Raw genomic sequence first — 57,173 nt, 5'->3', positions numbered from 1 at the left:
ACGCCGTCGGCGGAGGTCGCCCGCCCGAGCAACTCGCGCACCGCCCGCGCCGTGCCGGCATCCAGCTCGTCGGCCCATCGCACGTCGACCATGTCCTGCCCCTCTCCCGTACGGCGTCGCCAAGTACGCCACTGCGCGACACCAACTCGACGCCGCTCTCGTCGAAGTCTGTCAGCGCAATAGGCAACCGTGACATTCCGGGGCCAGCGGTACGCGAGCCGCTACGACCTACTGCGCCGAGCCGTTGAGCGGCGTGAGGGTCGAGTCGTCGCCCTCGGTGTCGTCCTCGGGGAACGTGACGGTCTCGCCCTTCGTCGAGTTGCGGGCGGGGCGGACCGCCTTGTAGCCGACATTGCGCACCGTGCCGATGAGCGATTCGTATTCGCTGCCGAGCTTGGCGCGCAAGCGGCGGACGTGCACGTCGACGGTGCGGGTGCCGCCGAAGAAGTCGTAGCCCCACACCTCCTGCAGCAACTGGGCGCGGGTGAAGACCCGGCCCGCGTGCTGGGCAAGGTATTTCAGGAGCTCGAACTCCTTGTAGGTGAGGTCGAGCGGGCGGCCGCGCAGCCGGGCGGTGTAGGTGCCCTCGTCGATGACGAGTTCGCCGAGGGTGATCTTGCCGGTGTTCTCGGGGCTTGCCACGCCGCCGTTGCGACCGACCAGCAAGCGCAGCCGGGCGTCGAGCTCGGCGGGGCCGGTGCCGGGCAGCAGGATGTCGTCCAGTCCCCAGTCCGCGTTGACCGCGACCAGCCCGCCCTCGGTGAGCACGGCGACGACCGGCACCGACGAACCGGTGCTGCCGAGCAGTCGGCACAGGCCGCGGGCGGCGGCGAGATCGGTGCGGGCGTCGACAAGTGCGACATCGGCGGTACCCGCCTCGAGCAGTGACGCCACCTCTGTCGGTGCGGGCCGCACGTTGTGCGCGAGCAGCGCGAGCGAGGGCAACACCGACTCCGGGTTGGGGTCAGAGGTCAGCAGGAGCAGCTCCACAAGCCCTCCTCCCATCTCGTAGCGCCGGGCAACAGCAGCATCGCCGGAAGCCACATCGCTAATCACAGGTAATCGAGTGCAAGATTAGCGCGTCAACCCCGATGACCTCGCCATCCGGGTGACCGATATGCCCGGGACGAGACCCTCGCGACCCGAAATGCGCCCTCGCATTACTGTTCATGGCATGCGCAAGCTGATCATCGGGCTGCTGGTTCTCGCGGGTTTGGCGGTCGTCATCGATTTCGGTGCCGCCGCCTACTCGGAGTACCGCGTCTCGCGCACCCTGCGCGAGGGGGCCGATCTCAGCGCCGACCCCGAGGTGACCATCCACGGCTTCCCGTTTCTCGGCCAGGCCCTCGACGGCCGGTACCAGAGCATGGTGATCCGCGCGGCCGTGGTTCGCCCCGACATTCCCGGCGAGATCTCGGTCGACGCGACGCTCACCGGCGTCCGGGTGAGCATGAGCGACCTGGCCGACGGCAACGTGCGCAAGGTGCCGGTGGAGAAGGTCCAGGCGGCCATGCGCATCGAGCCGGTCGAACTGGGCCGCCTGTTCAATATCCCCGACCTGCAAGTGCATTCGCGCCCGGCGGACAAATCCGACGGGACGGGCGGCTCCGGCGGCACCGGCATGACCACCGAGGGCGCGCTGGTGCTCACCGGCACGCTGCCGGGCAGCACCGCCCAGCCCGGAAAGTCGGGTGCGCAGAACGGCGACAAGGTCGCGGTGCAGGCCGAGGTGATGCTGGACGGCGACCAGGTCAAGGTCGTCGCGACCGGCTTCTATCGCAGCAGCGACACCGATCTGACCACCACCGCCGTCGTCTCCGAGGCGGACCGGCCCGCGGTGCTCGCGCGCTTCACGCGCACTATCGATACGAAGGACCTGCCCTTCGGTGTCCGCCCGACCAAGGTGTTCGCGCTGGGCGGGCAGATCTTGGTCGAGGGCAAAGGAGAGAACGTGACGATCGACTTGGACCAGCTGCAGAGACCATGACCGAACTCACACTTCTCGCTCTCGTCCTGATCACCGCACTCGCCGTCGGGCTGGCGCTGCGCGGCCGCCACGGCAAGCTGCGCGCGGCCGCTCCCACCGCAGTGACCGGCTCCGCGCGCGCCGCGCTACTCGCCGGGGTGGGTGTGACCGGCTCCGGTCCTGCCGTGCTGCACTTCTCCGCCGACTGGTGCGGGCCGTGTGCCGCGGTTCGCCGAGTGGTTGCCGGAGTCGCGACGGACTTGGCCGAGACGCCGCGCCCGCCGCAGGACATCGAGGTCGACATCGATGCCGAACCCGCGCTCGCCAAGGAACTGAACGTGCTCTCGCTGCCGACCACGTTCGTCTTCGACATCGAAGGCCGGGAGCGCTTCCGCATCTCGGGCGTGCCCAAGCCGGGCGATCTGCGCACCGCGTTGGCCCCCTTGACGGGGCAAAACCAGTCGTAAAGCCGCTGGACGGCGACTGTGACGTACCCCGGGTCCAATTCTCCGTTCCAATTGGGTAAACTGCCTTTCGTGCAATCCGACCACGAGCTGATGCTCACCCGACGCCGCACAGTGGATCTGTGTCGGCTCGGTGGTTGTTGCTGCCTGTGCCGCTGATCGGTCGGCTGTCCCCGGAATTTCCTGACGCCGACCGTTGCCCGCCGCGCGAGTGATCACACGATCCCCCGGCGAGTTGGCAAATTTCCAGCCAATCAACGCATTCAGCGCAGGAGTACGCACAATGTCCACCGAAACCCGGAACACTTCCGTAGACACCGCAATTCCCCCCGCGATCGACCGCGTCGACGTGCGCGGTCCCCGCTTCGCGGCCTGGGTCACCACCGCCGTGCTCGTCCTGGTCCTGCTCGCCGCGGCCATCTCCCCGGCAGCCGCCGCGGTCTTGATCGCGCTCCAGGCGGTCGTCTTCGCGATCGGCGCGGCCTCCGGTCCGCGCAAGCACCCGTACGGCCGGATCTTCGCCACCTTCCTCGCGCCGCGTCTCGCCCCCACCAGCGAGACCGAGCCGACGCCGCCGCTGCGCTTCGCGCAGTTGCTCGGCTTCGCGTTCGCGGCCGTCAGCCTGCTGGGCTTCGTGCTCGGCTCCACAGTCGTCGGCGCGGTGTTCGCCGGCTTTGCCCTGTTCGCGGCGTTCTTGAACGCGGCGTTCGGGATCTGCCTGGGTTGCCAGATCTATCCGCTGGTAGCCCGCCTCCGCCGGAACAGCGTCCATGGCGGCGTCCGCGGGCCCTCCGTGGTTACGCGGGCTTCCGCCTCCGGGCCTGACGCTCCCGCCGGGGCCCCGGCATCGAACTGACCCCTGCAAGTCATCTCTGAAAGGAACACAATGGCTCGCTCCGATGTCCTGGTCTCCGTGGACTGGGCCGAAGAGAACCTCAACGCCCCCGGCGTCGTCTTCGTCGAGGTCGATGAGGACACCTCTGCCTACGATGGCGGCCACATCGAGGGCGCCGTGCGGCTCGATTGGAAGAAGGACCTGCAGGATCAGGTTCGTCGTGACTTCGTGAACCAGGAGCAGTTCTCCGACCTGCTCTCGGCGCGCGGCATCTCGAACGACGACGAGGTTGTCCTCTACGGCGGCAACAACAACTGGTTCGCCGCGTACGCCTACTGGTACTTCAAGCTGTACGGCCACAACAACGTCAAGCTGCTCGACGGCGGCCGCAAGAAGTGGGAGCTGGACGGCCGTCCGCTGTCCACCGAGGCCGTGAACCGTCCCGGCACCCAGTACAAGGCCTCCGCGCCCGATCTGTCGATCCGCGCGTTCCGCGACGAGGTCATCGCGGCCATCGGCGCCAAGAACCTGGTCGACGTGCGTTCGCCTGACGAGTTCTCCGGCAAGATCCTCGCTCCCGCGCACCTGCCGCAGGAGCAGAGCCAGCGTCCCGGACACATCCCCGGCGCCATCAACGTGCCGTGGAGCAAGGCGGCCAACGAGGACGGCACCTTCAAGTCCGACGCCGAGCTCACCGAGATCTACAAGGAAGCCGGCCTCGACGGCGAGAAGGACACCATCGCCTACTGCCGCATCGGCGAGCGTTCCTCGCACACCTGGTTCGTGCTCCAGGAACTGCTCGGCCACCAGAACGTCAAGAACTACGACGGGAGCTGGACCGAGTACGGCTCCCTCGTCGGTGCACCGATCGAGTTGGGAGCGTAATCAACATGTGTGCAGCACCTACCCAGGGTCAGGCCATCCCCGCAGGCGTCGACGTGGAGAAGGAGACGGTCATCACCGGCCGCGTCCTGAGCACCGACGGTCAGCCGGTCGGCGGCGCGTTCGTGCGTCTGCTGGACGGCAACGGTGACTTCACCGCCGAGGTCGTCGCCTCCGGCACCGGCGACTTCCGCTTCTTCGCGGCTCCGGGCTCGTGGACCGTCCGTGCGCTGTCCTCCTCGGGCAACGGTTCGGCCGAGGTCCGCCCCGAGGGCGCGGGCATCCACGCCGTGGACGTCGCGGTCGCCAAGTAAGGCGCGTCGAACACCAAACGGCCCCGGCGCTTCCCCCGCGGAAGCTCCGGGGCCGTTGTGTTGCCCGGACCGGCGCTCGTTAGACTCCAGACGTGGTCCTCATCTTCGAAATTCTGCTGGTCCTGGTCTCCGTGCTGATCGGCTGGTTCGGTCTGTACGTCTTCTACCGGCTGTTCACCGAGTCATGAGTGACCTCGCGAGCGAAGGTTCCAACCCGGCCGAGCGAGCGAGTGAACAGATGAACGGCAGCGCTCCCGGCGAAGGGCAGCGCGGTGCGGACACGGCTGCCCGCCGCAGCGGCGATCAGGCCGTGGCCGAGGCCGCCGAGCGCGCGAAATCGACCGGCGCCCGCAACATTCCGGTGCTGCCCGACCTGCCGCTTCCCGAGGACACCGCGAATCTGCGGCTCGGGCCGGATCTGAGCGCGTCCCTGCTCGCGCTGCTGCCCATGGTCGGTGTCTGGCGCGGCGAAGGCGAGGGCAACGACCCCGAACGCGGGGATTACCGCTTCGGCCAGCAGATCATCGTCTCGCACGACGGCGGCGACTACCTCGCCTGGGACTCGCGGTCCTGGATCATCGAGGCCGACGGCAGCTACGGCGGGCCCGATCTGCGCGAGACCGGTTTCTGGCGGGTCGGCATCGACGGCAACGACGAGGTCATCGAACTGCTGCTGACGCACAGCTCCGGCATCGTCGAACTCTTCTACGGCACCGCACTCACCCAGTCCTCCTGGGAGTTGGCCACCGACGTGGTGATCCGCAGCCAGTCCGGTGTCGTCGTCGGCGGCGCCAAGCGCCTCTACGGCATCATCGAGGGCGGCGACCTCGCCTACGTCGAAGAGCGCGTAGTAGCCGACGGCCCCCTCGAACCCCGCCTCTCCGCCCGCCTCCAGCGCTACATCGGCTGATTCCCGCAGCTTCCGGTTTCCCGGCCGAAGTCGGCGGCCAGCGTGGTCGCAACGGCCAGACCGCGACAGCCACCCTTGGCCGCTAGGGTCGGGGGTGTCGACGCGTCACGGAGGCGGCGAGTTCAGCCTCTCTGTCCGACCGCAGTCAAGTCGATGTCGATCAGGAACGGCACGCTGATCTTCAGGCGGTCATGGAAGATGCCGATCGGGACATAGCGCTCGCTAACGGGATCAATCTCATAGGCGTACACGACCACACGGTCGTCCTCACCGCGCTCGACTCGCCAGTAGTGCGGAATGCCCGCTTTGGCGTACTTCAGTGGTTTGGTGTCGCGGTCTCGCTCCTGAGAATCAGGTGATACCGCTTCGACGGCCAAAACGAGATCTTCGGCGAAGTAGTACGCCGAGGGTTGCTTGCGCTCGAGAGCCTCGGTGGTCACCACGAGGACATCGGGTTCGGGCATCTGCCGCTTACCGAGCCGCACCGCCATTTCGCGATCTGCGCGCAGATGCGGGGGTGCCTGTAGGTCCAGTTCCCGCCGAAGGAGCGAGAGGACCTGCCGGTGCCACTTCTCCTGTGGGCTCACAAAGACCAGACCCCCGTCGATCAACTCGGTGTGTTTCGGAAGACCACGCAACTCCAAGAACGCATCGACGGTATAGCCGCCCGGGGGCGGAACCACCCAGTCCGGCAGCGGCTCAACAGTCATTGGCCCAGCGTAGCGCCCCTGGGCGACAACAGTCACCGTAAAAATGGAACGGCCCCCGAGCCGTACCGGTGCGGGTTCGGGAACCTGCACGGGTCCCGGTCGGACAAGACCGGGGGCTCGGGGGCCGGGTGACTGCTGGTATTCGCTCAGCGCACGCGCGGGCGGATACCACCTGCAGCGGTGGCGCTAGCGGACAGCCACCTCACGTGTCCTGGAATTAATCATTCTTCGAACCACCTCCTTCCTGTGTACTGACGAAATTAGTCAAGGATCAGCAGGTCGGCAACGGAATTTCTCGCGGGGCGGAATCGGCGCGGCGCCGGGCCGGATATTCGACCTCTACCTGGGCCGATGCATCGACGTGGACGACCGCGTCGGCCCGGTGCCCGGCAGGCAGTTGATGGGTGACGACCACGACGGTCCGGTCCGGATCGACCAGTCCGCCCGCGGGGTCGAGCAGGGCACGCAGCAGGTCGGCGCCCGCCTCGGCCTCGAGGTGTTCGGTGGGTTCGTCGAGCAGCAGCACCCTGGCCGGTGCGAGCAGCGCGCGGGCGAGCAGGATGCGGCGGCGCTGCCCGCCGGAGACCGCGGCCGCGCCGCCGACCAGTTCGGTGTGCAGCCCGTCGGCGAGCGAATCCAGCCAGTCGCCGAGACCGACCGCGCGCAGCGCCTTCTCCGCCTCGGCTTCACTGATATCGCCGCGCGCCACGCGCAGGTTCTCCAGGACGCTGGTGCCGAAGAGGTGGGCATCCTCGGCGAAGAAGGTGGTGTCGGGCCGCGGGGTGTCGAAAAGACCCGCCCAGGACATGAGCAGCGTGGTCTTGCCCGCCCCGCTCGGGCCCACGACGGCGATCCGCCGTCCGGCGGGCAGATCGGGCAGCTCGCGCGGCAAGCCGGCTTCCCGGCGCGGGTCGGCGGACTCGGCGGCCGAGAGCCTGCGCAGCGCGGCCCGCGCGGTGGTGATGGCCTGTGCGGCGGCGGGCAGCGGCGCGACCGCTTCGAACGCCGAGAGCGGCAGCAGCACCAGGATGGTGAGCGCCATCGGCGTCATGGCGCCGGGCGCGCCGCCGTTCGGGCCGTAGGTGACGATGCCGATGAGCAGGGCACCGAGCACGCTCGCGCCGATGGCGAGCGGGGTCGCCGCGGCCGCCGACGCGGTGTGGGATGCGGCCTTGTCCTCGGCGGCGACCGCGCGCTCGCCCGCGTCCTTCGCGGCCGCCAGCGCCACATCCAGCCTGCCAGCGACGCGCAATTCGGCCGCGTGGTCCAGGACGGTGAGCGCCTGCGCGGTGAATTCGGCACGGTCGGCACGCACCGCGGTCTCCGCCTCGCGCGCGGCCCGCGCCGAGAGCCAGGGCGCGAGAATGCCGGACACTCCGAGCGCCACGGCCAGAATCACCGCGGCCGCAACGGAGATCGTGGCAAGCAGCCCGACCGCGGCGAACGCCAGCACGATCGCGACCGCGATCGGCACCAGCGCGCGCACGACCACCGCGCCGAGATCATCGATGTCGCTGCCGATGCGGACCAGCAGATCGCCGCGGCGCAATCGCGCGGCACTCTCCGGTTCCGAGTCTCCCGACTCGGTCCGCGCCCGGCGCAACCACACATCCGAGCGCGCCAAGGTGCGATAGACGCTGGTGCGCGCGGTCGTCATCGACCGCAGCGCGACATCATGGGTGGCAAGCCGTTCCAGGTACCGGCACAGGCCGCGCGAAATACCGAGCGCCCGCACCGCGACCACCGCAACGCTCAAATCGAGCACGGGCGGCATCTGCCAGGCCCGCGCGATCAGCCACGCCGCCAACGCCGCCAGCCCGAGCCCGCTACCCAGCGCCAGCACGCCCCATCCGACGGCCACCGCCACCCGCCAGGGCGACAGCGCCAGCAGGCCCCAGATTCGCCGGAAATCGCCGAAGCCATCCACGGCACGCGCGTCCTTCGTGCTCATGACTCGCTCACCGCCATACCGAAGCCGTGCACGCGAGAGGCCGATGCCCGACGGCTTGCCATCGCCCGCAGTGACTCGCCCGTCGGACCGCCGGCCGCTGACGTCGCGCACTGGGGCAAACCCGGCATCCGACGCAGACGAGCGGCGATCGCGCGCTTCACGCTGCTCATGATCCGCTCACCACCCCGTCGAAGGCCGAGGCACGCACGGGCACAACGTAATCGGCGGCGGCCAGGACTGCCGGGCGGTGACCGATGACGACGACGGCGGCTCCCTCGCGGGCTTTGGCCTGGAGGGCAGCGAGGACGGTGGACTCGCTCACTGCGTCGAGATGGGCGGTCGGCTCGTCCAGCAGCAGCACGGGGCGGTCGGCGGCGAGCACCCTGGTGAGTGCGAGCCGCTGGCGTTGGCCGAGAGACAGTCCGGTGCCGCCCGCCCCGACGACGGTGTCCCAGCGCTGCGGCAGCTCGTCCAGCACGGCGTCGAATCCGGTGGCGGCGCAGGCGGCGTCGAGAACGCGCTCCGCCCCGCGACCGGCATGGCCGGCCCGCGCACCGAGCAGTTCCAGGTTCTCCCGCAATGTGCCCGGCACCAGCACCGGCCGCTGCGGCAGCCACGCCACCCGCGCCCACCACGCTTCGGCATCCAGCTCGCGCACGTCGGTTCCGTCGACGAGCACGCGTCCGTGCTCCGGCTCCACGAGACCGAGCATTGCGAGCAGCGCCGTCGACTTCCCGCTGCCATTGGGCCCGGTCAGCACGGTCACCGCGCCCGGACGCAGCACCGCGGAGAGTCCCTCCGGAGCCAAGCCGTCCCGGGCGCGGACGCTCAGATCACGAATCTCGATGCGACCGCTCGGCTTTCGATCCTCCGCGCCGGTGCGCGACTCTAGCTCGAGCTCCCCGCCCGCACGTCGTACATCCGGGCCGGTCTCGCTGCCGATCGCCCGACCCTCGGCAGTATCGTCCGAAGCTCGTTCGACGGTCGACCCGCGAACCGGTTCCACACCTCGGGCGGTCTCGCTGCCATCGACACCCTCGCCGCCTCCTTCGAGGTGATCGCCGTCGACCTGCCCATCGACCGACGCCGACGGGCGGCCCGCGGTTGCATCCGGCTCGAGAATCGCGAAGGCCTTGTCCGCCGCCGCCATGCCGTCCTGCGCCGCGTGGAACCGCTCCCCCACCATCCGCAGCGGCAGGTAGACCTCCGGCGCGAGAATGAGCGCGACCAGCCCCGAATACAAACTCATCTCACCGAAAACCAAGCGAAGGCCGATCGACACCGCGATGAGCGCCACGCTCAGCGTCGCGAGCAACTCCAGCACCATCGAGGACAGGAACGCGATCCGCAAGGCCCGCATCGTGCGCGAACGCAACGCGTCGCCGAGATCGCGGACCCGGTGTTCCATGCTGCGGGCCCGCCCAGCTGCGGAATCCGGCCGTGCGGCAGCGCCCGCCTCACGCCCCAATGCGCGCAACGTCGGCATCCCGGCGAACAGATCGAGCAACTGATCCGACAACCGCGTCGTCGCCTCCAGCGTCGCCGCCGCACGCCCCTGCGTGAGGAACCCGATCAGCACCATGAAGATCGGAATGAGCGGCAGCGTGACCACCGCGATCCCGCCGGAAACCGGATCGTGCATCGCGATGACAACCAACACGATCGGCGGCACCAGCACCGCGAGCAGCAGCGCGGGCAGATAGCCGCTCAGATAACCGCGCAATCCGGACAGGCCGGTGCCTGCCACCACCGCGAGCTCGGTTCTCCGGCTCTCCAATTCGCGCGGCGTCAGCCGCGCACCGGCCGCCAGTACCGCCGCCTCGAGTTCCGCGACGACGCCCGCCCCGGCCCGGTGCGCCACCCTGCCCTGCACCCAGGTTGCCAGCACCCGCGCGCCGATCGAGCACGCCAGCACCGCGAGTTCGGTTGTCCACGACCCCAATCCACGCGCGCCTGGGTCGGTGACGACCCCGGCCAGCACCCTGGCCAAAGTCACCGCGGTGACCACGATCGACACCGTGATCACCACGGACAACCCGACACTCAGCACCAGATACCGGCGGGCCGAGCGGGCGTACCGCCACAGGCGCGGGTCGACGGGCGGGCGTGCCATGACCGATCAGCCCTTGCCCGGCCCCAGCGGCAGACCGGTGTGCGCCGGAATCTGCTCCACCGTCAGGCGTTTGCGGAACACCCAGTAGGTCCACCCCTGGTAGCCGAGCACCACCGGGGTGACGATCACCGCCGCCCAGCTCATCACCTTCAGCGTGTACGGCGTGGAGGAGGCGTTGTCGATGGTGAGGTGGAAAGCGTCGCCGAGGGTGGAGGGCAGCACGTTCGGGAACAGCGAGCCGAACAGCAGCACCGTCGCCGCGGCGATGACGAAGGTGGTCCCGGCGAACGCCCACCCATCGCGTTCGGCGAAGACGGCGACCGCCGCGACGACCAGTCCGAGCACCGCGACCCCCAGCGGAATCCAGGTCCACCCGGCACCGAAGGCCAGCTGCGTCCAGAGGCCGAACCCGATGACGACGAGCGCGGTCGGCACGAGCAGCAGCCGCGCGAGGCGCACCGCGTCGGCTCGCACCTCGCCGCCGGTCTTGAGACCGACGAAGATCGCGCCGTGCAGCAGGAACAGCAGACCGGTGGTCAGCGCGCCGAGCAGGGCGTACGGGCTGAACAGGTCGGCCAACGAGCCGGTGATCTGCTTGTCCGCGTCCAGCGGCACCCCGCGCACGATATTGGCGAACAGCCAGCCCCACGCGAACGCGGGCAGCCAGGAGCCGATGCCGATGCCGATGTCGCAGCGGGCCCGCCAGGTCGGATCGTCGATCTTGGCGCGGTATTCGATGGCGCAGATGCGCAGGATCAGCGCGACGAGAATCAGCAGCATCGCGAAGTAGAACCCGGAGAACAGGCTGGCGTACCACTCCGGGAACGCCGCGAACATCGCGCCCGCCGCGGTGATCAGCCACACCTCGTTGCCGTCCCACACCGGGCCGATGGTGTTGAGCACCACGCGCCGCCGGGTGTCGCTGCCCTTGCCGAGGACCGGCATCAGCATGCCGACGCCGAAGTCGAAACCCTCCAGCACGAAGTAGCCGGTGAACAGGACGCCGATCAGGACGAACCAGAACTCTTGCAGACTCATCGTCGGGCTCCTCAGTACGCGAACGAAAGCTGTTCGACGGCAGGTTCTTCGGCGCGTCCCCGCTCACCCGGGCCACCCGTGTCGTCGGGGCCGGATGACTTGCGCACGGGCGGTCGCTCCGGCCCGGCGATCACATACCGTCGCATCAGGTAGAACCACACCAGCGCGAGCACGCCGTAGAGCAGGGTGAACACCACCAGCGAGGTGATCACGGTGCCCGCCGAGTGGTCCGAGACGCCCTGCTGCACCGTCATCCGCAAGGCGGGATCACCGGTCGGGTTCGGCACCACGACCCAGGGCTGGCGGCCCATTTCGGTGAACACCCAGCCCGCGCTGTTGGCGAGGAACGGCGTCGGAATGGCCAGCAGGCTCAGCCACGAGTACCAGCGCTGATCGGGCACCCGGCCGCGCCTGGTGAGCCACAGCCCGGCAAGCACCAGCAGCATCGAGCCTGCGGCCAGACCGATCATGGCGCGGAACGACCAGTAGGTGACGAAGAGGTTGGGCCGGTAATCGCCGGGACCGAACTTCTCGATGTAGGCCTGTTGCAGATCCTGCACGCCTTCGAGGGTGACGTCGCCGAACTGGCCCTCGGCCAGGTAGGGCAGCACGTACGGCACCTCGACCACGTGGGTGACGCTGTCGCAGTTGTTGTGCGTGCCGACGGTGAGCACCGAGAAGTGCGGATCGGTCGCGGTGTGGCACAGCGATTCGGCCGAGGCCATCTTCATCGGCTGCTGCTCGAACATCAGCTTGCCCTGGATGTCGCCGGAGAGCACCAGCGCGATGCCGGAGACCACGATCACCCACATGCCCGCGCGCCCGCCGGAGCGCCACATGGTGCGCGCCTCGGCGACCTTTGCCGGATCGCCGCTGCGCGCGTTGCGCACCATCCACCAGCCCGCGATGCCCGCGACGAAGGTGCCCGCGGTGAGGAACGCGCCGGCCACCACGTGTGGGAAGGCCGCGAGCGTGGTGTTGTTCGTCAGCACTTCCCAGATGCTGGTCAGCTCGGCCCGCCCGCGTTCCGGGTTGTACCTGGCGCCGACCGGGTGCTGCATGAACGAGTTGGCGGCGACGATGAAGTAGGCGGAGGCGTTCACGCCGATTGCGACCATCCAGATCGCGCCGAGGTGCAGCAGTTTCGGCAACCGCGTCCAGCCGAAGATCCACAGACCGATGAAGGTCGACTCGAGGAAGAAGGCGACCAGCGCCTCCAGCGCCAGCGGCGCGCCGAACACATCGCCGACGAAGCGGGAGTACTCGCTCCAGTTCATGCCGAACTGGAATTCCTGCACGATGCCGGTGGCGACGCCGAGCGCGAAGTTGATCAAGAACAGTTTGCCGAAGAACTTCGTCAGCCGGTACCAATGGTCCTTGCCCGTGATCACCCACGCGGTCTGCATGCCCGCGACGAGCGGGGCGAGACCGATGGTGAGCGGGACGAGCACGAAGTGGTAGACGGTCGTGATGCCGAACTGCCAACGTGAGATGTCCAGAACACTCATCCGACCCTCCAGCCTTACTACGACGTGTCGTAGTAAATGCTACGCGGCGGGGGCTGGCAATCAACGTGCGTTAGGCCACGACACACACGGGGAACGGGAGGCTGTCCGCCCCGACGAGGCGGACGTCACTCACCAATCGCCGATGGCGCCCGCCCGGTCGATGCCGCGATCGACCAGTTCGATGATCTCCTGCGCGTTGTCCGGCGCGGACATCCGCAAACCGTCCAGCGAATTCACCCGCGCGGCAAGGCTGATGCTCGACATCAGCCAGATGCTGTCGCAGGTGAGCAGGTCCGCGGTGAAGAGCAGTTCGTAGCTGGTGGTCCAACCGGCCTTCTCCGCTTCGGCGAACAGCGCGCGCTGCGTGACGCCGGGCAGCACACCGTTTTTCGCGGGCGGCGTGATCAGCTTCTTGTCGCGCGCGATCACCACCGAGGAGCGCGGTCCCTCCAGCACCCGGTTCTCGGTGCTGGTGAAGATCACGTCGTCGGCGCCCATCCGGTGCGCGAAACGCAGTGCGGCCATGTTCGTCGCGTAGGAGAGCGTCTTGGCGCCGAGCAGTTGCCAGGGTGCGGCCTGGGCCAGATCGATCGAGATCCCGCGCGGCAGCGTCACCACCGAGACGCCCTCGGTGCGCGCCTTCGCCACCCGATCGGGCACCGGCACCACCAGCACGTAGGAGGTCGGCACCGGGACGGCCGCGGCCAGGTCACCCGAGGTGACGCTGGATCGCGCGCCGGAGAGCTCGGAGTCGCGGCCGCGGGTCAGCACCAGCCGCATCAGCCCCTCGTCCTCGGTGCCCCACTCCTTCGCGGCGGTCTCGACGGCCTCGCGCCAGCGGCTCAGTTCGGGTTCCGGTAGTTCCAGCGCCTGCGCCGAGCGCCGTAGCCTGCCGAGGTGGAATTCGAGCGCACAGGCGCTCCCACCGCGGACCAGCACCGTTTCGAAGACGCCGTCGCCGCGCAGCACCCCGATGTCGTCGGCGAACAGCAACGGAGCATCCGCATCCTGGACAACGCCGTCGAGTGTGACAAGAACCCGATCTACCATGCGTCGAGCGTAGGCGGTATGCGCTGCACTTGCCTATGTTTGCCGCGCCGCCACGCGCACGCGCGTGTCATCGGCGGACCTGCTGCCGAGCCGTGTCGCGCTACCCGCGGTGCGCGGGCTGTCGGCGGACTATGTCTCCGGGTGCCACTACAGTGGAAGACGTGTCCGTGGTCGTTGCACCCAGCCCCCTCCTCTCCGTTCCGGGCGCCGTCGCGGGTCCGCCCGGCTCCTTGGACTCCGCCGTTGCGTGGCATTACGGGAATCCCTTCGGCGAACAGCGAGCCGCCGTGGAACGCGTCGCGGTCATCGATCGCTCGCACCGTTTCGTCCTGAGCATCACCGGCGCCGAGCGGCTGAGCTGGCTGCACACCATCACCAGCCAGCACGTGGCGAACCTCGCCGACGGGCGCTCCGCGGAGAATCTGGACCTCGATCTCAACGGCCGCGTGCAGCACCACTTCGTGCTCACCGACCTCGACGCCACGGTCTGGGCCGACACCGAGGCCGACCACGGCCCCGCCCTGCTCGATTTCCTGCGCAAGATGGTGTTCTGGGCCGATGCCCAGCCGCGCGAGGCCACCGACCACGCGGTGCTGAGCCTGCTCGGCCCGCGCGTGCGCGAACTGACCGCCGCACTCGGCGTGGCCGACCTGCCCGACACCTACGAAGCCGTGCCGCTGCCCGGCGGCGGCTTCCTTCGCCGCATGCCGTGGCCCACCGCCGACTCCTTCGATCTGGTGATCCCCCGCGACCGGCTGGCCGGGTGGTGGGCCGAGCTCACCGAAGCGGGCGCCGAGCCCGCGGGCATGTGGGCCTTCGAGGCGCTGCGGGTGGCCGCGCTGCGTCCCCGGATCGGCCTCGACACCGACGAGCGCACCATCCCGCACGAGGCCCGCTGGATCGGCGGCGTCGACGAACACGGCGCCGTGCACCTGGACAAGGGCTGCTACCGCGGCCAGGAGACCGTGGCCCGGGTGCACAACCTCGGCAAACCTCCGCGCCACCTGGTCCTGCTGCACCTGGACGGCTCCGCCGACGAGCGTCCCGCGCCCGGCGAGGACGTCACCGCGGGCGGGCGCACCGTCGGCAGGCTCGGCACCGTCATCGACCACTACGAGCTCGGCCCGATCGCACTGGCCCTGGTCAAGCGCACGATCCCGGCCGACACCGCGCTCGTCGCCGGTCCATCCGCCGCCGCCATCGATCCCGACTCGGTCCCCGCCGAGGACACGCTGCAACCGGGCCGTCTCGCCGTCGACCGGCTGCGCGGACGGTGATCGACCCGACCTCGCTCGACGCCGAGCCTCGCGATCCCCACCAACTCGACGAAGGGAGCGGCGCCGATGCCCATCGATGACACCGCCCGCGTGCTGGCGGCCTGCGTGGTGCACGCCGATGTGGAAGTGCCGACCAGGGTCGGCCGCACCGCCATCGACAAGCGACCCGTCGCCGGTCGAGTCGGCGTGGGCGCCCTCGGACTCGACGGCGACCACGTCTGCGACACGAAGCACCACGGCGGCGTGCACCAGGCGGTCTACGCCTACGCCGAGCACGACGCGCAGCGCTGGGCCGGCGAACTCGGCAGGGAACTGCCCGCGGGCTGGTTCGGCGAGAACCTGCGCATCGGCGGCCTCGAGGTGAGCGACGCCGTGGTCGGCGCGCGCTGGGCGATCGGCGACACCCTGCTCGAGGTGAGCGCGCCGCGGGTGCCGTGCGCGACCTTCCAGCACTGGTCCGGCGAGGCGCAGTGGGTCAAGCGCTTCACGTTGCGCGCCAACACCGGCGCCTACCTGCGCGTCCTCACCGAGGGCACGATCGGCGCGGGCGATCCGGTCGAGGTGGTGCACGTCCCCGAGCACGGCGTCACTGTGCGCGACGTGTTCACCGGCGCCGACATGGAGCGCCTCGCCACCCTGCTCGAGCACGAGCCCACCGTCTCCGACGACATCCGGATGCAGATCGACCGGCACGCCCGGCGGCACGCCAACGCCGCACGCGCCGCCGAAGGGCGCGCGGGTCTCGCGGCGGGAGTCGCACGGTGAGCGTCGAATTGGTCGAGGTCGTCCGCTCCGGATTCCGCGAATGCGTGCACCGCGGTTCCCTGGTGGTCCTCGGCGCCGACGGCGAGCCGACACACCAGCTCGGCGAGGTGCACGTACCGATCTTCCCGCGCTCGACCAACAAACCCATGCAGGCGATCACGCTGCTGCGCAACGGTTTCGAGCCCGTCGACGACGCCGAGCTGGCCATCGCCACCGCCTCGCACTTCGGTGAACCCGACCACGTCGCCCTGGTCCAGCGGCTGCTCGATCGGTTCGGTTTCCCCGAGAAGGCGCTGGAGTGCCCGCCCGATCTGCCGTTCGAGGAGCGGGCCCGCGCCGCCGCGCTGACCGCGGGCGAACCGCGCCGGATCTACATGAATTGCTCCGGCAAGCACGCCGCGATGCTGGCGACCTGCGCGATCAACGGCTGGCCGACCGAGGGGTACCTCGACGAGACGCACCCGTTGCAGCGGGCGGTGATCGCGAACGTCACCGAGCTCACCGGCGAACCCGAGACCGATCTGGGCATCGACGGCTGCGGCCTGCCCATCATTCCGGTCTCGCTGATGAACCTGGCCCGCGCCTTCGCGACCATCGCCACCGCCGAGCCCGGCACCCCGCCGCGCCGGGTCGCCGACGCCATTCGCGCTCACCCACGAGTGATTTCGGGCACGAACGCACCCGATTTGCTGGCCATGGCCGCGACCCCCGGCCTGGTGTGCAAGATCGGCGCCGATGGGGTGCACGCAGGTGCGCTGCCCGACGGAAGGGCCTTCGCGTACAAGATCGACGACGGGCACGACCGCGCGCGGATGCCTCTGACGCTGGCGATTCTGCAACGAATGGGCGTCGAGTGGACCGAGGCGCACACCGAACTGGCGGCCCAGCCGGTGCTCGGCGGCGGCGCTCGGGTCGGAGTGATCCGGACAATTCCCGGCGTACTGTAAGAGCCAGGACACAGGGCGACAACCGGGCAAACGGGGTCCGTTCGGGAGTTCTTCCCCCACTCCTGGAAGCGCGACCGCCGGACACACGCTAAAGTGTCTGTCAGGAAGAGTATTAATTCGAACGGGGCCGCCAACAAACCCCAGGCCGCCCCGCAGTGACGCGAGGGGGTCAGCCATGGGCCGTGGCCGGGCTAAGGCAAAGCAGACCAAGGTCGCACGCGAGCTGAAGTACAGCTCAGCGCCGACCGACTTCGCGAGCCTTCAGCGCGAGCTCTCGGGAAGCCCCACCACCCAACGCAGTGGCGGTGTGCTGTCCGATGAGCATGACGCGGACACGTCCTCATCCCGCTGGGACGAGGACGATGACTACGACGACTGGCGCCGCTGACTCGGATTCGACGTGACGAAGGGGGAGGCCGTCCGGGCCTCCCCCTTCGAACGTTGGCACTGAGACAGGGACATCGCCTTAGAGGCTTGCCATACAACGAGATCAGCGTCCCGCATCGATCGATGCGGGACGCTGATGTCGTGTGAGCGGGCATTGTCGACCGCCGAACCCGGGCCGCCCACCGGCGCCCCGAGCCGACTGCCGAAGCCGCGGAAGCGATCCGGGTCCTCGGCAGCCGGTGGTTACGGTCAGAAGCGCGGGTGCTCGCCGAGCAGCACGGCGCGGGCGGCCTCGGCCTCCTTGGCCTTCTTCACGGTGCCGAGGGTCCAGCACTCGATGTGCCGGGCGGTGAGCACCGCGAGGGCGCGATCGACGTCTTCCGGAGCGACGACCGCGACCATGCCGACGCCCATGTTGAACGTCTTCTCCATCTCGGCCCGCTCCACCCGGCCGCGCTGGGCGATCATCTTGAACACCGGCGCCGGATTCCAGGTGCCGCGGTCCAGTTCGGCCACCATGCCCGCCGGGATGACGCGCGCCAGGTTGGCCGCCAGTCCACCGCCGGTGACGTGCGCGAAGGTGCGCACATCGGTCTCGGCGATCAGCGCGAGGCAGTCCTTCGCGTAGATGCGGGTCGGCTCGAGCAGCTCCTCACCGAGGGTGCGGCCGAACTCCTCCACGTGCCCGGTCAGCGACATCCGGTCGATGTCGAGCAGCACCTTGCGCGCCAGGCTGTAGCCGTTGGAGTGCAGGCCCGAGGAACCCATCGCGATCACGACGTCGCCAGGACGCACCCGGTCGGGGCCGAGCACCGCGTCGGCCTCCACCACGCCGACGCCGGTCGCGGACAGGTCGTAGTCGTCGGGATCCATCAGACCGGGGTGCTCCGCGGTCTCGCCGCCGAGCAGCGCGCAACCTGCCCGCACGCAGCCCTCGGCGATGCCGGAGACCAGCTCGGCGACCTTCTCCGGGACGACCTTGCCGATGGCGATGTAGTCCTGCAGGAACAGCGGCTCGGCGCCGCAGACGACGAGATCGTCGACGACCATCGCGACCAGGTCGAGGCCGACGGTGTCGTGCTTGTCCATCGCCTGCGCGACCGCGATCTTGGTGCCGACGCCGTCGGTGGAGGCGGCGAGCAGCGGCTCGCGGTAGCCACCCTTGAGCGCGAACAATCCGGCGAAGCCGCCCAGCCCACCCTGAACCTCGGGACGGGTGGCCTTCTTCGCCAATGGCCCGAACAACTCGACTGCGCGGTCACCGGCCTCGATGTCCACGCCTGCCGCGGCGTACGAGGCACCACCAGTGGGGGTCTGTTCAGTCATTTTCGGGGAAAGCTCCAAACCGAATCGGCGGATAGATGCCTGCTCACGCTAGCCTATCCGCCTCTCCGAGCCTCTTGCCGGTCGTCGGTGCCGTGATCCTTGTGACGCCGGGCCGGCGGTTGGGTTGGGGGTCGAGTTCTGGGCGTACCCGACGAGTTACCCGGATACTCGCGAAATCAGTTGTCACGTTGCTCATCCGCCTCTCCGCGTTTCCCGCCGGTCGCCGGTGCCGCGAGACTGTGACGCCGGACCGGCGGTTGGGTGGCGGGTCGAGCTCTGGGCGTACCCGACGAGTTACCCGGATATCGCGCAATCAGTCGTTACGTTGCGATCCTGCTCACGCTGATCATTCTGCCCGGTTCGCGGGGAAGACGGCAGGTGTTGCCTACGCCTGAGCAAACAGCGCGGCGGCCTCGGCTCGGCGGCGGCGTTGCTCGACCGGGTCCGGCACCGGGACGGCGGCGACCAGGCGGCGGGTGTACTCCTGGCGCGGGGATCGCAGGATCGCGTCCCGGTCGCCCTGTTCGACCACCGCGCCGTCGCGTAGCACCACGATGCGGTCGGCGAGCTGGTCGACGACGGCCAGATCGTGACTGATGAACAGGCAGGCCCATCCGCACTCGCGCTGGAGTTGGGCGAACAGCTCCAGGACCGCGGCCTGCACCGAGACGTCCAGTGCGCTCGTCGGTTCGTCGGCGACGAGCAGGTCGGGGTCTAGCGCCAACGCTCGCGCCAGGCTGGCCCGCTGGCGCTGGCCGCCGGACAGTTCGTGCGGATAGCGCCGCTCAACGCCCGCGGGCAAGCGCACGTCGTCGAGCAGCATGCGCACCCTGGCGCGGATCGCCGCCTGCGTGCCGATCTTGTGCACGATCATCGGTTCGGCGACGCAATCGCCCACGGTCATCCGGGGATTCAGCGAACTGGCCGGATCCTGGAACACGAACCCGAACCGCCGCCGAATCGGCCGCAACCGCCGCTGCGAGAGGCCCGCGATGTCCTGCCCCCGCACCCGCACCACCCCCGACGTCGGCCGCTGCAACGCCGCGACGCATCGCCCGATGGTGGACTTCCCCGATCCCGACTCGCCCACCAGCCCCACCGTCTCGCCCGCCGCGATGGTCAGGCTCACCTCGTCCACCGCCCGGAATCGCGGGCGGCCGAAAGGCCCGGGAAACTCCACGACCAGATCGCAGACCTCGAGCACCGGCGCGTGCGATCCAACCCCGGTTACCCCGGCCCCGATGTCGGCCCCGGCACCTCCTCGAGTCCCGCCGCCTGCAACAGCCCCATCCGCTGCCGCAGTCCCGCCGTCCGCGAAAGTCCCAGCGTCTCCGCCAGACCCAGCATCTCCAGCAGTCCCCGCGCCCACGGCAGACCCTGCGCCTGCAGCAGCGCCAGTGCCTGAGGCGGGCGCGGGGTCCGAGGCAATCCCCTCCGCTGCCGCGGTCCCGCCGCCAGCGAAAGTCTCAGCGTCTCCGCCAGTCCCAGCGCCCACGGCAGACCCAGCGCCCGCGGCAGACCCAGCGCCCGCGGCAGCGCCAGCGCCTGAGGCAGGCCCGGGGTCCGAGGCAATCCCCTCCGCTGCCGCGGTCCCACCGCCAGCGGAAGTCCCAGCGTCTCCGGCAGTCCGCGCGCCCACAACAGGCCGTCCGCCCACGCCAGCATCACCGCCTGTGACAGACCCAGCGCCCGGGGCAGTCCCAGCGCCCGCGATAGCCCCGCCGCCCGCAGAAGTCTCAACGTCTCCGGCAGTCCCACCCACAGCAGCCCCGCCGCCCGCGGCGGCCTCGCCGGCCGCAGAAGTCCCAGCGTCTCCGGCAGTCCCGGCACCCGCGGCCGTCCCAGCACCTGGCCCGGGGTCCGAGGCAATCCCCTCCGCTGCCGCCGTCCCGCCGCCTGCAGACGTCTCCGCACCCGGGGCAGGTCCGGTGTCCGTGGCCGCTTCCGACGAGTGCGACTTCGTACCGGCCTGCGGCTCACTGCCTTTCACACGCCGCGCGCCCAAATGCGGGACCGCCGCGAGCAGGGCGCGGGTGTAGTCGGCCTTCGGACTGGCGAACAGTTCGTGCACGGGCGCCTGTTCGACGACTCGTCCCTCGCGCATCACCACCACCCGGTCCGCGAGATCCGCCACCACGCCCATGTTGTGGGTGATGAGGACGATCGCGCTGCCGATGCGGTCGCGCAGGTCGCGCAGCAGGTTCAGGATCTCGGCCTGCACCGTGACGTCCAGGGCGGTGGTCGGCTCGTCGGCGATGATCACCTTGGGTTCGCAGGCGATGGCGATGGCGATCACCACGCGCTGTTTCTGCCCGCCGGAGAGTTGGTGCGGGTAGTAGTCGACCCGATGCTCGGGATCGGGCAGGCCCACCAGCCGCAGCAGCTCCACGGCGCGCGCTTTGGCCGCTTTCCGCGACAGCTCGTTGTGCGCGCGCAGCGCCTCGGCGATCTGGAAGCCCACCGTGAACAGCGGGTCCAGCGCCAGCCCCGGCTCCTGGAACACCATGGAAATCGCCCCGCCGCGCAGCGCCGTGAGCTGACGTTCGGACATCGCGGTGACCTGCTTCGTACCGAGGGTCACCAGACCGTGAACGCGTGCGGTCGACGGCAGCAGCCCCATGGCGGTGCGCGAACTCACCGACTTGCCCGATCCGGACTCCCCCACGATGGCGAGCACCTCGCCGGGGAACACCTCGTAGGACACGTCGGTCACCGCGTGCACCGGGCCCGCATCGGTGGCGAAGGTGACCGACAACGCGTCGATGGACAGTGCGGGTCGCCGCTCTTCGGTCGCCTCAGACATGGCCGCCCTCCTTGCCACTCGATTCCTCTACCACGGCAACAGATTTCGCTCCGCCGCCCGATATCGCCGGATCCGGACCGTCATCCGCGACCGCAGATTCGGCTCCACCGTCCGAACTCGCCACATCCGGACCGTCATCCGCGACCGCAGATTCGGCCCCGCTGTCCGAACTCGCCGCATCCGGACCGTCGCCCGCGACCGCAGATTCGGCCCCGCCGTCCGAACTCGCCACATCCAGCCCGTCGCCCGCGACCGCAGATTCGGCTCCACCGTCCGAACTCGCCACATCCGAGCCGTCATCCGCGAGCGCAGCCCCATCATCCGGCTTCGCCCGACCGCCTTCGCCGACCGCCGATCCGGCGCCACCCGGCTCCTCGGCCTCTGCGCTGTCCTCCTCGACCGGCATCTCCGGTTCCCCGGTCACCCCGATCACCACATCGCTGCCCACCGCCACCGGCGCCGCGGTGCGCCGGGTGCGCAGCAGCGGGTTGAGCACCTCGTTGAGACTCTCGCCGACCAGCGTCATCCCCAGCACCACGAGCACGATGGCGGTGCCGGGAAAGATCGCCGTCCACCAGATCCCGTTGGACACCGCGGCCAGCGACTTGTTCAGGTCGAATCCCCATTCCGCGGCCTGGGTGGACTCGATGCCGAAGCCGAGGAAACCGAGCCCGGCCAGCGTGAGGATCGCCTCGGCGCCGTTGAGCGTGATGATCACCGGCAGCGACTGGGTGACGTTGGCGAGGATGTGCCGGAACAGAATCCGCACCGTCGACGCACCGGTGACCCGCGCGGCATCCACATACGGCTCCTGCTTCACCGCCACGGTGGCATTGCGCACCACCCGGAAGTACTGCGGCACGAAAACGGTCGTGAGCGCCACGGCCGCGGAGAGCACGCCGCCGAACCCGCTGGACTCGCCGCCCGACACCACGATGGATACCACGATCGCCAGCAGCAGGGTCGGGAACGCGTACAGCGCGTCCATGACGGTCACCAGCACCCGGTCCACCCAGCGCCCCACATACCCGGACACCAGGCCGAGCGGCACACCGACGAACAGCGAGAGCACGAGCGACACCACGATCACCCACAGCGCCGTTCGCGCACCGTAGAGCACCCGGGAGTACACGTCCTCCTGCGCGACGGTGGTGCCGAACCAGTGCTGCGCCGAGGGTGGCTGGTACTGGCCGAAAGCCACGCCGTCCTCGGCGGTCTGCGCCAACCCGTAGGGCGCGAGCAGGGGCGCGAACACCGCGACGATGAGGAATCCCGCGATCAGCACCAAGCCGACGATCAGCGTGACGCGCTGCATGCCCGCGGTCATCGAGAACAACCGAAGGCCCGGCAGACCCCGGCGCGACGGCGCGAGCACGGCGGTGGGTTCGGTCACCAATTCCGGAGCGGTCATCAGAACCTCACCCTCGGATCGATCAGCGCGACAAGCGCATCCACCACGAAGCTCATGACCGCGACGACCAGCGCGATGAACGCGACGATGCCCTGCACCGCCATGAAGTCGCGGGCCTTGAGGTACTCGGCGAGCTCGAAGCCGAGTCCCTTCCATTCGAAGGTCATTTCGGTGAGCACCGCGCCGCCGAGCATCATCGCGATGTACATGCCCATCACGGTGACGATCGGAATCATGGCGTTGCGCACCGCATGTCGGCCGGTGACCACCCGTGCGGACAGGCCGCGGGCCCGCGCCGCGTCCACGTAGTCGCTGCGCAAGGTCTGGATCAGGTTGATCCGCACCAGCCGCAGGAACACCCCCGCGGTCAGCAAGCCGAGCGCGATCGCAGGCAGCACAGCGTGTTTCAGCACGTCGAGCAGATAGGCGTTGTCGCCGTAAAGGATCGCGTCGATCACCATGATGTTGGTCTTCGGCGTGACGTGCTGAAGCCGCAATTCCACGTCGGCGCTCGCCCGCCCGGAGACCGGCAACCAGCCGAGCCGCACCGCGAACAACAGCTTGAGCAGCAGTCCGACGAAGAACACCGGCGCCGCGTAGGCCAGGATGGCGAACAGCCGCAGGCCCGCGTCGCTCGCCGAATCACGATGCGTGGCAGCGTATCTGCCCAGTGGCACGCCGATCGCGAAGGCGACGAGCAGCGCCCAGCACACCAACTCCAGGGTGGCCGCGCCGCGGGTGACGATGATGTCGGCGACCATCCGATGGTCCTGGGTCTGCCCGAAATCACCGCGCGCGAGTCCGGAGAGGTATTCCCAGTACTGCACCAGGATCGGCCGGTTCAGGCCCGCCGCCTCCCGCCGCTGCTCGATCTGGTCCGGTGGTAGCCGCCCGCCCAGCGAGGCCTCGATCGGATCGCCGATCACCCGCATCAGGAAGAACACCGCGGTCACCAGGATCCAGGCCGTCACCGGGATCAGCAGCAGCCGCACCCCCAGGTATCTGGCCAGGGCGAGTCCGCGCGAATCCCCGCCCGCCGCCCTGCGTGGCAGCACGAACCGCCGGGCCCGCAGCGCGATCGCCGCGGGCCCGGCCCCCTCCGAGGTCACTTGCTGAGCACCGTGTAGCGGAACTTGAACGACAGATCCAGCGTCTGTTCCATCCCCTGCACGCCGTTGGCCGCGACGCCGATCTGCTTGCCGGACAACAGCGGAACGATCGGCAGGAAGTTCTGCGCCAGATCGCGCTGCACCTGCTGGAGCTGCTGGATCCTGCGATCCTTGTCCGGCTGGGTCGCCTCACCGATCAGCTGCGCGTTGATACCGGGATCCTCGAAGTGCGACTGCAGGAAGTTGTTGGGGCCGAAGAACGGCGAGAGGTAGTTGTCCGGATCCGGGAAGTCCGGGAACCAGCCGAACTGGTACAGCGGGTACGCGTCACGCGCCCGTTCCCGTTGGTAGCTCACCCATTCCGTGGACTGGAGGTTCACCCGGAACAGACCCGTGCCCTCGAGCTGCGCCTTGATCGCCTTGTATTCCTCGGTGCTGCTGGAGCCGTAATGGTCGGGGTTGTACTGGAGGTTGAGCTCCACCGGCACCGCGACGCCTGCGTCGGCGAGGAACTTCGCGGCCGCTTCCTTGTTCTGGCCCGCGCCGTAGATCTCCTTGAAGGGCTCAGATGCGCCCAGAATGCCCTGTGGCACGGACGAATATGCCGGGACGAAGGTGTCCTTGTAGACGTCGCGGGCCAGCGTGGCGCGATCCAGCGACGACGCGACCGCCTTGCGCACCGCCAGCTTCTGCTCCGGCGTACCGCCGGGCATGGTGTTCATGTTGAAGACGATGTAGCGCAACTCGCCGCCGGGACCGTCCAGCACCTTGACCTTGTCGCTGGTGCGCAAGCCCTCGATGTCGGTCGGCGTCAGCGAGCGGTAGCCCGCGTCGATCGCGCCGCTCTGCAGATCGAGCTTCAAGTTGTCGGTGGTGGCGTAGTACTTCGCCGAGATCCGCGGGGTCTTCGGGGTGCCGAGGATGCCGCGGTAGTCCGGATACGCCTGGTACTCCACCAGTTTGTTCTTGTCGTAGCTGGTGATCGTGTACGGGCCGGAGTAGCCCTTGGCGCGCACCACGTCCTCGTCGGCCATCACCTTGTCGGCCGGGAAGACCTTTTCGTCCACGATCGGCCCCGCCTGTGTGGGCAGGATGGCAGGGAAGGTCTGGTCATTGGCGACCTTCAGCGTGAAAGCGACGGTGCGCTCGTCGACCACCTCGGTCTTCTCCAGATTGCCCAGCAGCGAAGCGGGGCCGTTCGGGTCGTTGATGCCGAGCATGCGGTCGAAGGAGAACTTGACGCTCTTGGCGGTCAACGGATTTCCGCTGGCGAACTTCAGCCCGGCCTGCAACGTGCACGTGTAGACCGTCGGCGTGGTGAACTCGCACTTCTCGGCCGCATCGGGTCTCGGGGTCGGGTCGCCGGGCGCGAAATTCAGCAGGTACTGGTAGATCTGCGTCTCGGCGACCAGCGATCCGTTGTCGTAGGCGGCGGCCGGATCGAGCGAGAAGATCTTGTCCGTGGTGCCGACGATCAGCCCCGCGTCCTCTCCTCCCTCACCCGTCCGTCCGGATCCGCAACCCGCGAGCAGCGACGCCACCAGCGCCGCGAGCCCGACCGCCGCAATGCCTTTCGCTCGTCTCCGCCTGCCCGGCGTCCTCGAAACCCTCATCTCAGGCCCCACTTCTTCGAGCGCGCCGCACCGCGATTCCTGGATCACAGGCCCGGTACGGACGCGGTGAACTTCCGATATAGCTGGGGACCGTACCCACGAACCATTTCCGGCACATTGCGTTTTCAGAGAAAAATCACCGGGCTGTCATCACGCGTTGCGAATCTTGCACGGCAACACCGGCAAAGCCCGGTCAAACGTCCAGGAATGCGCGGACATCGGGTGACGGCGTCTCGAGGACGCCACGACACCACCGCGGACACCATTGTGCCGCTACCCATTTCGACTGTTCGTCAAACCAGTCTGCGCGCCGGGCGTGCGCCGTTATGCTCCCCGCATGGGGATGGCGGACGACGCACGGGAACTACGTCGCGCCGAGGCCGAGCGTGCTGCGGGCAGGCGGCGCGGGCTCGCGGAGAACCTCGCCGCCGTCACCGCTCTGATCGACGCCCGCATCCCCGACTTCATCTCCGCCGTGGCCGAGCTCGGCATCGGCGCCGAGGGCACGCTCTTCGATCGCTACTGGCTGGTCGAACTTCCGCTCGCGACCTCGATGCCCGTCGTGCTGAAGGTGCGCAAGAACGGCGCGTGGCAGTTCGTTCGCTACGTGTACGACCACCTGGCGCGAATCGACATCCCGACGGTGGACCGCGAACCGGTCTTCACCGCGACCCCCACCGAAACGGAGTTCGACGCCGCCTTCGCGCGGTGGCTCGCCGACCACCTGCCGCGCTGAACCGGCCTCAGGGCCTGCTCAGCGCGCTCGCGTTCGCGTTCTCGCCGAGCAGCACCGACTCCGGCTGACCGGTCAGCATGCCCTCGAGCAGGTTCTTGCCGATCGAGGCCTCCTGCGGCAGCGGGATCGGGTAGTGGCCGTCGAAGCAGGCGGAGCACAGGCGGGTGCGCGGCTGCTCGGTCGCGGCGATCATGCCTTCGGTGGAGATGTAGCCGAGGCTGTCGGCGCCGATCGAGCGGCGCACGTTCTCGACCATGTCGTCGTAGCTGTCGTCGGAGCCTGCGCCGTTGGCGATCAGCTCCGCGCGCGAGGCGAAGTCGATGCCGTAGAAGCAGGGCCACTTCACCGGCGGCGAGGCGATCCGCACGTGGATCTCCACCGCGCCCGCCTCGCGCAGCATCCGCACCAGGGCGCGCTGGGTGTTGCCGCGCACGATCGAGTCGTCCACCACGATCAGCCGCTTGCCGCGGATCACCTCGCGCAGCGGGTTCAGCTTGAGCCGGATGCCCAGCTGACGGATGGTCTGGCTGGGCTGGATGAAGGTGCGGCCCACGTAGGCGTTCTTCATCAGGCCCTGCCCGTAGGGCACGCCCGAACCCTGCGCGTAACCGACGGCGGCGGGCGTACCCGATTCCGGCACCGGGATCACCAGGTCGGCGTCGACCGGATGCTCCTTGGCCAGCCTGCGGCCGATCTCGACGCGGGTGGCGTGCACCGAGCGTCCCGCGATGGTGGAGTCGGGCCTGGCCAGGTAGACGTACTCGAAGACGCAGCCCTTGGGCTCGGGGTTGGCGAAGCGCATCGAACGCACGCCGTCGGCGTCGATGGCCAGCAGTTCGCCCGGTTCGATCTCACGGACGAAGGCCGCGCCGACGATGTCCAGCGCCGCCGTCTCGCTGGCTACGACCCAGCCACGCTCGAGCCTGCCGAGGCAGAGCGGCCGGACGCCGTGCGGGTCGCGCGCCGCGTAGAGGGTGTGCTCGTCCATGAAGGTCAGGCAGAAGGCGCCCTTCAGCGTGGGCAGCAGCTTCATGGCCGCCTGCTCGATGCTGGAATCCGCGGCGGCGTGCGCCAGCAGCGCGGTCATCACGTCGGAGTCCGAGGTCGCGCCGACCGGCTGCGGGCGGCCGCCGGAGACGGGATTGCCAATCAATCCGAGTTCCCGTGCGCGGCTTGCCAGTTCGGCGGTGTTGACCAAATTGCCGTTGTGCCCCAAGGCGAGACCGGAACCGACCGCGGTGGTACGGAAGATCGGTTGCGCATTCTCCCACGTCACACCACCGGTGGTGGAGTAGCGACAGTGGCCGACGGCGATGTGGCCCGGCATGGCGGCCAGCGTCTGCTCGTCGAACACCTGCGAGACCAGGCCGAGATCCTTGAAGACCAAGATCTGCTGACCGTCCGAGACCGCGATGCCCGCCGCCTCCTGACCACGGTGTTGCAGCGCATAGAGGCCGTAATACGTGAGCTTGGCCACGTCTTCGCTCGGCGCCCAGACACCGAAGACTCCACACTCCTCGCGTGGCGCGTTCTCGTCCTCATCGGGGGTGGCTGCGAGGTTGTCGACCGATACTTCGGCGTTGGTCACCGTTTGCTCCCTGTTCGGGCGGGCTGGGGGCACCAGTCATTCTACGGGTGAAAATTCGTTCGCGATCACGGCCACCGCATCCCGATAGCAATCCCCGTGTCGATCACCCGAAATCCCAGGGCCACGGCGGTACCGTCCATCCGTGGCGACGACGGACAGCACCAGCGGCATGGATCCGAACGCTCGGCGACTCGACCGCCGTTCGCTACTGCGCATGGTGGCCTCCCCTGTGGTGGTGCTCACCCTGCTGACCACCCTGCTCGGCATCATGTACCTCGATTACGTGGTCGACCCCGAGCAGAATCTGCACGACTTCCCCATCGCGCTGGTCAACCAGGACGTCGGCGAGACGATGGGCCCTCCGGACCAGCAACGACGGGTGAATTTCGGCGACCAGGTGGCCGACGGGCTGAGCAAGGCCGTGCCTGCCGACAAGATCGATCTGCGGGTCCTCGGGATCACCGAGGCCGAGCGGCAGCTGCAGTCCGGCAAGGTCTACGGCGCGATCATCATTCCGAGCGACTTCAGCAAGCGGCTCGGCATCCTCGGCGTCGGCAGCGTGGTGCCCGGCGACATCGAACAGCCCATGATCACGTTGCAGACCAACCCGCGCATGGGCGCGTACGCCAGCTCGATCGTCATCCATGTCGGCGACCAGGCGTTCCCCCAGGTGAACAAACAGGTCGGCGAGGAGCTCACGCGGCAGGTGCAGTCCCAGCTGACGCCGCCGGAGGGCGGGCAGGCGCCGGAACTCAGCGGGGCCACCCGCATCGCGCTGGCCAGTCCGCTCCAGCTGATCGTCGAGCAGTACCACCCGCTGCCGAACAACACCGGGCAGGGACTCACCGCGTTCTTCTACGCGCTGTTGCTGCTGCTCGCCGGCGTGATCGGCTCGATGACGATCCACACCATGGTGGACGCCGCGCTCGGCTTCGTGCCCACCGAGTACGGCCCGTGGTACGTCCATTTCCCGCCCACCCCGATCTCCCGGTTCAAGACCCTGCTGATCAAGTGGGGTGTGATGATTCTCGCGGGGAACGTCGTCTCGCTGATCTATCTGCTGGTGGCCAAGGGTCTGGACATGCCGATCGACGATCCGTTCTCACTGTTCGTCTACGGCGCCTTCGCGATCATCGCGGTCGGCATCACCGGTCTGTCGATTCTCGCGGCCATCGGCTCGGCGGGACTGCTGGTGAACCTGATCCTGTTCATCGTCCTGGGCCTGCCGTCCTCGGGCGGCACGGTCCCGATCGAGGCGACGCCCAAGTACTTCGGCTGGCTGGCCCATTTCGAGCCGATGCATCAGGTGTTCCTCGCCGTCCGCTCGATCCTGTACTTCGACGCCAACTGGGCGGCGGGCCTGGCGCGGGGCTTCTGGATGACGCTGGCCGGCCTGATCATCGGACTCGTCCTCGGCGCGGTCGTCACGCGCTACTACGACTACAAGGGATTGCATCGCGGGAGCTCCGCGCGGGCCGCCGCGTAATCGTCGGCCGACCGACGCGCCGCCGTCGCGTCGACCAGTTCCCACATACCCCTCACACGTCTCACAGCGTCGACGCTTGTGTGAGGCGTGTGAACCCTCTGTGAGATCACACCCCACACGAGCGGTGGGGGTCGCAGAGCTCAGTCGAACCGCAGGATCGGCAGCCAATGCGCGATCTCGGCGGCCCGGCTGCCGGAGGCGGTGAGTGCGCCGGAGTGGACCGCGGTCTCGAAATCGAGCAGGCCGGTGGCGAGCAGCAGCCAGGTGCGCGGGTCGGTCTCCACGACATTGGGCGGGGTGCCGCGGGTATGGCGCGGACCCTCGATGCACTGCACCGCGACGAACGGCGGGACCCGCACCTCGACGGAATGCCCCGGCGCATTCACGGCCAACGTGCGCACCGTGGTTCGGACGGCCGCCGCCAGCTCGGGGCGCGCGGGCTGCGCAGTCTTCTCGTCGCGCAGCCAAGCGCTCACCGCGGCCACCGCCGACCGAGTCTCCGCCGGGTCCACTGCCGCTCGTCGTCCCACGGGGCCGAGATTACCGATCGCCGGCGACAGGCCGCGCTTCAGGAAGCCTCACCTAGGACAGGACCATGCATCACTGATCCGCGCGCAAGTCCCGGCCTATCACGTACCGCGGACCCGCGGTTCGGCTCAGGACCAAGGTCCGATGCCGCCGACCTTCTCGATGCGGATGCGGGTGAGAACCCCTTCCGGTGCGCCCTCTGGCGGGAAGCCCACACCGGGCGCCATCGTCTGCGCGAGTTCCTTCAGCAGTTCCGGCGCACCGCCCTCGACGATGCGCGCCGTGCCGGTGACCGTCAGGTACGGCGTCATGATCTCGCCGCGCTCCCTGGAAACGATGGTGAGCGCGACCCGGCCGTCGCGCCGGACGTTGCGGACCTTCTTGTACTCGCCGAGGTGGGCGGTGACGAGCTCGTCGCCCTCGGGAGTCGATTGCAGCGCGACCCAGACCAGGCTGACCTGCGGGCTGCCGTCGGGATTGAGCGTGACCAGGGTGGCGTCGGCACCGGATCCGATCAGTGCGCGCGCGGCGTCATCGAGTTTCACATGTCGATCCAACACCAATCCGCCGCATTCATGCCCGATTTCACCGCAGGGAAGCGTGGCCGATTCGGGGGCTACGGAATGGGCTCGGGTAGCGCGAGACGCGTCGCGAGCACCCCGCCCGCGTTGATCGCCCAGTGCAGCAGTGCAGGGGCCGTCGTGCTGCCGGTCTTTCTGCGCAATCGGCCGAGGATCGCGCCACCGGCTGCGGTGGCCAGGACCGTCGGCCCGACGGGCTCCCCGCCCGCGCGCGCCGGGTGAATGTGCCACAGGCCGAAGGCGGCGGCGCCGAGCAGCGGGCCGAGACGCGGGCCGAAGGTGTCGTCCAGCAGCGGTTCCAGCGTGGAACGGAAGATCAGCTCCTCGCTGTAGACCGTGCCGACCGGGATGTGCACGGCGACCCACTCGATGTCCGAAACTTCTTGTCCCACCGGAGCGAAATCGCGCAACATCTCGCGCAGCGCTGGAATCGCCACGGCAGCACCGTAACCGGCGAGAACCACCGCTCCCGCGGAGGCGCCGACCGCCAGCCCCCTGCCCGACCTCCAGTGCGACCGCCCGCCGAACGCGAGCCCGTAACCGGTCGCGAAGCACGCGTTGGCCGCGGTGCGTCCGCGCTGATCCAGTCCGAGCCCGGGGAGCACCCGATTGCTCCACAACAGGGCAAGGCCGGTACCCGCGAGCGCTTTCGACACCGGCCCGAGCGCGACCCTCACTTGGTCTCCCGCTCGAATTCCTCCGCCGCCTCCAGCTGGAACCGAATCCGTTCGGCCAGTTCGGCATTCCAGCCGGGCGGGGCCGCGATGGCGGCCCAGCCGTCCAGCACCAGGCTGCCGTAACGGTGCCCGTGCCCGTCCGAAACGCCTTGGGCGTTGGTGAGATCCGCGGCGACCTGCCAGAAGGTGACGAACGGCGCCCAGCGCATCTGCGAGGACACATCCGAGCCGCGCGGCTCCGAGAGCCAATCCGGTTGGGAGAAGATCAAATCCGGCGACCACCAGACGATCGGGTCGGAGGCGTGCATGAGGTAGGCGATGCGCGGAGCCCGCCATTCGGCGTCGGGACGCGTGAGATCGGCGGCGTCGGCGGCAAAGCGGACCACCAGCCCGTCGGCGTACACCGGCTCCACCTCGCGGGAGCCGGGGTCGCGGCGCTCGACGAACTGCTGCCACAGCCGGTTCGAATTCGGCGGACCGACCCACAGCGCGCCGTCCACCTTGGCGCGCAGATCGGCGAGTCCGTCGAACGGGGCCTCCGACCCCTGCGAACCGAGGCTCTCGCCGTACACCAGCAGCTTCGGCCGCGACTGCGGCGGACGCGCCGACCAGTGCTCGTGCACCGCGTCGAAGAGCTGCTCACTCGCCGCGGCCGCCTTGCCGCGGTCCGCGAGGAACGACAGCACGCTGGGCAGGTACGAGTACTGGGTCGCGACGATGGCGCTGTCGCCGCCGTACATGTACTCGATCGCGCCCGCCGCCAGCGAATTGACCCAGCCGGTGCCCGTGGTGGTGACGACGACGAGCACCTTCCGGTCGAAGGCGCCGGTGCGCTCCAGTTCCTCCACCGCGAGCGCCGCCTGTTCCGCCCTGCCGTCGGCGGACTCCAGCCCGACGTAGACCCGGACCGGTTCGCGCGCCGGTTTCCCGGTGACCGCCGCGATGCGGCTCGACGACGGCCCGTGCGAAACGAACCAGCGCCCCTCGAAGCCAAGCGTCTCCCATTTCGCCAGCGAGGCCGGACTCCCCGAACGCTCGCGCTGCTGCGGCTGCACCGCATTGGGCGAGGTGCGGTCGTTGCGCACGCTGAACGCCGAGTTGGCTGCGGCGAAGAAGGCACGGGAGGCCACGCCGTTGAACAGCGTCACCACGAGCACCACGAGCACCAACGCCCCGGCGGCGGGCGCCAGCTCGCGCGGCACCCGTACCCATCGGTTGAGCTGCCTGGCCAGAAACAGGATGATCTCGCGCACCGTGCGATAGACGGCGACCACCGCGACACCCACCGCCACGCTCAACAGCCCGGTGCGCAGGTAGGCCGGGGTCGTCGTGCCCTCCATGCCCATCAGCGCGGTGATCTCGCGCTGCCAGCGGGCCGACTGCACCAGCATCAGGGCGGCGGCCAGCGCGGAGGTGAGCAGGACCGCGGTCTTCAGCGCGTCGCGCACCCAGGTGGGCGGTCCCGGCATCTTCAGCCGCGGCCGCACCCAGAGCCGGAACAGCCACTCGAGCACGCAGCCGAGGCCGTAGCCGAGCGCCGCGTTGACGCCCGAGATCAGGCCCTGGAACAGCCAGTCCCGCGGTACCAGCGAGGGCGTCACCGACAGCGCGAAGAAGACGGTGGCGACGATCAGACCGACGTAGTTCAGGTCGATGATGTCCTCGGCGCGCCGCACCACGACGACGCCGCGAGCGCGCAGCTTCGTCAGGGTGTCGGCCTTCTCGAGCACTCGAACAGTATGGCTGTCGCCACCGACGCGGCAATTACCCACCGCGCTCGAGTAGTTGTACGCGGTCGCTGGGGCCGCCCGCCCAGCAGACTCGATACCCATGAGCACACCAAACGCAGCGCCGAAATCCACCTCGGCCTACGTCGCGCAGGCCGCGATCGCGTTCGGCGTCAGCTTGTTCGGGGCGGGCGTCGGCATCTTCTACCTTCCGCTGGACGTCTGGCAGCGCGGCTTCCTCGGAATGACCGTGCTGTTCCTGGTGACCAGCACCTTCACCCTGGCCAAGGTGGTCCGCGACCAGCACGAGGCCAACTCCACCACCCACCGCATCGACGCGGCGCGGATGGAAAAGCTGATGGCCGAACACGATCCGTTCAAGACACTCTGACCCACGACAGACAGCGCCCACCTGGGGCGAGCCCGGCAACGAGGGGTCCGGGCCCGCCACGGGTGGGCGTTCGTCCGTCTTACTTCAGCTCGCCGAGGCCGACCACTCGGCCGGCCCCGTCGGGTGGCTCAGCGGTAACCATCCGAGCCTCCCGGTGAGGTCAGATCGCGCTGGCTCCGAACAGTTTCGGCAGCGTGCCCTCGTAGGCGTCGCGCAGTTCCGCCATGGTGACCGAGAATTGGCCCTGAACTTCAACGGAATCCGAGCCCTGGTCGACCACGCCGATGCGCACCCACGGCAGCTCGCGCGCGTCGCACATCTTGGTGAACCGGGTCTCCTCCGAGCGCGGCACCGCGACGAGCACCCGGCCCGCCGATTCGGAGAACAGCGTGACGAACGGGTCCGCGCCCTCGGGAAGCAGGATGCGGCAACCGGTTTCGCCCGCCAGCGTGGCCTCCACCACGGCCTGCGCGAGACCGCCCTCGGACAGGTCGTGCGCGGCGCTGATCATGCCGTCGCGCGAACCCGCGGTCAGGATCTCGGCGAGCAGCTGCTCACGCGCGAAGTCGACCTTGGGCGGCTCCCCGCCGAGGTGATCGTGGGCGACCTGCGACCAGATGGAGCCACCGAACTCGTCGCGGGTCTCGCCGAGCAGGATCAGCGTCTCGCCCGGTTCGAGGCCGAGGCCGGTCGGGATGCGGCGGTGCACGTCGTCGATGACGCCGAGCACGCCGACGACCGGCGTCGGCAGGATGGCGTCCTGGCCGGTCTGGTTGTAGAAGCTGACGTTGCCGCCGGTGACCGGAATACCGAGGGCCACACAGCCGTCCGCGAGACCGCGCACGGCCTGCTGGAACTGCCACATCACGCCCGGGTCCTCCGGCGAACCGAAGTTGAGGCAGTTGGTGACGGCCTTCGGGGTGGCGCCGGTGGTGGCGACATTGCGGTACGCCTCGGCCAGCGCGAGCTGCGCGCCGGTGTAGGGGTCCAGCTTGGTGTAGCGGCCGGAGGCGTCGGTGGCCAGCGCGATGCCGCGGCCGGTCTCCTCGTCGATCCGGATGACGCCCGCGTCGGCGTGCTCGGCGAGCACGGTGTTGCCGCGCACATAGCGGTCGTACTGCTCGGTGATCCACTTGCGGCTGCACAGCTGCGGGCTGGAGATCATCTGGAGCAGCGTCGCGCGCAGCTCGTCCGGGGTCTTGGGGCGCGACAGCTGGTCCGGCCCGTCGGCGATCAGCGCATCCTGGTAGTCCGGGCGCTGCACCGGGCGCTCGTACACCGGGCCCTCGTGCGCGACCGTGCGCGGCGGCACGTCCACCACGGTCTCGCCGTGCCAGGTGACCACGAGGCGGTCGCCGTCGGTGACCTCACCGATGACGGTCGCGAGCACGTCCCACTTGTGGCACACCGCCATGAACGCCTCGACGTTCTCAGGGGTGACCACGGCGCACATGCGCTCCTGGGACTCGCTGGACAGGATCTCCGCGGGCGTCATGCCTGCCGCGCGCAGCGGGACCTTGGTCAGGTCGATGTGCATGCCGCCGTCGCCCGCCGCCGCGAGTTCGGAGGTGGCGCAGGACAGTCCGGCACCGCCGAGGTCCTGGATGCCGACGACCAGCTTGGCCGCGTACAGCTCGAGACAGCACTCGATGAGCACCTTCTCGGTGAACGGGTCGCCCACCTGGACGCTGGGCAGCTTCTTACGGCCCGCGCCGGACTCGTCGCCGGAGAAGGTGTCCGAGGCGAGCACGGAGACGCCGCCGATGCCGTCGAGGCCGGTGCGCGCGCCGAACAGGATGATCTTGTTGCCGGTGCCGGAGGCGAAGGCCAGGTGCAGGTCCTCGACCCGCATCACGCCCGCGCACAGCGCGTTGACCAGCGGGTTGCCCTGGTAGGAGGCGTCGAACACGGTCTCGCCGCCGATATTCGGCAGGCCGAGCGAGTTGCCGTAGCCGCCGACGCCGCGCACCACGCCGTCGACCACGCGCCGGGTGTCGGCCGCGTCCGCCGCGCCGAAGCGCAGCTGGTCCATCACCGCGATCGGGCGCGCGCCCATCGCCATGATGTCGCGCACGATGCCGCCGACGCCGGTGGCCGCGCCCTGGTAGGGCTCGACGTAGGAGGGGTGGTTGTGGCTCTCCACCTTGAAGGTGACCGCCCAGCCGTCACCCACGTCGACCACGCCCGCGTTCTCGCCGATGCCCGCGAGCATGGACTCGCGCATCTCGTCGGTGGTGGTCTGCCCGAAGTAGCGCAGGTGCACCTTGGAGGACTTGTAGGAGCAGTGCTCGCTCCACATCACCGAGTACATCGCCAGCTCGGCGTCGGTGGGGCGGCGGCCGAGAATCTCCTTGATGCGGGCGTACTCGTCGTCCTTGAGACCCAGCTCTTTGTACGGTTGCGCCACATCGGGGGTTGCTGCGGCTGCACTGACGGTGTCGACCTGCGGAGTCACGGAGTACCAGGGTCCTTTCGGCGCCATGGGGGTCGGCAAGCCGGCGGAGCCGGCAAGGTGGGCTGACGCGCGCAAGGCAGCGACGAACGTTGTCACTGGTGTTGCGGCGAGATGCCTGGCACTCAGTCTAGAGGGCGGGTGGCGCGGCCACGCAGGTGAGGGGCTTCGTCGCTGTGGCGGCGCGGGTTCCCGACGGTGACGCCATGCAGCGACCGGGTCCGAGCGCACTCCCGATCATGGTCGCTGGATCGTTGCCCGAGTCTGGTTCCTCTATCGATCCGAGCCTCCGATTCCCCTGTCAGCGGGCGAGATCGGAGGGCGACCCTCGCGGGTTGCGGCGTCCGGGTCGGCCCGAACGCCGCCCCACCACACCGATACTCTGTCCGAGTGAGCGAACGATCGGGGGTTGCGAATTCGGCCGAGCAACCAGTTGCCACGGAGGATGCGCGCCCCGGCGTCGCGGATTTCGCGGGCGCGGCCGGCTCGTCGCCGCATTCGGCAATGTCGTCGCGGCAGCTGCGCTGGCTGGCCGCCGCACTCGGGCTCTTCCTGGTCTCGGCGGTGGTCTCGCTGCTGGTCCACTGGTGGAACGGGTACATCGATCTGCAGGTCTACCGCACCGGCGCGCGGGTCTGGCTGGACGGCGGCGAACTGTACGGCCCGATGCCGCCGGTCATGGGCATCGGCCTCCCGTTCACCTATCCCCCGCTGGCCGCGCTGTTCTTCGCGCCGCTCGCGCTGATGCCGCTGGTACTGGCCGAGGTGCTCGTGCTGGCCACCTCGATCGCCGCCCTCGGCATCACGCTGTGGCTGGTGCTGGCCAGGATCCGGCCCGAACTCGACCGGCCGATGGTGCTGCCCTTGGTGATCGCCGCCGTCGCGGCGGCCGGCTTCCTCGAGCCGGTGCGCCAGACCTACGGCTTCGGCCAGATCAATCTGGTGCTGATGGCCGCCATCGCGCTGGACTGCCTGGTGCGCAAGCCGTTCTGGCCGCGCGGCATGCTCATCGGAATCGCGGTGTCGGTCAAGCTGATTCCCGCGGGCTACCTGCTGTACTTCCTGCTGCGCAGGGACTGGAAGGCGGCGGGCACCCTGGTGGTGTCCGCGATCGGCGCGGTCGGCCTCGGATTCCTGCTGTTCCCAAGCGATTCGGTCGACTACTGGTTCCACACGCTGTCCGACACCGGTCGCATCGGCCCGCCGTACTTCGCCGGCAACCAGTCGCTCAAGGGCATGGCCTTCCGGCTCGGCGTCTCCGATTCGGCGGCCACGCTGATCTGGATCACGCTCTCGCTGGTGGCGATCGCACTGGCCGCGATCTGGATGCACCGGCTCATCCAGGCGGGCGCCACCGTGGCGGCGCTGCTCGTCAATGCCGCCGCGGTGCTGCTGGTCTCGCCCGTCTCGTGGTCGCACCACTGGGTGTGGGTGGCGCCGGCGCTCGTCGTGGCCGCCGACGCCATCGTGCGGGTTCGTGAGGGACGCGCACGCACCCCCCGCGGACGATGGTTCCTCGCGACCGTCTCGGTCTCGACGGTGCTGTTCCTCATCGGCCCGCACTGGCTGCTGCCGCACTCGAAAGACCGGGAACTCGACTGGGCCTGGTGGCAGCAGATCATCGGAAGCAGCTACGTCCTCGTGACGTTCGCGGTGTTCGTCGTCGCGGTCGTCACCTACCGGCCTGCTGTGACCCGCGCCGCCGAAACCGCCCCGGCCAGTTAGCCGAGTGCGCGCGCCTTATTCCACTGGCGTGAGGAACGCGGCGAGCGCGGCGGCGTAAGCCGGAACGTCGTTCGCGCCCATCAGCTCTCGCGCCGAGTGCATCGCCAGCTGGGGCGCGCCGACGTCCACCGTCGGCATGCCGGTGCGGGCCGCGGTCATCGGGCCGATGGTCGAGCCGCACGGCAGGTCGGCGCGATGGACGTAGCGCTGCAACGGGACGGCCGCCTGGTCGCACGCCAGAGCGAACGCACCCGCGCCGATGGCGTCGGTGGCGTAGCGCAGGTTCTGGTTGACCTTGAGCACCGGCCCGCCGTTGATCTCGATGCGGTGCGCGGGCTCGTGCCGCTCCGGATAGTTCGGATGGGTCGCGTGCGCCATGTCGCCGGACGCGCAGACCGAACCCGCCAGCGCCGCCAGGTATTCGGCGCGACCGCCGCCGCGCGCCAACACGATCCGCTCCAGCACGGCGGGCAGCAGATCGGACTGGGCGCCGCGGTCGGATTGGCTGCCGACCTCCTCGTGATCGAACATGGCCAGCACCGGCACCGCCGCGCCCGGATCGTCGATGGCGGCCAGGAACGCGCGCAGCCCGGCGTAGCAGGTGCCCTGGTTGTCCAGCCGGGGCGCGCTGACCAGGTCGCTGTCCCGCCCCACCAGGCTGCTCGGCGTCAGCACGTGCGTCATCAGCTCCCAGCCGAGCACCGTGGCCGGATCCACCTCGACGCTCTCGGCGACGAAGGCGAGGAACGAGCGCGGCGCGTCGCCGACGCCCCACACCGCGTTCACGTGCCGCTGCGGATCCAAGGTGACACCGCGCCGGTCCTCGGAGAGATGGATGGCCAGCTGCGGCACCCGCAGGATCGGCTCCTCGATGCGAATCAGCTGCTCGCGCAACGTGTTCCCGTCCCGCACCGTCAGCCTGCCGGAAATCCCGAGCTCGCGATCCAGCCACGAGTTCAGCCACGCGCCGCCGTACGGTTCGAGGCCGACCAGCTGCCACCCCACGGACGCCAGATCCGGGTGCTGCTTCACCCGCAGGTTCGGGCTGTCGGTGTGCGCGCCGACGACGCGAAACGGGGCCGCGTCGTCGCCGGTCCCGGCCCAGGCGATCAGCGAACCGCCGCGCACCACATAGCGGCGTCCGGTCGTCTCGGCGGGCCACGCCGCCGCCTCGGAGAGGCGGGTGAAGCCGTGTGCGTCCAGCTCCTGCGCGACCGTGCGGACCACGTGGAACGGCGAGGGCGAGTCATCGATGAACGCGCACAGCCCTTCGGCCGTCGCGGCGGTGGTGGAAACGGGCATGGCCCGATCCTAGATCTGCTGCTCGGGGCCTCGGGCACCGAGCACGCGTCCGGCGTCCGCGTGCCGCCATTTATTTCCATTCAGAAAATAACGGAGTCCATGGTGGATCGCGTGGCAACTCGTACCGATACCCGAACGTACACGACAATTCGCGGCCACCTCGATATCGCTGTAACCCTGCGGTAATCCGGCCAACGCGCCGAAACGAGAATGCGGCGAAACGCCGCTAGACTGACTCGCGATGCGGTGAACCAGAACATTCAGCAAATCTCGCGTGAAGAACGGGGCTCGCATGACATTGTCGAGCGGGCGGCACCACGACGCCGTCGAAATCGTCAACATCGCACCCATGTGCGGCGCGGGCGCCCTCATCGGGCCGTCCTGCGTGGCGGCCGCGAACCTGGCCATGGCCGAGATCAACAGCGGGACGGGCATTCTCGGCCGCGAGGTGTGCGTGACCACGATCGACGGCGGCGGCCCGCCGCAGCGCGTGCACGACGAGGTGTCGGCCCTGCTGGCGACCGGCATGGTGCACGCCGTCACCGGAATACCGATGCCGGAGAATCGTTACGCGATCATGCGCGCCGCGGCCGGTCGCGCGCCGTGCCTGTTCGGCGTCGGCCACGACGGGCTCGCGACCGAAGAGCCGGGCGTCTTCATGATCGGCGAGCACCCCGGCATCCAGACGCTGGTCGCGGTGGACTGGCTGCATCGGGAGTTCGGCGCCCGGCGCTGGGCGGTGGTGGCCAGCGACTACCTCTGGTCCCGCCGTATCGCGCCGACGCTGCGCGAGATCCTCGCGCCGCGGCACACGGTGGTCGCCGAACACTTCGTGCCGTTGGGCGCCGAGGACTTCGGCGCCGTGCTCGACGACCCACGGCTGGACACGGCCGACGGCGTGATCCTGCTGCTCGTCGGCGCCGACGCCGCCCGATTCAACCGGGCGTTCACCGCGGCAGGACGCGCCGACCGGCAGTTCCGCACCGGCCCGACCATCGACGAAAACGTCCTGCTGGCAGGCGGACTCGACGCCAACCGCAATATCTACGTGCCTTCCAGCGTGATTCCCGATCGCCGCAGCGCGGACGATCGCGATCTGCTCGATCGATACCTGCGGCTGCATCGCGGATTCGCCCCCACCTTCAGCCGATTCGCCAACGGCGTCTACCACTCCCTGCACGCGCTGCGCACCGCGGTCGACACCGCGGGCTCCTTCGAGACGGCGCGCATCCACGGCGCGCTGGCGAATCGCCCTGTGCTCGAAGGCCCGTCGGGCGCGTTCACCTTTCGCGGCGATCAGGTCGTGCGACCGACCTTCGTGGCTCGCGCGGAGGGCGTCGACTTCGAGACGCTCACCGTGGCGTGAACTCCCCTATGCCTCGGCCACCAGCTCCAGCAGCCGCTTCAGCTCGGCGAAGCGCCGCACGCCGATCTTGGCCTGGAGCTGTCGCTCGGCGATCTCCTCCTCGGCCCGCACCGACGCGACCAGCTCGGCCCCCAGCCTGCTCAGCCCGATCAGGATGCGCCGCCGATCCTCCTCCGCGGCCACCCGGAAGATCAGGCCGCGCTCGGCGAGGCCGTCGGCGTGCCGGGTCGCCGAGGACGGCGCCAATTGCGAACGGTTGGCCAATTCGCTCATGGTGATGCCGGTTTCGCTCGACAGGTTGCACAGCATCGACCACTGATCCGGCGAAAGCTGCCTGGCGCACAACGCGGCATCGAGGTGACGTAGCCAACGGCGCTCGGCGGCACGCAGCGCCCCATGCAGCGTGGCATATCCGCTTAGAATGGTGGTCATTGTTTTTCCCCGCCTGCTTTTGAATTTCGCTCGAACCAGAAGAAGAGTACCGAATGTCAGCGGTCGGCGAGAGCCCAGACGGCACGATCGAGATCCTCAACATCGTCCCCATGCAGGGACCGGGCGGTATCTTCGCACCTTCCTGCGATGCCGCCATTTCGCTGGCCGTGTCCGAAATCAACCATGGTGCCGGAATTTTCGGACGCGAAATTCGTACCACGAATATCGATGGCGGCAGGCCGCCGGGGGAGGTCGCCAACGAGGTGGCCGCCCTGCTCGCCACCGGCATGGTGCATGCCATTACCGGCTGGCACACCTCCGCGGTGCGGCGTGCCGTGGCCAGGGCGAACGACGGTCGCGTCCCCTATCTGTTCGCGGTCAGCCACGAGGGCCTGCCCGACGAGTTGCCGGGCGTGCTGCTGGTCGGCGAGCATCCGGCGGGCCACACCGTCGCCGCGGTGCGGTGGCTCGGCCGGGAACTCGGCGTGCGCCGCTGGGCCATCATCGGCAACGACTACATCTGGCCGCGTGAGACGGCGAAAGCGGTGCGGCGCAGCCTGATCGACCCCGGCGCCGTCGTGCTGGAACGGTTCGTCCCGCTCGGCGCGCCGAGCTTCGCCGGCTTCCTCACCCACCCCGATCTGGACCGGGCCGAGGGCATCATCATCCTGATGGTCGGCGCGGACGTCGCACGCTTCAACCGCCAGTTCTATGCCACGGGCCGAGCCGCCGACCAGGTGCGCGTCAGCCCGGCCGCCGACGAGAACGTGCTGCTCGCGGGCGGCGCCAAGGTGAACCACAATCTCTATGTGCCGTCCAGCTTCTTCCTGAACGAGAAGCTCACCGACGGCCGGGACCGCAAGGTCCGGTACCAGAGAATGCACGGCAGTTTCGCGCCCGCGCTCACCACCTTCAGCAATGCCACCTACGAAGCCATCCACGCGCTGCGCGGCCTGGCCGAGACCGTCGGCTCGCTGGACGTGCCGAGCCTGCAGGGCGCGCTGGACGACGGTGTGCACTTCCAGACCCCGGGCGGCCCACGGGGATTCGTCGGCAACCAGGCGATCCAGCCCGGTTATCTGGCGCGGGCCGAGGGCGTCGAATTCGAGATCATCGACCGCATCTGGTGAGCCGAAAACGAAACGGCCCGAGCCGGCCGGTCTCCCGGGAGCGGGAGCGCGCGGCGGCTCGGGCCGAAGCGTTGCGTCAGGCCGAGACCAGGGTATCCAGCACCGAGAGGAACAGTCCGAGACCGTCGTCGCTCGGGCCGGTCAGCGGCTCGGTGGCGTGCTCGGGGTGCGGCATCAGACCGACCACCCGGCCGTTGGCCGAGGCGATGCCCGCGATGCCGCGCTGCGAACCGTTCGGGTTGTCACCCGAGTAGCGGAAGACCACCCGGCCCTCGCCCTCGAGCTCGTCGAGCACGGCGGTCGAGGCCTGGTAGCGGCCCTCGCCGGACTTGAGCGGGACCAGGATCTGCGCGCCCGGCTCGTAGCGGGAGGTCCACGCGGTGGACACCGACTCGACGGTCAGCCATTCGTCGCGGCAGATGAAGTGCAGACCCTCGTTGCGGGTCAGCGCGCCGGGCAGCAGCCCGGCCTCGCACAGCACCTGGAAACCGTTGCAGATGCCGAGCACCGGCATGCCCTTACCCGCGGCCTGCACGACCTTGCCCATCACCGGCGCGAACCGGGCGATAGCGCCCGCGCGCAGGTAGTCGCCGTAGGAGAAGCCGCCGGGCACGACCACCGCGTCGACCTCTTTCAGGTCGGCGTCGGCGTGCCACAGGCTGACCGCCTCGGCGCCGGCGAGGCGCACCGCACGCGCGGCGTCGACATCGTCGAGCGTGCCGGGAAACGTGATGACCCCGATGCGCGCCGTCATGGGAGGCGAACCACCTTCCACTCCTCGATCACGGTGTTGGCGAGCAGGCCTTCGGCGATCTGCTCGAGCTCGGCGTCGCTGACGCTGTCGTCCACGTCGAGCTCGAATCGCTTGCCCTGCCGCACATCAGCGATTCCTGCGAATCCCAGGCGCGGGAGCGCACCGACAATGGCCTGCCCCTGCGGATCCAGGATTTCGGCCTTCGGCATCACCTCGACCACGACTCGTGCCACGCGTTGCTCCTCAGGTGGTGTGCGGGGGTTACCTGAGCAGCCTAATTGCTCCGGCTGCGCGAGCTACCTGCGGGGTCGGGTGAAATCGGGCACGCTGCCAATAGCATGGCGGCATGCGCATAGCCCATTTCGGCCACTCCTGCATCCTCGTCGAGCTGCACGGCACGAAGGTGCTCTTCGATCCGGGCACGTTTTCGCACGGCTTCGAGGGCATCACCGGCCTGGACGCCATCGCGATCACCCACCAGCATCCCGATCACATCGACCCGAACCGCATCGATGCCCTGATCGAGGCCAACCCCGACGCCCGCCTGCTCTCGGATCCGCAGACCGCGGCCCAGCGCGGCGATCGGTGGGAGGCCGTGCACGCAGGCAACGTGCTGCGGCTCGGCGACCTGCAGATCACCGGCGGCGGTGGCAGGCACGCGGTGATCCATCCGGAAATCCCCGTCATCGACAACACCGTCTTCCAGCTCGGCACCGCCGAGGACCCCGCCCAGCTCGTGCACCCCGGCGACTCGCTCTGGGTCCCGCCGGTCCCGGTCGGCGTGCTCGCCATCCCCGCCGCGGCGCCGTGGATGCGGATCAGCGAGGCGGTCGACTACCTGCGCGCCGTCGCACCGCGCACCGCACTACCCATCCACTTCGGCATCATCGAGCCCTCGGCCCGCGGCATCTATTTCGGCAGGCTCTCCGAAATGGGCCCCGAGGGAACGGAATTCACCATCCTCGAACCAGAAACCCAACGCACCTTCTGACGCGGGGACTTCGCAGACCTTCCATACGCTTCGCAGGGCGCACAACCTCTGCGAAGCGTATGAAGGCTCTGCGAGGACGCTTCGGGTCAGTGGGTGTAGGTGGTGAGGAAGAGGGCCTCGGTCAGGGCCATGTGTTCGATTTCGGAGGGGTCCACGCTTTCGTTGGGGGCGTGGATCAGGCACTTCGGTTCCTCGACGCCGATCAGCATGATCTCCGCGTCGGGGTAGGTGTCGGCGAAGACATTGCACAGCGGGATCGAGCCGCCCTGGCCTTGGGTGGTGGTCGGCCTGCCGTAGGAGGCGGTGAGGGCCGCGTCCATGGCCGCGCGGGCGGGGCCGCCGCTGGCGGAGCGGAACGGCGCTCCCATGCTCTCCAGCTCGATGGTGAGCTTCGCGTGCAGCGGGGTGTTCGCCTCCAGGTGCGCGACAAGGGCACGATGCGCCTCCTCAGGCACGATGCCCGGCGGGATGCGCAGGTTCAGCCGGGCGCGGGCCGCGGGCTGGATCGCCGCGGAGGAACCGACCACCCGCGGTGCGTCGATGCCGAGCACGGTGAGAGTCGGCCGGGCCCAGAGCATTTCGGCGACCGTGCCACTGCCCGAGAGATCCACCCCGCCGAGCACACCGGCGTCCATGCGGAAGCGGTCGGGATCGTATTGCACACCGTCCCAGGACTGTTGGTTGTCCAGCCCGGCCACGGTGGTGTTGCCCTCGGCGTCGCGCAGCGTGGCGAGCATGTGGATCAGGGTGGCGAGCGCGTCCGGCGCGGCGCCGCCGAACATGCCCGAATGCAGCGGCCCGGCCAGGGTTTCCACGGTGACCACCACATTCACGTTGCCGCGCAGCGTCTCGGTGAAGGTGGGCACGCCGACCGCGAAGTTGCCGCAGTCGCCGATCACGATGGCGTCTGCGCGCAACAGCTCCGGGTTGGCGACGACGAACTTCTCCAGCCCGCCGGTCCCCTGCTCCTCGGAACCCTCGGCGACCAGCGTGACCCCCACGGGTAGCTCGGATCCGATGGCGCGCAAGGCCGTCAGGTGCATGACGATATTGCCTTTGCAATCCGCAGCGCCGCGCCCGTACCAGCGGCCGTCCTTCTCGGTGAGCTCCCAGACCGGCGTGCGCCACGCCGCCTCGTCCAGCGGCGGCTGCACGTCGTAGTGGCAGTACAGCAGCACCGTCGGCGCTCCGGGCGGCGCGGGACGCGAGGCGATGACGGCCTTGCTGCCGTCCGGCGTCTCGTGCAACCCGACCTTGGTCAGCCCGGCCGCGGCGAATGCGTCGGCCACCCACTGCGCGGCGCGCTCGCACTCCTCCGCGGGGAACTGCCGGGGATCGGCCACCGACTTGAACGAAACCAGTTGGGCGAGATCGCGTTCGGCCTGCGCCATCAGTCCCGCGACGCGCGAGCGCAGGTCGGCGGTATGCGGATCGTCGGAAGTCATGGGCAGCTCACTTCGTCGTGTCGTCCAGCTCGAATTCACACCTCGTCGAGGTGGGTGCCGAGCCGGTCCGCACGGCGCTGGCCGATTCGACGGCGATCACCGTATCGCGCCCGCTACGCACCGGGCGGTTGCCGGGGCCGGGCGCGCCGGGCGCCTCGCTCGATCCGGGCTGGAGGTGCGGCGCCTTCGGCCCTGGCAGACGACGACTTCTCCTCGCCGGAGCTGTCCCGCGATGATTTCGACGCCGGGATGGGCGAGCTCCGTGCTGCGGTCGAGCAGTAGCCGGTCGACTGCGACCGCAGCGAGCATGCAGACGGTCACCAAGAATCTTCGCGAAACTCCTGGTCAGCACACATCCGTGCGAACACCGCGCGCCCTCCGTGCCAGCACGGATATCCGAGACGGCGATCCGGGACAGCGCGGCGCTCGAAGCCCTGCACCGGAACATCGCGCACCAGTAGCCGCTCAGCATCCGTCTTTGTCGCCTCGAATTGGCCGCTTGTACAAGCAATTCATTGCAGAATGAGGTCGGCAACCGATCCGTGGCAATCGATGAGCAGCCTTGCTGGGAGGCCCCTGATGCCCGCTGCACCGGACTTCGACGATCTGTTCGCACTGCCCGCAATCGACCACCCCGCGCCCAAAGAGCGTTTCCCCGCGAAGGAGACGATCCCGCAGGTCGCCTACCAGATCGTGCACGACGAACTGCTGCTCGACGGCGTCTCGCGAATGAACCTCGCTACCTTCTGCACCACCTGGGTCGATGATCAGGCGCGCAGGCTGATGAACGAGTCGCTGGACAAGAACATCGTCGACAAGGACGAATATCCGCAGACCGCGGAGTTGGAGCGCCGCTGCACGAGCATGCTCGCCGATCTCTGGCACGCCCCGGATCCCCCGACCACACTCGGCACCTCCACCACCGGGTCCAGTGAGGCCGCGATGCTGGGCGGGCTCGCCGCCAAGTTCCGCTGGCGCAAGCGCGGCGGCACGGGCACGCCGAACTTCGTGTGCGGACCCGTGCAGGTCTGCTGGGAGAAGTTCGCCCGCTACTTCGACGTCGAGATCCGCCAGGTGCCGCTGCGCGGCAACCGGCTCACCATGCACCCCGACGACGTGGCCGCGCACTGCGACGCGAACACCATCATGGTGGTCTCCAACTTCGGACAGACCTACACGGGATTGTTCGAGGACGTCGCGGGCATCGCGCGGGCGCTCGACGACCTGCAGTCCAGCAACGGCCTGGACATCCCGCTGCACGTGGACGCGGCCAGCGGCGGCTTCCTCGCCCCGTTCACCGCGCCCGACCTGGTGTGGGACTTCCGCCTGGAACGGGTGAAATCGATCAATTCCTCCGGCCACAAGACCGGCCTCGCTCCGCTCGGCGCGGGCTGGGCCATCTGGCGCACGGCCGACGATCTGCCCGAGGAGCTGATCTTCGACGTCGACTATCTCGGCGGCAGCATGGCCACCTTCAACCTGAACTTCTCCCGTCCGGGCGGCCAGGTGATCACGCAGTACTACGACTTCATCCGGCTCGGCAGGCTCGGCTACACCCGGTTGCAGGAGGCGATCTACCGGGTCGCGGGTCATCTGGCAGACGGGCTGACCAAGTTCGACGGATTCGAGCTGATCCACGACGGCGACCCGAATCGTGGCATCGCCGCGGTGTGCTGGCGACTCACCGGCTCACCGGGCTTCAATCTCTACGACCTGTCCGATCGGCTGCGCACCCGCGGCTGGCTGATCGCCGCGTATCCGCTGCCGCCCGACCGCGGCTCGGAGACGGTCATGCGCGCGGTCGTCCGGCACGGCTTCACCCACGACATGGTCGATCTGCTGCTCGCCGACCTCGATCGCTGTGTGCGGCAGCTGGCCAGCCATCCGATGAAGGTCTCGCTCACCAGGGCCGAGGCGGGCGGGTTCACCCACACCGCGAAGCCGAGGACGCCCAGCGCGAAACCTCCGCACGCGGGATGAGCCTCGGGCGGAAGTACGCCCGCCGCCCTCGATCGCCATTCCCCGGCGGCGGACGTACCTCCCCCCGCGACCGTGTCAGGCCGCGCGCATCAGGCTGAACGGCTCCCAGCGGTACACATCGCTCGCCGCGCCGTGGAACAGCGCCAGATCCACCGCGTCCAGCATCGCCTGGCGCGGACCCGAACGCTGCAACTGCGCCGCCGAGACCGCCAAGCGCAGCACGCCGCCGCGCCGCGCGGTGCGGGCCGCGCCCATCACCAGGGCCCGGCACCACCACGGCTCGGCGCGGAAACCCTCGCCGATGCCGTACACGCGCGCCTTCTGCGCCGCGTTGCGCTCCAGGTCGAGGATCGAGGTCAGGCCGAGCGCCACCCGGAAGCCCGTCTCCGGCAGCGCCGCGATGGCGCCCGCCGAGGCGTCCCAGCGTGGCGCGGCGAACAGCCGGGTGCGCAGTTCCACCTGCTCCAGTACACGGTCGGCCGCGGTGAGCCGGAGCTTGGCTTCGTGCTTGGGCAGTGTGGAGAACTCCGCCCTGCGGCGCTTGGTCGCCGCCTGGTCGTAACCGTGCAGCACGATGGCGTCGCCGCGTGCCCGTCTGCCGCGCAGCCACGCCTGCGTGGCCGGGTCGTCGACCAGCCGGTACTTGCCCTTCAACCGCGGCGCCACCAGCAGCGACAACCGCACGGCGCGACGATCCATCTCGGCGGCGAATTCGATCGCGGCGTCTCGAGTGGTGTCCCGAATCCCCGACACGGACACGATCAGCTCAGCGTTCATGAACCAACGGTGCCGGACGCAAGTGTCATCGACGTGCAGCGAGCGTGACCACAGAACGAACACTGACCGCACTCGCGGTCGGCGGCCTGCCACCTCCGATCGACAGGCCGCCCGGAGGTACGCCTACTTGTCGGCCAGCCCGACCGTGTCGAGCACCCAGGCGTGCTCGAAGGCCACTTCCTTCCACTTCTCGTAGCGGCCGCTGACGCCGCCGTGGCCCGCACTCATCTCGGTCTTGAGCAGCAGCTGTGCGTCGCCGGTCTTGGTGGCGCGCAGCTTGGCCACCCACTTGGCGGGCTCGACGTAGAGCACCCTGGTGTCGTTCAGGCTGGTGACGGCCAGGATCGCCGGGTAGTTCTTGGCCTCGACGTTCTCGTACGGCGAATAGGACTTCATGTACGCGTAGACGTCCTTGTCCGCCAACGGATTACCCCACTCGTCCCACTCGATGACGGTGAGCGGCAGCGACGGGTCGAGGATCGAGGTCAGCGGATCCACGAACGGCACGTTGGCGAGAATGCCGCGGAACTGCTCCGGCGCCAGGTTCGCCACGGCGCCGACCAGCAGCCCGCCCGCGCTGCCGCCGTCGGCGATCATCCGGTCGGCAGCGGTCACGCCGGTGTCGATCAGGTGCCGCCCGCACGCCACGAAGTCGGTGAAGGTGTTCTTCTTGGTGAGCGTCTTGCCGTTCTCGTACCAGAGCCTGCCCATCTCGCCGCCGCCGCGCACGTGCGCCACCGCGAACACCATGCCGCGGTCCAGCAGCGAGAGCCGCGCCACCGAGAAGGACGGATCCATGCTGGCCTCGTAGGAGCCGTAGCCGTAGAGCAGCAGCGGCTTCGGCTCGCCCTCGGCCGTCGCGCCCTTCTTCCACACCAGCGAGATCGGGATCCGGGTGCCGTCCGCGGCGACCGCCCAATCCCGGTGCTGCTCATAGTCGTTCGCGTCGTAGCCGCCGAGCACCGGCTGCTCCTTGCGCAGCAGCAGCGCGCCGGTGGCCGGCACGTAGTCGAACACCTGCATCGGGGTGATGAACGAGGTCAGGCCGATACGCAGGGTGGGCTGGGCCCACTCCGGGTTGGCGCCGGAGCCGACCGCGAAGAGTTCGAGATCGAATTCGAGTTCGCGCCGTTCGCCGTAGCCGGACTCGGTGAGCGGCCAGACCGCCACCCTGGTCAGCGCCTCGCGCCGGTAGGAGAGCACCAGGTGATCGGCGAACGCGTCGACGTCCTCGAGCCGAACGTCGTCACGGTGGCCGATGAGCAGCGTCAGGTTCGACGGATCGGCGACCGGTGCCTCGGCGAGCACGAAGTTCTCCGCCTTCACGCCGTCCACCACGTCGTTGTGCAGGATCAGGAAGCGGTCCTCGCCACCGATCACGGCATGCTCGGCCGAGTATTCGACGCCCTCGCGCCGCGGCATGATGATCCGGAATTCGCCCTCGGGGTCGTCGGATTCGAGCACCCAGCCCTCGGTGGTGATCTTGGAGCCGACCCAGATCATCAGGTACTTCTCCGAGCGGGTCGAGCCGATACTCACCCAGTAGCGCTCGTCGGGCTCGTGGAAGACCTTCACGTCGGCCTCGGGCGCCGCGCCGAGCCGGTGCCGCCACACGGTGTCGGGGCGCCAGGACTCGTCCACCGTCTGATAGAAAACGTGGCTGCCGTCCAGCGACCAGGTCGCGCCCGGCGCGGTGCCCGCGATCTCGTCGGCGAGCGACTCACCGTTGCGCAGGTCCTTGAAACGCAGGGTGTAGCGCTCGTCACCGACGGTGTCGATCGAGTAGGCGAGCAGGTTGCCGTCGTGGCTCACCGAGAACGCGCCGAGCGCGAAGTAGGCGTGGCCCGCGGCCAGCTCGTTGCTGTCCAGCAGCACCTGTTCGCCGGGGATCTCGCTGTCGGCCTCGAGCTGCGGCGGGGTCCACGCGTCGATGCCCTCGGCGGTGCCGATGGCGGCGTCCGCGGTGCGCTCCGTGGTTACGCCCGCTGCCGCCTCCACGCCCGTCGCTCCCGCCGCGGCATCGATCGGGCAGCGGCAGTGCACGCCGTACTGTTTGCCCTCGTAGCTGCGCGAGTAGTACCAGAACTGGCCCATCCGGGTGGGCACCGAGAGGTCCGTCTCCTGGGTGCGCGACTTGATCTCCTCGAAGATCTTCTCGCGCAGACCCTGCAGGTGCGCCGTCTGCGCCTCGGTGTAGGCGTTCTCCGCCTGGAGGTGGGAGACGACCTCGGGATCCTCCTTGTCCCGGAGCCACTCGTACTCGTCGACGAAGACGTCGCCGTGATGCACCCGCTCGGTCGGCACCGTCTTGGCGATCGGAGCCGTCACCACACTTTCGACAGACATGCGGTCCACCCTACTTGCGGGTCGTCGAATCCTCGGCGCGATGGAACTCCGGCGGCGGCGCCTCGCCGCCCGCGGCGCGGATGACGCCGTCGAGCACCTCGCAGGTGCTGTGCAGATCGCGTAGCGCCCGGTCGATCCTTGCCCGCTCCTCGGTCAGCTTCCGGACCAGGAACGGGGTCGCGGCGGCGTTGGGCGTGCCGTCCTCGTCATGGATGCACGGGAGCAGGTCGGCGATGGTGTCGCTGGTCAGCCCGGCCGCGAACATCTCCTGGATCCGGTGCACCCGGTCCACGGCCACCTCCGGGTATTCGCGCTGCCCTCCGGAGCTGCGGGCCGCGGCGAGCATGCCCTTGTCCTCGTAGTACCGCAGCGACCGGACGCTGACGCCGGTTCGCTCGGCCAGTTCCCCGATGCGCATTGTGTTCCACTCCTCGAACCCGTCGGCCTTGACCTGACATCAATGTCAGGTTCTAGCGTACGCTTCATGCAGCTCTTGACGCCCTACCGCAACCACGACCTGGCCCTGCCGAACCGGATCATCATGTCCCCGATGACCCGGCTGCGCTCGCTGCCGGACGGCTCCCCCACCCCCGATGTCGTCGACTACTACGCACAGCGCGCCGCCGCCGGATTGATCATCACCGAAGGCATCTGGCCGCATTCGACCGGCCAGAGCGAGGCGTGGTCACCCGGCTTGGAGACCGAAGCCCACGTCGACGCCTGGCGCCGCGTCACCACCGCGGTGCACGACAACGGCGGACGAATCTTCGCCCAGCTGATGCACGGCGGCCGCAAGAGCCATCCGCTGGGCCGCATCGACGGATCCTGGCCCGCGGGCCCCTCCGCGGTGATCGATCCGGATCGCGTGCACCTGATCGAGGGCGGCAAGGCCGATCCGATCACGCCGGGGGTGCTGAGCCGCGACGACATCACCGCGATCGTCGGCCAGTACGCCGCATCCGCCCGCAAGGCGATCGCCGCAGGTTTCGACGGCGTCGAAATCCACGGCGCCAACAGCTATCTGGTCCACCAGTTCCTCGCCGACAACACCAACCTGCGCACGGACGAATACGGCGGTTCGATCGACAACCGCATGCGCGCGCCGCTGGCCATCGTGGACGCGGTGGCCGCGGCGATCGGCTCGCGCCGCACCGCCATCCGACTCTCGCCCGGCAACCCGCAATTCAACATGCGCGAAGACGATCCGGCGCCGCTGTACCGCGAGCTGGTGGACGAGCTCGATCGTCGCGAGCTGGCCTACCTGCACCTCATCGACAACGACGACTATCCGGCGCTGGCCGATCTGCGACCGCGCTGGAGCGGCACGCTGATCGCGAACATCGGCGAGAACCGCGAGCCGACCGATGCCGAAGGCGCGGAAGCGGCGCTGCGCGACGGCCTCGCCGATCTCGTGTCGTTCGGGCGGGCCTTCATCGCCAATCCCGATCTGGTGGAAAGGATCTCGCGCGGCCTGCCGCTCGCTCCCGTTCGCGAGGAAGGGTTGTACGGGCGAGACGCGAAGGGCTACACCGACTATCCGGCGTGGTCGGAGAGCGAGTTGTCCCGGCTGTAGTCGTTCGATGCCCGGCGCGAGCGAACTCGCGCCGGGCGGTGCGCCGGATCAGGCGCCGATGGCTCGGCTCAGGGCGGGCCAAGAGGCGTGCAACATGTCCTGCCAATAGGACCAGGAGTGGGTGCCGACCGGGCTGTAATCGATGCGCGCCGGAATGGCCAGGCTGCGCAGCCGCCGCTCGAAGGCCACCACGCAGGTGTTGATGCCGACCTCCACCGGACCGCCGAGGAAGACGTTCTCGACCAGCTGCGGCTTGAGTTCTGCCTCGTGCGGACCGGGCACGCCGGTGCCGGTGGACAGGTAGATCGTCTTGCCGCGCAAGCGATCCGCCATGAGCGAGGGATCGTGCTCGGCCCAGGCCCGGCTGCCCGGCGCGCCCCACATGTTGACCGGGTTGCCGCCGCGGTTGGCGATGGAGAACATCACCCCGCCGGTGGCCAGACCGGTGTCCGGGCAGGCGCTGTAGCCGGCGATCGCGCGGTACAGGTGCGGGTGGCGGGCGGCCAGGATGAAGGCCGCGCTGCCGCCCATGGACAGGCCGCCGATCGCGTTGACGCCGTTGCCGTCGAAGTTCTCGTCGATCAGCGGCGGTAGTTCCCTGGTGAGGAAGGTTTCCCAGCGGTAGCGGCCGAAGTGCGGGTCGTCCTGCTGCCAGTCCGTGTAGTAGCTGGCCTGGCCGCCGACGGGCAACACCACATTGACGTTCTTGCCGCGGAAGAATGCCTCGGCGTCGGTCGCGTTGGTCCAGGTGCTCTGGCCGACACCGGGATCGAGGCCGTCCAGCAGGTAGTAGGCGGGCCGGGAGTCGCCGTGGGCCGGGTGCAGCACGTCGACCTGGACCGTGCGGCCCATCGCCGGGGAATCGACGAACATCGAGGACCGGGTCGGGCTCCGGTCATCGATGCGCACGATCTGCGCGGCCGCCGCCCGCGCCGGTTCGACCACCACCGGCCCGATCATCGCCATCGAAAAGGCCAGCACCGCAACAGCAACTCGAGGACGCCGCACGTCTCACCCTCCCTCACCGCATGGGAATGGCATTCAACGTAACCCACTCGATGGACTCGCGGAGGAGATTCGAAATCCCGGCTTCTCTATAGCAAACTGCCCAGTACGTAAGGGCTTTCACGCCTGCCCGGCGGTCACAGACCCCCGGCGTGCTCCGTCCGCGCCAGCGCCCCGCGAATGGATCCGGCCAGATAGTCCAGGTCAGCGCGGCGCGGACTGGTCGGCCGCCCGCGCAGCCCGAACCCGTCGCCCGGGGTCCGCGGGATGACGTGCAGGTGCACGTGGAACACCTCCTGGCCCGCCGTCACACCGTCGGCGAGAAAGAAGTTGACTCCGTCACACCCCACTTCGCTCTCCCGCAACGCCCCCGCCAACCGCTGCCCCACCTGAAACAGCTTCCCGCCGACCGCAGGATCCAGCTCCGCCAGACAACGCGCCGCCACCCTCGGCACCACCAGCAGATGCCCCGGCGTCATCGGCCGGATATCCATGAACGCGACCACGTCGTCGTCCTCGTACACCTTGGAAGCCGGCGCCCGCCCGGCAATGATGTCGTCGAAAATCGTGTACGGATCCACACCGCACCCTAACCGCCCCGCGGCAGCCGCCGAGCCGACGCATCCCGCTCGATAGGCACGCCGCCCCGCGCAATCAATTCGATGTACCGCGGTGATGTCTGCTCGTAGGCTCGAGCGGCCCCGGGCACTAGCCGGGGAAGTGGACGCAGGTCCTGGCCGGACGACCAGCACCTGCGTTCCGCGTGAACCCGGCTCTTCACCGGACGGTGGGCAGCCGGGTTTCGCGTGTACCGCTAGAGGATCGGGGACGGGGTGTAGCGGGCGGCTTCGGGGTAGGCGTCGACCAGTTTCTGGACCTGGGCGATGACGTCGGCGGCTTGGGCGCCCGCGGCGCCGATGAAGGCGGACTTGTCGGCGAGGGCGGCGTCGAGGGCCGGGCGGTCGAGGGGGAGGCGGTGATCGGCGGCGAGGCGGTCCAGCAGGTCGGGCTCGCGGCCCTGTTCGCGCATGGCGAGGGCGACGGCGACGGCGTGCTCCTTGATGACCTCGTGCGCGGTCTCCCGGCCGACACCCGCGCGGACCGCGGCCATCAGGATGCGGGTGGTGGCGAGGAACGGCAGGTAGCGATCCAGCTCGCGGGAGATCACCGCGGGGTACGCGCCGAATTCGGCGAGCACGGTGAGGAAGGTCTCCATCATGCCGTCGATGGCGAAGAACGCGTCCGGCAGCGCGACACGGCGCACCACGGAACAGAACACGTCGCCTTCGTTCCACTGCGCGCCCGCCAGCTCTGCGGCCATCGAGGCATAACCGCGCAGCACCACCTGCAAGCCGTTGACCCGCTCGCACGAACGCGTGTTCATCTTGTGCGGCATGGCCGAGCTGCCCACCTGCCCGGGCTGGAAGCCCTCGGTGACCAGCTCGTGTCCCGCCATCAGCCGGATCGTGTGCGCGAACGAGGACGGGCCCGCGCCCACCTGCACCAGCGTGGAGAGCACGTCGTGGTCGAGCGAGCGCGGGTACACCTGACCCACGCTGGTGAACACGGTCGCGAACCCGAGGTGCCTCGCCACCTGCTGTTCCAGCGTGGCCAGCTTGGCCGGGTCGCCGCCGAGCAGGTCGAGCATGTCCTGCGCGGTGCCCATCGGGCCCTTGATGCCGCGCAGCGGATAGCGGTCGATGAGTTCGCGCAGCCTGGTCAGCGCGATCAGCAGTTCGTCGGCGGCCGAGGCGAAGCGCTTGCCGAGGGTGGTGGCCTGCGCCGCCACGTTGTGCGAGCGGCCCGCCATGACCACGGTCTGGTACTCGGCCGCGCGCTCGGCCAGCCGCGCCGCGATGGCCACGCCGTGCGCGTGCACGTGCTCGAGCGAGAGCCGGATCTGCAGCTGCTCGACGTTCTCGGTGAGGTCGCGGCTGGTCATGCCCTTGTGCACGTGCTCGTGCCCGGCCAGCGCGTTGAATTCCTCGATGCGCGCCTTCACGTCGTGCCGGGTGACCCGCTCGCGCTCGGCGATGGACGCGAGGTCGACGTGGTCGATCACGCGCTCGTAGTCGGCGATCACCCCGGCCGGGATGTCGATGCCGAGCTCGGACTGTGCCCGCAGCACCTCCAGCCACAGCCGCCGTTCCAGCACGATCTTGTGCTCGGGCGACCACAGGTGCACCAGTCCGGGACTGGCGTAACGGGTGGCGAGGACATTCGGGACGAGACTCACGTCTGGTCAGTCTAGTGCTCGGAACCTGTCCGCTTGCTGCGGCGTCGCCGGGGCGACGATATCGATCACCTCGAGCAGCGCGCCGCGCGCCATCCGCCGGGGTTCCGGGTTGCTTTCGCTCAGTGCCGCGACCACCGCGCCGTCCACCACCGCGACCAGCCTGCGCAGCTGTTCGGGCCGCACCAGCCGGTCCGAACGCCGCAGCACGTCGGCGAGCAGCTCGTCGAGCTGGGCGCGCAGGCGTAGCTGGACCTCACGTAGCTCGGGGTGTCGCGCCGAGGCCACCGAGCGCTCGTAGCGGGCGATCAGCTGACCCCGCGCGCCCTCGTCGTGCCGGTCGGTGCCGACCAGCAGATCCAGCACCAGGTCGACGGTCGCCTCGGCACCGCGGCGGCGGTGACTCACCTCGCCGACCCTGCGGCGCATCGCGTCCAGCTCCGCGTTCCCGCTGAACTCGACCGCGCGGGCGATCAGGTCCTCCAGGGACTCGAAGTAGTACGTGGTCGAGGCGAGCGGTAGGTCCGCGCGCGTGGCAACCGAGCGATGCCGCACCGCATCGAATCCGCCTTCGAGTAACAACTCGGCGGCGGCCGCTACCAGAGCCTGGCGACGCCGTTCGCCTTTCGGGGTCGTCGCGGTTATCACCGTGCCATCGTGCCAGTCGTCATCAGTTCATCCGTGCGAAATCGGTAGTCGAAACCCAGCAATCGTTGTTTTACCTCATCTGGGCGTTGCTGGTGCCGAACTGTGGAAACTTGTTGTCGGACATACCGTTCAAGCGCGCAGATAGTAGCCGAGCCGCAGCAGCGCCGCCTCGATGTCCGCGGTGGCGCCCGCAAACGAGAAGCGAACGGTGCGGCGTCCGGCCACGGTGTCGAAGTCGATGCCGGGCGCCAGCGCAACCCCGGTGTGCTCGAGCACCTCGGCACACCACGTGCGCGAATCGTCGGTGAGGTGGCCGATATCGGCGTAAGCGTAGAAGGCGCCGTCGGCGGGCGCGAGATCGGTGATCCCGAGTTTCGGCAGCCCGTCGAGCAGCAGCCGCCGGTTGACCGCGTAGCGCTGGACGTGACCGTCCAGCTCGGTCTTGGCCTCCGAGCCGAAAGCGTGCAGCGCCGCGTACTGGGACACGGCGGGCGGGCACACCGTCATGTTCGAGGCCAGTCGTTGCAGCGCGGGCCGCAACCGGCTCGGCGCCAGCATCCAGCCGAGGCGCCAGCCGGTCATGGAGAAGTACTTGGATACCGAGCCGATAACCACGGATTCGCGCGAGGTCTCCCACGCGGAGGAGGTCCGCGCGTCCGAGCCCGCGGTCTCGTAGGTGATGCCGTGATAGATCTCATCGGAGATCAGCAGGGTCCCGTGCGCGTCGCACCATCGGGCCAGCGCCGCGAGCTCGGCGGGCGCGATCATGGTTCCGGTGGGATTGGCCGGGCTGGCGACCACCAGACCGGCGGGCGGCTCGGGCAACGCGTCGAGCATGGCGACGGTCGGCTGGAACCGGGTGTCGGGGCCGCAGTCCAATTCGACCACCCGGCAACCGAGCGCGGTGAGGGTGTTGCGGTACGCCGGATAGCCGGGCCTGGCCACCACCACGGTGTCGCCCGCGTCGAAGGCCGCAAGGAAGATGAGGGTGAACGCGCCGGACGAGCCGGTCGTCACCACCACCTCGTCGGGGTCGACGTCGTAGCCGTAGGTGTCCCTGTGATGCTCCGCGATCGCCTCGCGCAGCTGAAGGATGCCGAAAGTCTCTGTGTAGCCGAGCAATTCGGAGTCGATCGCGGCCTTGGTCGCGCGCAGCACCGGGGCGGGTGCGGGCGTCGACGGCTGACCGGCCGCGAGGACGAGCACGTCGCCGTGGGTTCGGGCGCGCTCCGCGGCGGCTTTCCAGACATCCATCACGTAGAAAGGTGGAATGGTCGACCGGCGAGATTCTCCAGACACCCGACAGACGGTAGACCCTCGCGCGCGCAGGCATGTCGGCAACGCTCGGCTTTCGCCGAAGAGCTTTCCCTGCCGACATGCGCTCGCATCCGCGCGTCCCGCTCGCGCGCACGGCTAAGGTCGGCGTAATGCTTGACAAGGCTCGCCGCGCGGGGCTCGAGCGGGTACGCGGAGTGGGTGGCATCGGCGTCATTCCGCCGAATTGGCGTGCCAGGATGCGGGAATCGTCCGGCTACCACCCGCGCGACCTGCTGCGCCGCGCCCGCGCGGAGTTCGGCGAGCTACGCCGTCGCCCCCGTCCCGACCTGCGGGAGCTGTGGAGCGAGCAGAAACAGCAGGACTACCGCGCGCTGCTCCGCAAGCATCGCGTGCTCATCGCAGGGCTGATCGCGACGCTGCTGCTGGCAGGCGCCGACGCACCGTTCCACTGGGGATTCAGCGAACGCAATCCCGGCCCGAACGAAGCGCTGCGGGTGTTCTTCGCCCACCCGCAGGAAATGCAGTCGACTCCACCCTCGGTACGCCGCTACCTCAACGCCATCGCCAACGGCGAACGCCGTCGCGAGCAAGCCGTGGTCGCCGCCGCGGCACGGGCGACGCTGGAGCGCGCGAAGGCCGAGGC

Annotated in this window: 50 protein-coding genes and 2 pseudogenes (1 of these 52 running past the window's edge); 20 read left to right on the top strand and 32 right to left on the bottom strand. The window is 69.1% G+C overall.

Features of this window, described 5'->3' with window-relative positions; genetic code table 11:
• Window positions 1-92: the beginning of a mycothiol synthase gene (mshD, locus tag NL1_RS21380; RefSeq protein WP_067842041.1), read on the bottom strand. 808 nt of this gene lie to the left of the window's left edge; only the first 92 of its 900 coding nucleotides appear in the window; it begins with the start codon at window positions 90-92; its stop codon lies beyond the left edge, outside the window.
• 136 nt (window positions 93-228) lie between these two features.
• Complete coding sequence (locus NL1_RS21375; RefSeq protein ID WP_067842039.1) at window positions 229-990, bottom strand: winged helix-turn-helix transcriptional regulator; 762 nt, start codon at window positions 988-990, stop codon at window positions 229-231.
• A gap of 184 nt (window positions 991-1,174) precedes the next feature.
• Between NL1_RS21375 and NL1_RS21370 the strand changes: the two genes are divergently transcribed.
• The 6 genes from NL1_RS21370 to NL1_RS21345 all read left to right on the top strand — a co-directional run bounded on the left by NL1_RS21370 (window position 1,175) and on the right by NL1_RS21345 (window position 5,371).
• Window positions 1,175-1,987 carry an LmeA family phospholipid-binding protein gene (locus NL1_RS21370; protein ID WP_067842037.1) on the top strand — a complete coding sequence of 271 codons (813 nt, stop codon included), beginning with the start codon at window positions 1,175-1,177 and terminating at the stop codon, window positions 1,985-1,987.
• The gene (locus NL1_RS21365) at window positions 1,984-2,433 is read left to right on the top strand and encodes a thioredoxin family protein (RefSeq protein ID WP_067842035.1); all 450 of its coding nucleotides are present in this window, start codon (window positions 1,984-1,986) and stop codon (window positions 2,431-2,433) included. The genes NL1_RS21370 and NL1_RS21365 overlap by 4 nt, the downstream gene beginning before the upstream one ends.
• Before the next feature lie 280 nt (window positions 2,434-2,713).
• Window positions 2,714-3,286, top strand: coding sequence for a DUF4395 domain-containing protein (locus NL1_RS21360; protein ID WP_084510824.1), 573 nt, complete (start codon window positions 2,714-2,716; stop codon window positions 3,284-3,286).
• Window positions 3,287-3,316: 30 nt separating this feature from the next.
• A complete protein-coding gene (locus NL1_RS21355; RefSeq protein WP_067842033.1) occupies window positions 3,317-4,150 on the top strand; it encodes a sulfurtransferase in 834 nt (277 codons plus the stop codon).
• Between the two features lie 5 nt (window positions 4,151-4,155).
• Window positions 4,156-4,461: a DUF1416 domain-containing protein gene (locus tag NL1_RS21350; RefSeq protein ID WP_067842031.1), complete on the top strand. Its 306-nt coding sequence runs from the start codon at window positions 4,156-4,158 to the stop codon at window positions 4,459-4,461.
• A gap of 184 nt (window positions 4,462-4,645) precedes the next feature.
• Window positions 4,646-5,371, top strand: a complete 726-nt coding sequence (locus tag NL1_RS21345) for a heme-binding beta-barrel domain-containing protein (RefSeq protein ID WP_084510823.1) — start codon at window positions 4,646-4,648, stop codon at window positions 5,369-5,371.
• A 122-nt stretch (window positions 5,372-5,493) separates the two neighbouring features.
• On the opposite strand, the gene NL1_RS21340 is transcribed toward NL1_RS21345, so the two are convergent.
• From NL1_RS21340 to NL1_RS21315, 6 genes are all read right to left on the bottom strand, one after another.
• Complete coding sequence (locus tag NL1_RS21340; protein WP_067842028.1) at window positions 5,494-6,081, bottom strand: Uma2 family endonuclease; 588 nt, start codon at window positions 6,079-6,081, stop codon at window positions 5,494-5,496.
• A gap of 271 nt (window positions 6,082-6,352) precedes the next feature.
• Window positions 6,353-8,032 carry an ATP-binding cassette domain-containing protein gene (locus tag NL1_RS21335; protein WP_067842024.1) on the bottom strand — a complete coding sequence of 560 codons (1,680 nt, stop codon included), beginning with the start codon at window positions 8,030-8,032 and terminating at the stop codon, window positions 6,353-6,355.
• Between the two features lie 166 nt (window positions 8,033-8,198).
• On the bottom strand, window positions 8,199-10,145 hold the full coding sequence (locus NL1_RS21330) for an ABC transporter ATP-binding protein/permease (RefSeq protein ID WP_067842015.1): 1,947 nt from the start codon (window positions 10,143-10,145) through the stop codon (window positions 8,199-8,201).
• Window positions 10,146-10,151: 6 nt separating this feature from the next.
• On the bottom strand, window positions 10,152-11,183 hold the full coding sequence (cydB, locus tag NL1_RS21325; RefSeq protein WP_067842011.1) for a cytochrome d ubiquinol oxidase subunit II: 1,032 nt from the start codon (window positions 11,181-11,183) through the stop codon (window positions 10,152-10,154).
• Between the two features lie 11 nt (window positions 11,184-11,194).
• Window positions 11,195-12,691 (bottom strand): cytochrome ubiquinol oxidase subunit I, encoded by a 1,497-nt coding sequence (locus tag NL1_RS21320; protein ID WP_067842009.1) that lies wholly within the window; start codon window positions 12,689-12,691, stop codon window positions 11,195-11,197.
• A 129-nt stretch (window positions 12,692-12,820) separates the two neighbouring features.
• The gene (locus tag NL1_RS21315) at window positions 12,821-13,741 is read right to left on the bottom strand and encodes an aminodeoxychorismate lyase (RefSeq protein WP_067842008.1); all 921 of its coding nucleotides are present in this window, start codon (window positions 13,739-13,741) and stop codon (window positions 12,821-12,823) included.
• Between the two features lie 131 nt (window positions 13,742-13,872).
• On the opposite strand from NL1_RS21315, the gene ygfZ reads away from it, so the two are divergent.
• The 4 genes from ygfZ to NL1_RS21295 all read left to right on the top strand — a co-directional run bounded on the left by ygfZ (window position 13,873) and on the right by NL1_RS21295 (window position 17,118).
• The gene (ygfZ, locus tag NL1_RS21310; protein ID WP_174553447.1) at window positions 13,873-15,018 is read left to right on the top strand and encodes a CAF17-like 4Fe-4S cluster assembly/insertion protein YgfZ; all 1,146 of its coding nucleotides are present in this window, start codon (window positions 13,873-13,875) and stop codon (window positions 15,016-15,018) included.
• Between the two features lie 66 nt (window positions 15,019-15,084).
• Window positions 15,085-15,783, top strand: coding sequence for an MOSC domain-containing protein (locus NL1_RS21305; protein WP_067842004.1), 699 nt, complete (start codon window positions 15,085-15,087; stop codon window positions 15,781-15,783).
• The gene (locus NL1_RS21300) at window positions 15,780-16,730 is read left to right on the top strand and encodes an asparaginase (protein WP_067842003.1); all 951 of its coding nucleotides are present in this window, start codon (window positions 15,780-15,782) and stop codon (window positions 16,728-16,730) included. Before NL1_RS21305 ends, NL1_RS21300 begins: the two co-directional genes overlap by 4 nt.
• 175 nt (window positions 16,731-16,905) lie before the next feature.
• On the top strand, window positions 16,906-17,118 hold the full coding sequence (locus NL1_RS21295) for a DUF3073 domain-containing protein (protein ID WP_067842001.1): 213 nt from the start codon (window positions 16,906-16,908) through the stop codon (window positions 17,116-17,118).
• Between the two features lie 248 nt (window positions 17,119-17,366).
• Here NL1_RS21295 and purM read toward each other — a convergent pair whose 3' ends face one another.
• From purM to NL1_RS21265, 5 genes and pseudogenes are all read right to left on the bottom strand, one after another.
• Complete coding sequence (purM, locus tag NL1_RS21290; RefSeq protein ID WP_067841999.1) at window positions 17,367-18,443, bottom strand: phosphoribosylformylglycinamidine cyclo-ligase; 1,077 nt, start codon at window positions 18,441-18,443, stop codon at window positions 17,367-17,369.
• Window positions 18,444-18,828: 385 nt separating this feature from the next.
• Window positions 18,829-21,246, bottom strand: a complete 2,418-nt coding sequence (locus NL1_RS39625) for a dipeptide ABC transporter ATP-binding protein (RefSeq protein WP_245673434.1) — start codon at window positions 21,244-21,246, stop codon at window positions 18,829-18,831.
• 466 nt (window positions 21,247-21,712) lie between these two features.
• Window positions 21,713-22,657: pseudogene (locus tag NL1_RS21275) on the bottom strand (ABC transporter permease); the annotation flags it as partial.
• Window positions 22,657-23,667 (bottom strand): ABC transporter permease, encoded by a 1,011-nt coding sequence (locus tag NL1_RS21270; RefSeq protein ID WP_245673436.1) that lies wholly within the window; start codon window positions 23,665-23,667, stop codon window positions 22,657-22,659. The pseudogene NL1_RS21275 and the gene NL1_RS21270, both read right to left, overlap by 1 nt.
• Window positions 23,668-23,762: 95 nt before the next feature.
• Window positions 23,763-25,379 (bottom strand): ABC transporter substrate-binding protein, encoded by a 1,617-nt coding sequence (locus NL1_RS21265; RefSeq protein WP_067842074.1) that lies wholly within the window; start codon window positions 25,377-25,379, stop codon window positions 23,763-23,765.
• A 337-nt stretch (window positions 25,380-25,716) separates the two neighbouring features.
• On the opposite strand from NL1_RS21265, the gene NL1_RS21260 reads away from it, so the two are divergent.
• The gene (locus NL1_RS21260) at window positions 25,717-26,115 is read left to right on the top strand and encodes a hypothetical protein (protein WP_156094973.1); all 399 of its coding nucleotides are present in this window, start codon (window positions 25,717-25,719) and stop codon (window positions 26,113-26,115) included.
• A 7-nt stretch (window positions 26,116-26,122) separates the two neighbouring features.
• On the opposite strand, the gene purF is transcribed toward NL1_RS21260, so the two are convergent.
• Window positions 26,123-27,703 (bottom strand): amidophosphoribosyltransferase, encoded by a 1,581-nt coding sequence (gene purF, locus NL1_RS21255; RefSeq protein WP_067841993.1) that lies wholly within the window; start codon window positions 27,701-27,703, stop codon window positions 26,123-26,125.
• A gap of 142 nt (window positions 27,704-27,845) precedes the next feature.
• On the opposite strand from purF, the gene NL1_RS21250 reads away from it, so the two are divergent.
• A complete protein-coding gene (locus NL1_RS21250; protein ID WP_373862576.1) occupies window positions 27,846-29,189 on the top strand; it encodes a YhgE/Pip domain-containing protein in 1,344 nt (447 codons plus the stop codon).
• 140 nt (window positions 29,190-29,329) lie between these two features.
• Here NL1_RS21250 and NL1_RS21245 read toward each other — a convergent pair whose 3' ends face one another.
• The 4 genes from NL1_RS21245 to NL1_RS21230 form a co-directional block, all read right to left on the bottom strand.
• Window positions 29,330-29,719 carry a sterol carrier family protein gene (locus NL1_RS21245; protein WP_067841991.1) on the bottom strand — a complete coding sequence of 130 codons (390 nt, stop codon included), beginning with the start codon at window positions 29,717-29,719 and terminating at the stop codon, window positions 29,330-29,332.
• Window positions 29,720-29,845: 126 nt separating this feature from the next.
• Window positions 29,846-30,262, bottom strand: a complete 417-nt coding sequence (locus tag NL1_RS21240; RefSeq protein WP_067841987.1) for a PPOX class F420-dependent oxidoreductase — start codon at window positions 30,260-30,262, stop codon at window positions 29,846-29,848.
• A gap of 71 nt (window positions 30,263-30,333) precedes the next feature.
• Entirely contained in the window at window positions 30,334-30,975 is a 642-nt protein-coding gene (locus NL1_RS21235; RefSeq protein WP_084510822.1) for a CPBP family intramembrane glutamic endopeptidase, read from the bottom strand.
• Window positions 30,972-32,705, bottom strand: a complete 1,734-nt coding sequence (locus NL1_RS21230) for an alpha/beta hydrolase (protein WP_067841985.1) — start codon at window positions 32,703-32,705, stop codon at window positions 30,972-30,974. The genes NL1_RS21235 and NL1_RS21230 overlap by 4 nt, the downstream gene beginning before the upstream one ends.
• Window positions 32,706-32,805: 100 nt before the next feature.
• Here NL1_RS21230 and NL1_RS21225 point away from each other — a divergent pair, with 100 nt between their 5' ends.
• Window positions 32,806-33,093 carry a YiaA/YiaB family inner membrane protein gene (locus NL1_RS21225; protein ID WP_067841983.1) on the top strand — a complete coding sequence of 96 codons (288 nt, stop codon included), beginning with the start codon at window positions 32,806-32,808 and terminating at the stop codon, window positions 33,091-33,093.
• A gap of 160 nt (window positions 33,094-33,253) precedes the next feature.
• On the opposite strand, the gene purL is transcribed toward NL1_RS21225, so the two are convergent.
• Entirely contained in the window at window positions 33,254-35,575 is a 2,322-nt protein-coding gene (purL, locus tag NL1_RS21220; RefSeq protein WP_174553446.1) for a phosphoribosylformylglycinamidine synthase subunit PurL, read from the bottom strand.
• Window positions 35,576-35,935: 360 nt separating this feature from the next.
• Between purL and NL1_RS21215 the strand changes: the two genes are divergently transcribed.
• On the top strand, window positions 35,936-37,270 hold the full coding sequence (locus NL1_RS21215) for a glycosyltransferase 87 family protein (protein WP_067841981.1): 1,335 nt from the start codon (window positions 35,936-35,938) through the stop codon (window positions 37,268-37,270).
• Between the two features lie 15 nt (window positions 37,271-37,285).
• Here the strand turns inward: NL1_RS21215 and NL1_RS21210 are convergent, their stop codons facing one another.
• Window positions 37,286-38,572 (bottom strand): M18 family aminopeptidase, encoded by a 1,287-nt coding sequence (locus tag NL1_RS21210; protein ID WP_067841976.1) that lies wholly within the window; start codon window positions 38,570-38,572, stop codon window positions 37,286-37,288.
• A 292-nt stretch (window positions 38,573-38,864) separates the two neighbouring features.
• Here NL1_RS21210 and NL1_RS21205 point away from each other — a divergent pair, with 292 nt between their 5' ends.
• Complete coding sequence (locus NL1_RS21205) at window positions 38,865-39,938, top strand: ABC transporter substrate-binding protein (protein WP_067841974.1); 1,074 nt, start codon at window positions 38,865-38,867, stop codon at window positions 39,936-39,938.
• Window positions 39,939-39,944: 6 nt separating this feature from the next.
• Here the strand turns inward: NL1_RS21205 and NL1_RS21200 are convergent, their stop codons facing one another.
• Complete coding sequence (locus NL1_RS21200) at window positions 39,945-40,370, bottom strand: MarR family winged helix-turn-helix transcriptional regulator (RefSeq protein ID WP_067841972.1); 426 nt, start codon at window positions 40,368-40,370, stop codon at window positions 39,945-39,947.
• A gap of 53 nt (window positions 40,371-40,423) precedes the next feature.
• Between NL1_RS21200 and NL1_RS21195 the strand changes: the two genes are divergently transcribed.
• On the top strand, window positions 40,424-41,500 hold the full coding sequence (locus tag NL1_RS21195; RefSeq protein WP_067841967.1) for a substrate-binding domain-containing protein: 1,077 nt from the start codon (window positions 40,424-40,426) through the stop codon (window positions 41,498-41,500).
• Between the two features lie 76 nt (window positions 41,501-41,576).
• Here NL1_RS21195 and purQ read toward each other — a convergent pair whose 3' ends face one another.
• Together purQ and purS are read right to left on the bottom strand one after the other, a co-directional pair.
• Window positions 41,577-42,254, bottom strand: a complete 678-nt coding sequence (gene purQ, locus NL1_RS21190; RefSeq protein WP_067841965.1) for a phosphoribosylformylglycinamidine synthase subunit PurQ — start codon at window positions 42,252-42,254, stop codon at window positions 41,577-41,579.
• The gene (gene purS, locus NL1_RS21185) at window positions 42,251-42,487 is read right to left on the bottom strand and encodes a phosphoribosylformylglycinamidine synthase subunit PurS (protein ID WP_067841963.1); all 237 of its coding nucleotides are present in this window, start codon (window positions 42,485-42,487) and stop codon (window positions 42,251-42,253) included. The genes purQ and purS overlap by 4 nt, the downstream gene beginning before the upstream one ends.
• Before the next feature lie 113 nt (window positions 42,488-42,600).
• Between purS and NL1_RS21180 the strand changes: the two genes are divergently transcribed.
• Window positions 42,601-43,245, top strand: a complete 645-nt coding sequence (locus NL1_RS21180; RefSeq protein ID WP_067841961.1) for an MBL fold metallo-hydrolase — start codon at window positions 42,601-42,603, stop codon at window positions 43,243-43,245.
• A gap of 86 nt (window positions 43,246-43,331) precedes the next feature.
• On the opposite strand, the gene NL1_RS21175 is transcribed toward NL1_RS21180, so the two are convergent.
• Window positions 43,332-44,690 (bottom strand): dipeptidase, encoded by a 1,359-nt coding sequence (locus tag NL1_RS21175; RefSeq protein ID WP_067841959.1) that lies wholly within the window; start codon window positions 44,688-44,690, stop codon window positions 43,332-43,334.
• Window positions 44,691-45,269: 579 nt separating this feature from the next.
• Here NL1_RS21175 and gad point away from each other — a divergent pair.
• Entirely contained in the window at window positions 45,270-46,670 is a 1,401-nt protein-coding gene (gad, locus tag NL1_RS21170) for a glutamate decarboxylase (RefSeq protein ID WP_067841957.1), read from the top strand.
• 75 nt (window positions 46,671-46,745) lie between these two features.
• Here the strand turns inward: gad and NL1_RS21165 are convergent, their stop codons facing one another.
• From NL1_RS21165 to NL1_RS21155, 3 genes are all read right to left on the bottom strand, one after another.
• Window positions 46,746-47,447: a DUF2334 domain-containing protein gene (locus NL1_RS21165; protein ID WP_067841955.1), complete on the bottom strand. Its 702-nt coding sequence runs from the start codon at window positions 47,445-47,447 to the stop codon at window positions 46,746-46,748.
• A 123-nt stretch (window positions 47,448-47,570) separates the two neighbouring features.
• The gene (locus tag NL1_RS21160; protein ID WP_067842060.1) at window positions 47,571-49,793 is read right to left on the bottom strand and encodes a S9 family peptidase; all 2,223 of its coding nucleotides are present in this window, start codon (window positions 49,791-49,793) and stop codon (window positions 47,571-47,573) included.
• 10 nt (window positions 49,794-49,803) lie between these two features.
• Window positions 49,804-50,211 carry a MerR family transcriptional regulator gene (locus NL1_RS21155; protein ID WP_067841953.1) on the bottom strand — a complete coding sequence of 136 codons (408 nt, stop codon included), beginning with the start codon at window positions 50,209-50,211 and terminating at the stop codon, window positions 49,804-49,806.
• Between the two features lie 66 nt (window positions 50,212-50,277).
• Here NL1_RS21155 and NL1_RS21150 point away from each other — a divergent pair, with 66 nt between their 5' ends.
• The gene (locus tag NL1_RS21150; protein ID WP_067841951.1) at window positions 50,278-51,366 is read left to right on the top strand and encodes an alkene reductase; all 1,089 of its coding nucleotides are present in this window, start codon (window positions 50,278-50,280) and stop codon (window positions 51,364-51,366) included.
• Between the two features lie 48 nt (window positions 51,367-51,414).
• Here the strand turns inward: NL1_RS21150 and NL1_RS21145 are convergent, their stop codons facing one another.
• The 5 genes from NL1_RS21145 to NL1_RS21125 form a co-directional block, all read right to left on the bottom strand.
• On the bottom strand, window positions 51,415-52,374 hold the full coding sequence (locus NL1_RS21145; RefSeq protein WP_067841949.1) for an alpha/beta hydrolase: 960 nt from the start codon (window positions 52,372-52,374) through the stop codon (window positions 51,415-51,417).
• Between the two features lie 134 nt (window positions 52,375-52,508).
• Window positions 52,509-52,952 carry an HIT family protein gene (locus NL1_RS21140; protein WP_067841947.1) on the bottom strand — a complete coding sequence of 148 codons (444 nt, stop codon included), beginning with the start codon at window positions 52,950-52,952 and terminating at the stop codon, window positions 52,509-52,511.
• Window positions 52,953-53,185: 233 nt separating this feature from the next.
• Entirely contained in the window at window positions 53,186-54,607 is a 1,422-nt protein-coding gene (gene purB / locus NL1_RS21135) for an adenylosuccinate lyase (protein ID WP_067841945.1), read from the bottom strand.
• A 6-nt stretch (window positions 54,608-54,613) separates the two neighbouring features.
• Entirely contained in the window at window positions 54,614-55,252 is a 639-nt protein-coding gene (locus NL1_RS21130; protein ID WP_067841943.1) for a TetR/AcrR family transcriptional regulator, read from the bottom strand.
• 129 nt (window positions 55,253-55,381) lie between these two features.
• Window positions 55,382-56,551 carry a pyridoxal phosphate-dependent aminotransferase gene (locus tag NL1_RS21125; protein WP_218024465.1) on the bottom strand — a complete coding sequence of 390 codons (1,170 nt, stop codon included), beginning with the start codon at window positions 56,549-56,551 and terminating at the stop codon, window positions 55,382-55,384.
• Between the two features lie 128 nt (window positions 56,552-56,679).
• Here NL1_RS21125 and NL1_RS21120 point away from each other — a divergent pair.
• Window positions 56,680-57,173: pseudogene (locus NL1_RS21120) on the top strand (M23 family metallopeptidase); the annotation flags it as partial.

Origin of the sequence: Nocardia lijiangensis NBRC 108240 (assembly GCF_001613045.1) — a bacterium.
GTDB classification, from domain to species: Bacteria; Actinomycetota; Actinomycetes; order Mycobacteriales; family Mycobacteriaceae; genus Nocardia; species Nocardia lijiangensis.
Note: the sequence above shows the minus strand (reverse complement) of the source record. Positions and strands in the feature narration are given on the sequence as shown.

What these genes read in the sequence shown, in the direction of transcription:
- NL1_RS21370 (WP_067842037.1), top strand. Translation starts at nt 1,175, where the DNA reads ATGCGCAAGCTGATCATCGGGCTGCTGGTTCTCGCGGGTTTGGCGGTC.
- NL1_RS21365 (WP_067842035.1), top strand. Translation starts at nt 1,984, where the DNA reads ATGACCGAACTCACACTTCTCGCTCTCGTCCTGATCACCGCACTCGCC.
- NL1_RS21360 (WP_084510824.1), top strand. Translation starts at nt 2,714, where the DNA reads ATGTCCACCGAAACCCGGAACACTTCCGTAGACACCGCAATTCCCCCC.
- NL1_RS21355 (WP_067842033.1), top strand. Translation starts at nt 3,317, where the DNA reads ATGGCTCGCTCCGATGTCCTGGTCTCCGTGGACTGGGCCGAAGAGAAC.
- NL1_RS21350 (WP_067842031.1), top strand. Translation starts at nt 4,156, where the DNA reads ATGTGTGCAGCACCTACCCAGGGTCAGGCCATCCCCGCAGGCGTCGAC.
- NL1_RS21345 (WP_084510823.1), top strand. Translation starts at nt 4,646, where the DNA reads ATGAGTGACCTCGCGAGCGAAGGTTCCAACCCGGCCGAGCGAGCGAGT.
- NL1_RS21340 (WP_067842028.1), bottom strand. Translation starts at nt 6,081, where the DNA reads ATGACTGTTGAGCCGCTGCCGGACTGGGTGGTTCCGCCCCCGGGCGGC.
- NL1_RS21335 (WP_067842024.1), bottom strand. Translation starts at nt 8,032, where the DNA reads ATGAGCACGAAGGACGCGCGTGCCGTGGATGGCTTCGGCGATTTCCGG.
- NL1_RS21330 (WP_067842015.1), bottom strand. Translation starts at nt 10,145, where the DNA reads ATGGCACGCCCGCCCGTCGACCCGCGCCTGTGGCGGTACGCCCGCTCG.
- cydB (WP_067842011.1), bottom strand. Translation starts at nt 11,183, where the DNA reads ATGAGTCTGCAAGAGTTCTGGTTCGTCCTGATCGGCGTCCTGTTCACC.
- NL1_RS21320 (WP_067842009.1), bottom strand. Translation starts at nt 12,691, where the DNA reads ATGAGTGTTCTGGACATCTCACGTTGGCAGTTCGGCATCACGACCGTC.
- NL1_RS21315 (WP_067842008.1), bottom strand. Translation starts at nt 13,741, where the DNA reads ATGGTAGATCGGGTTCTTGTCACACTCGACGGCGTTGTCCAGGATGCG.
- ygfZ (WP_174553447.1), top strand. Translation starts at nt 13,873, where the DNA reads ATGTCTCCGGGTGCCACTACAGTGGAAGACGTGTCCGTGGTCGTTGCA.
- NL1_RS21305 (WP_067842004.1), top strand. Translation starts at nt 15,085, where the DNA reads ATGCCCATCGATGACACCGCCCGCGTGCTGGCGGCCTGCGTGGTGCAC.
- NL1_RS21295 (WP_067842001.1), top strand. Translation starts at nt 16,906, where the DNA reads ATGGGCCGTGGCCGGGCTAAGGCAAAGCAGACCAAGGTCGCACGCGAG.
- purM (WP_067841999.1), bottom strand. Translation starts at nt 18,443, where the DNA reads ATGACTGAACAGACCCCCACTGGTGGTGCCTCGTACGCCGCGGCAGGC.
- NL1_RS39625 (WP_245673434.1), bottom strand. Translation starts at nt 21,246, where the DNA reads ATGTCTGAGGCGACCGAAGAGCGGCGACCCGCACTGTCCATCGACGCG.
- NL1_RS21265 (WP_067842074.1), bottom strand. Translation starts at nt 25,379, where the DNA reads ATGAGGGTTTCGAGGACGCCGGGCAGGCGGAGACGAGCGAAAGGCATT.
- NL1_RS21260 (WP_156094973.1), top strand. Translation starts at nt 25,717, where the DNA reads ATGGGGATGGCGGACGACGCACGGGAACTACGTCGCGCCGAGGCCGAG.
- NL1_RS21225 (WP_067841983.1), top strand. Translation starts at nt 32,806, where the DNA reads ATGAGCACACCAAACGCAGCGCCGAAATCCACCTCGGCCTACGTCGCG.
- purL (WP_174553446.1), bottom strand. Translation starts at nt 35,575, where the DNA reads ATGGCGCCGAAAGGACCCTGGTACTCCGTGACTCCGCAGGTCGACACC.
- NL1_RS21210 (WP_067841976.1), bottom strand. Translation starts at nt 38,572, where the DNA reads ATGCCCGTTTCCACCACCGCCGCGACGGCCGAAGGGCTGTGCGCGTTC.
- NL1_RS21205 (WP_067841974.1), top strand. Translation starts at nt 38,865, where the DNA reads ATGACATTGTCGAGCGGGCGGCACCACGACGCCGTCGAAATCGTCAAC.
- NL1_RS21200 (WP_067841972.1), bottom strand. Translation starts at nt 40,370, where the DNA reads ATGACCACCATTCTAAGCGGATATGCCACGCTGCATGGGGCGCTGCGT.
- NL1_RS21195 (WP_067841967.1), top strand. Translation starts at nt 40,424, where the DNA reads ATGTCAGCGGTCGGCGAGAGCCCAGACGGCACGATCGAGATCCTCAAC.
- purQ (WP_067841965.1), bottom strand. Translation starts at nt 42,254, where the DNA reads ATGACGGCGCGCATCGGGGTCATCACGTTTCCCGGCACGCTCGACGAT.
- NL1_RS21180 (WP_067841961.1), top strand. Translation starts at nt 42,601, where the DNA reads ATGCGCATAGCCCATTTCGGCCACTCCTGCATCCTCGTCGAGCTGCAC.
- NL1_RS21175 (WP_067841959.1), bottom strand. Translation starts at nt 44,690, where the DNA reads ATGACTTCCGACGATCCGCATACCGCCGACCTGCGCTCGCGCGTCGCG.
- gad (WP_067841957.1), top strand. Translation starts at nt 45,270, where the DNA reads ATGCCCGCTGCACCGGACTTCGACGATCTGTTCGCACTGCCCGCAATC.
- NL1_RS21165 (WP_067841955.1), bottom strand. Translation starts at nt 47,447, where the DNA reads ATGAACGCTGAGCTGATCGTGTCCGTGTCGGGGATTCGGGACACCACT.
- NL1_RS21160 (WP_067842060.1), bottom strand. Translation starts at nt 49,793, where the DNA reads ATGTCTGTCGAAAGTGTGGTGACGGCTCCGATCGCCAAGACGGTGCCG.
- NL1_RS21155 (WP_067841953.1), bottom strand. Translation starts at nt 50,211, where the DNA reads ATGCGCATCGGGGAACTGGCCGAGCGAACCGGCGTCAGCGTCCGGTCG.
- NL1_RS21150 (WP_067841951.1), top strand. Translation starts at nt 50,278, where the DNA reads ATGCAGCTCTTGACGCCCTACCGCAACCACGACCTGGCCCTGCCGAAC.